This is a genomic window from Prevotella vespertina (genome assembly GCF_009728485.1).
Classification (GTDB): Bacteria; Bacteroidota; Bacteroidia; order Bacteroidales; family Bacteroidaceae; genus Prevotella; species Prevotella vespertina.
On the sequence record NZ_VVIQ01000002.1, the window covers coordinates 230686 to 288356 of the forward strand.

The following is a 57671-nucleotide window of genomic DNA, read 5'->3' on the forward strand; positions in this document are numbered from 1 at the left end:
TCAGCAGGACGACATTGGCATAAGCAACCATCTCGCCACGCTCATTAGACACTTGTCCTCGTATCTCCTGTGCATTGAGAGACAAGTTCAATAATAAACTTAGGATTATTAGAAAAAGTTCTTTCTTCATAACTTCATCTGAGATAAAATCTTGTCAATATGTGTTTTATAAAAAGAGCAGGCTACCTTGTTTACACCTTGGTCAATTTCTCTATCAAGAGGACAGCCTCCTCCACAAACAGGTAAGACGGGACAGTCAATACATTCAGAATTTTCAAGATGATTGGCCGTGAAAAAACAAGAAGACAATCTTTCCAGTGATATACTTTCTTTTATAATATTTCCTATGGATTTATTTTTATTCCCGACATGTTCTATACATTTGAAAATTTCTCCATCTGGCGTTATTGCATATGTTCCTACAGAGTTATACATACAGGGGGAAGCAATATCAGGGAGGAATAAGTTTCTTTTGTTATTAATTTTTAGTTCATCAATCCGCATTAAGTAATCAAAATAATCTTGATGATTCATACAAGAACCTTGTGTATCAAAATTAGTACGGTCTTTCACTATATTGTAATTTAATTGTATTCTTTTTTTCTTCATTTGAGAAGGGAATTCTTGATTAAAGAAAACTAATAATTTCTCATACTCTTGGAAGTTTGTCTTATCAATCGCTACCTGTATGGTTATGGGAATGGAAGTCTCAGATAACAATCGTTTGATGCCTGAAATTATAATATTAAATGAGCCTTTCCCTGAATGAAAATATCTTCTGCTATCATGTATTGTTTTTGTTCCATCCATTGAAATCTGAATGAACTCTATAGATATTTTTTTGAGAATATCAATAGCATGGCTATTCAATAAACTACCATTAGTAATCATTGATGATGAATAGTTAACATGCTCCATTTCTAATTTTTTGGTAATATTTTCTATAGTCCTTATATTCAATAATGGCTCTCCTCCAAACCAAATTATAGAAATCTTTTTCTCTTTGTTTTTCACTAAGAAGCGGATAATCGCATCTTCCACATCTTCTGTCATGTTAATTTTTCTTTTATTTCCAGCTTCAAAGCAATAAGAACATGAGAAGTTGCAGTTCATTGTTGGACAGATATAAAGCACTATTCGATTATTACGAAACATTTTGGAATACTGAATGTATTTATATTTTTGTATTTCTTCTTTTCTTTCATTTATAATAATTCCCATATCAATTAATTGCTTAATTATATCTGAATTATTTTCTATTGTGAATAAACCATTAAAGATGTCATTATCAAGTTGTACTAATGCACTTGTGAAAGTGTTGAAAATGGAAACTTTTCCATCTCTCTTTGCGTAAATATTATATTTAGAAAATTCCATTGATAATATCTAAATTATAATGGAAAGGTGTAGTTGACTCAATCCCACACCTTTCCATAGTTAATAAATTATGGGGATAGAGTTACTGATGCTTCCGAATCCTCAGATCCATCTGTTAAAAAAGCAGGGCCTTGATAACCACATTTACATTCCATAGAAGTATAGCCTTTTTTGCAAGAAACTTCTACCTGAGAATCGACACCTCCAGTAAGGAAGTTCATCTCTTCATCACTCATGGGGTTTAATAAATCTGTTCGCCCACGGTTTAAGATTTTTAAATCGTTCATAATTTCCTTTTAATTATGTTTTTCTACTCGTGTCGCCTTTTGAATCCGCGTCCTTTATTTCATACAGCTTTCCGATAAAGTCGGTAAGGAAATTGCTGCACTGTAATCAATTTTACAGCTTCCAAACGACTAAGTTTGTGTTTTAAATCTCTGATTGCGTTTTTTGATTTACTTACTAATACTTCTCATACAAAACCTTATTACGTCCTTGCAAGAGAGCAATAAGTTAGTTTCTACTTAGTCAGCAGTAAGCAATACCGTTCCATATGAGAACCTTCCACTCTCGGGTACAAGGAGAAGTATCTTGTCCCCTTGCTTTATTTCCTTTGTCCTTATGAGTTCTTCCAATCCGACATAAATGGCTGCTGAACCGATGTTGCCGACAGAAGTCAGATTTGTAAACCATTTCTCTTTTGTCAGAGCAATATTACGAGTAGCTATTTCATCATTTAATTTCTCATAGAAAAACATTGATGATACATGAGGTATGACATAATCTATCTCTTCTGCTTTTACATGATGTTTGGCAAGTACGGTTTCGATATGGTCAACCCAATACTTGATAATGTATTTCTTTAGCTGCCGAATGTCCTGTTTGCCCACAAGTACGGCACGCTCCTTAATCTCATCAGGAGAGAACTCTTTCCAGCTTTTGAGTCGTCCGTTTTCTTGCAACTCTGATGCCATAAACATACAGGTCGGTAGTTCGTTGGCATAGGAAATCATATCAACCCATTCGATTTTGAGAGGACATATTCCTTCGGGATGATCTTGCACCAATACCGCTCCTGCACCATCAGAAAGCATAAATCGCATAAAATCCTTCTCAAAAGCCATATAAGGGTCTTTGTCAGGATTGTCATGTGTAGCTTCATACTCAGGGTCATAAAATTTGGATACCAATGCAGGTGAAGTTAATTCTGATGCCACGCATACAGCTTTTTGATGCAGTCCTGCAAGAATATTGCTATAGCATATTTTCAATGCCTGCAATGAGGTAAGGCATACACCTGCAGAGGAAAATATTTCCATAGGATAGTTGGCTAATTCTCCATGAACCATAGACGCATGGGAAGGAAGCAATTGATCGGGTGTGCTTGTCCCACAAGCCAAAAGGGTCAAGTCGTCAGGAATATTTCCATTTTCAAACAGCCCACATACGGCTTCTTTTGCCAATTCTGCATTCGAGTGTGTTAGGCTTTGATTTTTGTCCAACCCGTAATATCTCGTTTTGATGCCATTTTGTCTAAGGACAATGGAACGAACCCTTGACGGATTTCCACCAATTTTTCCGATATAGTCTTCCATATCCTCATTGGCGATGGGAGAATTAGGAAGATATGCCGATACGCTATTGATATATGCTGCTTTTTCCATAGGAATATTATTTGGTTATTAAATAGTATATTGTGTATATTTGCTCTTTCAATTCGGAAATAGAAAGTTGGCTGCTCAATGCACTTCTGTATGACAATCCAAGATATATATTTCTAATGGAAGATATAATCTTTTCTGTTTCCACAGTTTGAGTAATCTCTCCTTTCTGTTTGGCAAGCTCTATCACCTCTTTCCACTCAAGGCTCTTTCTTTTCTCGTATTCTTGAAACTTCTCTTTCCAATCCGGATAGTTGTCTTTCAGATACAAGATAAATGACATGAAATTGGCAGGAGTGACTGTGCCTTTTGTCATTATAAAAAATGATTTCATACGGCGACCGATGTTTTCTACACGATTATCAATAAAGTCCTTTAATGGTGTAGAGCTTGTAAGTTCAAGAAAGTCTGTAGCATCATTTGTCAAGAATTCAAATACAAACCTATCAACGGCATGATTGAATATATCCTCCTTATTCTTGAAGTGATGAAACATATTGCCACGAGAAATGCCGGTAGCTTCCACTAAATCCGAAAATGATACTGCTGCATAACCTTTTTTCAGAAACAGCCTGAACGATTCATTAAGGATAATGTCCCTTTTGCTTATGCTTTCTTTATCTATTTGTTTTTCCATTATTTCATAGTTGCTAAATTCAAAACAGAACGTTTGTTCTGTGTTTATAAGTGCAATATTATGCAAATTATTTCAATCCGCCAAATATTTCGGGGAATTTTTCTTCAAAAAGTTTCATTTCTCTCTTTTTTTGCATTTTGCAATAGAAAAATAGTTGTTTCTATTCATTTTTGCTGATTAGGCAATAAGGCTAAAAAAATCTGACAAATTACTTCCATTAAAATTAGTTGGTAATGATTTTAAGTGCTCCTACAATTTATTTCCGTAAAAACACACTGCTTTCATCAGAAAATATTATCTTTGCATTATCAATTTAAGTGTTCTTTGGGGCGCTGCAGAATAAAGAAAGGGAAAGAAACTCACTCGTTTCTAACTCGTTCGGCTTTTATTATTCTATATTATGTTTTCCATTTATAATCAGCAGATTACATCCACTTCTATTACTTTTTATGCGGAGGGAAAACTTTTGGTTCTTCCGTTAAATGTGTGGACGCTTTTCGTAGTGCTTTAACGTAAGAGCCAAAGTTACTCATTAAACAAAAATATAGCTGAGACTGTCAACTATCTATCCTATTTTCATCCTCTTTCATTGAAAATCTTTTCGTTTTAAGACTTCGAAATCTGCAGACAAGGATTTGAAAAACCATTACATAATATCAAAGAAAACACCTATAACGAACGGCAAAATACACACATGAAGCAGGTTTGCAATCAACAGGGTATCAATTAGTTACCAAGTATAAAGTAAAAGGTGCCTAATTGGACTTCAAAAGGGCGTTAGCAAGGGTCTTAAAGAGCATCTTTTGCAAGCCAAAAGGGCGTCTTTTAGAAGCCAAGCTGTACAAAAATAGTTTACAAACATGGTTTAATAAGGGAATAAGCAGGTTATAGACGACAGATAGACATCACACCTAATTACATTTATCGTATAGTTTACCCCCTCCTTATAAAACAATCTTATTGGAGGTAAGCTTACCATGTATGTGGATTAATCTCATTCTATTAACAATCTACACATTTAACGGAAGAACCAAACTTTTACCGGACAACAATAAATAAAAAATGACCATTTCTGTACTCGATTTTGAGTAAAGAAATGGTCTTTTCTTTGCCTTTAGAAGAGCCCTACTTATAGATTGAAAGTTTTCAAGTTATTAATGTGCATTTTGACACACCCTCCCTTTTTATTAACCTCCTTATTTTTCAAATCTTTAGCATCCTAATCAAAAACATAGGTAATACGTGCAAAAAGGGAATGGCTTCCATCAAAATCTCCCAAATATCGGAAGGTATATCCTGCTCCTATCTTCCAATGATTAGCAACTATAAAGTCTATTCCAGTAGAAGGGGAGATAATATAAGACGTATGTTTTATATCTATACGTTCTGTGCCGTTGTTAGGCGTAAAGTGTTCGTAGCTTCCATCAATAATGCCAATACCACCACACAATTGCAAATAGTAGTTGAACAGTTTTGTTGATATAACATTAAAACCGAACCCCGTACTTATTGAATAGTCTTTACGAGACATAGATAAAATCCGATTACCTTCAGGAATATTCGTCAATTTCAATTCTGTACCATCATCGGTAGCTCCGAATAAGTCGGTAGTCCAAAAAAGACGATTGCTGATATAATACTTGGATAGAAAACCGATGCCAAAGCCCGAACTGAATGAGTTTTCGTATGGATTGCCGATTTTTGTATAGGTTTGCAAACCTCCATACATGCCTAATTCCAATGTTTTCTTTTGGGCTGCTATAGGCAAAGTCAAAATTAGCGAAAATAAAATAATTGTAATCCTTTTCATATTTCTACATTTCTTGATCTATTGTAAATTCAAAACTGTTTGAAATCTTATACGACTTGTTCAACGGATCTGAGAAGTATACCCACGAACTTCCAACCAAATCGCCTGATGAGACAGTGGCTTCTACTTCTTTTCCAAAAGCAGAAACTGTTACCTTAGCCTCACCATCATCTTCGTAAAAAAGATATGCCATTTTTGTCATTAAAGCTGTACGCGCCCAATTAAAAACTCTCCAATTTCCATTATTTTCAACTACTTTCCACGGGTTAAATTTCAACCAACTACGACTTCCTGAATACCATCCATCTTCACCCAAATTAATAGGAAATACAGAAACTTCTCCTACGATAAAATCAAAAAGAGAGCCTAACTTTTTATAATAAACTTTGCAAAACATTTCAGGTGCTCCTCTTGACCAACCTTCAACATTCTGCAGTGCAGATTTAGATAAAAAGCGAGCTTTTTTAATGGTTTCAAAACTTTTTCTATCAATAATACTTCTTTTTCTGATCGAAGCATTTGTATTTTCTAATTTTGCATTATTGTTATTCGTAATTTGTAAGGATTCTGAAGATATTAGTCCCTCTGTTTTTAACTCATATGAGTAATATGGTGTTCTTAAAAATGTAGAAGAACTATTTTCCATTTTAGTCTTGACGTTTACGCGTTCATTATAGCCAATCACTAAGTATGGCAAGTCTGGTTCTTTTTTAGAACTAAGAAGAATGGTATCACCTTTCATATTATATGCTTTTAAGGTGTATTCTTCATGTTCATTAACTTCTTTTGGAGAAATAACTATAAGGAAGTCATCATATTGAGACAAATCGCCCCAATCTGGCATATATATATTTAATAATGGCTCCGATTTAGAGATGGAATCAAGCAAGTTGTCTAAGAAAGATTGGGTAACTGCCCTATGCGCTCTTGAGTATAGAGATTTGTCAATGTTTTGTGGAACTAATAGAGATTGGTATAATCTTTCGATATCGTTAGATGATCTTGTTGTTCCTTGCCTAAAATTTGAAACAAGAAAATCATAATCGCCATCAAATTTCTTCTTCGTTTCTTTTTGCAATAACTTTAAAAAAGAATTGTCTTTTGTGGTTATTGCATTATGCAAAATAGAGGCTAACTTATAAGCATTATTCTCTATTTTAGAATTTTCTAACTCCTCATTAATCTTACCCTCTGTAGAAGGACTTGTTGTGGTTAAGACACTGTAATCTTCATCATTTTGACAACTGAAAAAGAAAAAGCATACCACCAAAGAAACGAAAGTCAAATATATCTTTTTCATATTTATTAAAAGTAAGTATTTTTTTATTGAGAGATTGAATTAGTTGTTCTCTCTTTTAAACATTATCCATTGTTTCATACAGTTTCCCGAATTGCTCGGTAGGAATTGCTGCACTGCAGATAACTGCAACTTCCAAGTTCTACAACTTGTGTTTTTGATTTTCTTAAATGTATGCAAGTTATAAATTTAATATTTGTATTCCAATCTCTTTTGTTTTTATAAATTCCTTGCAAGGGACTTTATAAGTACAATGCCTAATTATCATATAGATAAAAATACTGTTCCATACGAGAACCTTCCACTCTCTGGCACAAGAAGAAGTATTTTTTCTCCTTGTTTTATTTCTTTTGTACGTATCAATTCGTCCAACGCCACATAATAAAGATACGGCCGCATGGCCTTTTTTCAGAAATAATCTGAACGATTCATTAAGATAATGTCTCTTTTGCTTATACTTTCTTTATCTGTTTGATTTTCCATAATTTCATTATATTAGAATTAAAACAGAACGTTTGTTCCGTATTTATAAGTGCAATATTATGCAAATTATTTCAATCCGCCAAATTTTTCCGATGATTTTTCCCGAAAAAGTTTCATTTTTCTCTCTTTATCTTACTTTACAGTGTAAAATAATTGATTATGAGCCTTTTTGATAGCATAATAACAACACTAAAACTTGAATAAATAAGTGCCAATAGAATTAGATGTGAATATTTTAAGGTGTATCTACAATTTATTTCTCTAAAAATACACTGTTTTCATCAGAAAATATTATCTTTGCATTATCAATTTAAGTGCTCTTTGAAGTAATGCAGAATAAAGAAAGGGTAAGAAACTTGCTCGTTTCCAAATCGTAACCCATTTATCCTTTATTCATTCTTACTCTATTGATTATCTGAAAGATATAAATTTATTGAATCTTTTGCGGGCGTAGTCTGTTGCAATCAGCATCTTTGCCCTTTCCTCGCTCTCACTCAGAGGTGCTCGTCCCAAGATTGTGGCATCGCCACTCTTAGCAAACTCCATCAGCTTGCCGATAAAAACCTCCTGCTCGGGTGTTGGCGGTATATTGTGTAGTATCTCATTCTTCTCTGGTCTGTCGATACCGATGTCTTTGGCGGTACGAAAATCGCAAATCTCCGCATAAAAGTAATGGGGGTGAATGTAATCGACTGATTACTAATAAAAAGCAGAATATATAATCTGATAAGGTGAACGACTAAGAAACGAGCGAGTTTCTTTCCCTTTCTTTATTCTGCAAAGTCTCAAAGAACTCTCTGTTTGATGTTGCAAAGATAGCGATATAATTCATATAAGCAAAGTATTTACGTTGTTTTTTCAATGAAAATCAACCTTAGACATTTCTAATTCTATAAAATCGCCATTTTAAGGTATTGCATATATCTATGAACAATGGTAATTTTGCAAAATGATAATCAAAAGAATTCTTTTAATCTTCATCATTCTACTTCTGCTGTTTCCCACTGCTAATGCTACTATTTTGAATTTAGTTGTGGGTGATACTATATACCCTACTCGAAAACATGTTTCTTCATTACATAAAACGATAGAACTCGATGAAGTTCAAGTTATTGGACAGCGGAAATTGTTTTCCATAAGAAAAGACACCACGTTTATCAATACTGATTGCCTTCGAGTAAGGAAAGGTGCTAACTTGGAAGACTTAATCAGGAATATTCCGGGCATGGAATACGACAAGGCGAACAGGCAACTATCATTCAAAGGAAAGCCATTGAACGGCGTAAACATCAATGGCGAGACCTTTATGGGCAACGACATTATCGCAGCGTTGGAGAATATGCCAACCGATGCAGTGGAACTACTGAAACTGTATGACATGCTCAGCGCATTGGAGAAAATGACGGGAGTAGATGATGGTGCCGACAATTATGTGCTGGACATCAAGACCAAATCTACCTACAATGGCAGCCTGACAGGAACACTAACGGCTGAACACGGCAATCGCGACAGACGCAGGGATGAGGTACAGGGCAATCTATTCAATGCCGATGGCGAAAACACCTCGCTGACTTTGCGCTCTGACAATCTTAGTAATATGAACATTGGGGGAAACAATTTCCAAAACATATTGTCGGGCAATATCGTGAAGAAATTTGGTAAGAAAATTACGCTCAATGCAAGCCTCTCACTCAATGCCTTCCACAATGGAAGCGAGAATCATGACTATGATGAGCAATATCTTTCATCGGGAACAAAATATCGGGAATCAATGCTGCTTTCCTTGAGCAAGAATCACAGTAATGCCGCAAACATAAATCTGCAGTATAACATAGACAAAAAGACTTTGCTGAATATAAGTGCAAATGGAAACTTCGGACGGTCAGACAACCTGACTGACAACACAACATACCTATATGAGCGCAATACGGCTGCGGACACGCTGACCTCGGGAACGCTGCGAAATAACACAAAAAGCAATGGAAAGAATTACCATGTATCTGCCGACCTCACACGGCGGATTGGCAAGGCTGGGGCATCATTTACCGTGAAGGCGACACTTGGCGGTAACTCGAATGAAACTAATAATACCAGCCTTTCACTGACGAAATTCCACCACCTGCGCAACGCTGTGGGCGGAGATTCACTACTGTTGCGCAATCTTTGCCAACAACTGCCCACCCTGCGCAACGAAAGCAGAATATCATTGCAATATACCCATCCTTTTGGCAAACAGTTGAAATTGCAGACAGGGTACGGACTGCATCACGAAGAGGATAGAAACACAAGCAACACTTACGACTATACTATACCGAATAGACCATACATAGATAGCCTAAGTTATGAGAACACACTATCTATATGTGGGCAGGAACTCACCCTGAGAATGGATTATAAGGGTAAGCAATGGAAGATAAACAGTGGCATTGATGTAGAATGGCAACGCAGGAATATCTGCCGGCAACACAATTCGGAAACAGTGGACTATACAGTCAAGGCTACGGAATACAAGCCCAAGTTCGGCGCAAAGTGGAACAACGGAAAAATAGAAGTTGAACTGCGTTATAACGGAAACACACAACAGCCTTCCATACAGGCTTTGCTGACACTTGATGACAAGAGCAACCCGCTGTCCGTGAAGATAGGCAATCCGCAGTTGAAGCCAGCCTATCAACAACAACTGTCCATCAGATTAAATGAGAGAAAATATGGTATTACCTTTATGGGCAATTACCACAACTCGTTCAATGATTTTGCAGAGGAAGTAACGTATGACTCAAATACTGGCGCACGGACATACAGAACTGTCAATATCAACGGAAATTATTCTGTGGACGGGATGCTGCAATGGCAGAAACAAGTGAAGCGTCTGATGCTCTCTGGTACTATGAGAACTTCTTTTAAAAACCACGTCTATCTCTTTCACGAACAAACGTACGGTAATGCTTTGAAGAGCAAGACACATACAACGGGTAATGAGGTTAGCCTACGATTGAACTACCAGCCGAAATGGGGGAATATTGACCTACACGCCAGTTGGCAACTCTACCGTTCCAACAACTTACTGACAAACACCCATGTAAATACCATTGACTACGACTGTGGCATCAGCGGCACAGTAGAACTTCCCCACGACATTGAAATATGGGGCGATGCAAATTGTCATCTGCGCCGAGGAACCTATTCAACCACAGATGATGACCAGTGGCTATTGAACGTGGGAGCATCGTGGCGTTTTCTCAGGAAGAAACAAGCCACGCTCTCATTCAAATGGAACGACATTCTGAATAGGCGAAGGGACCTCAACCGTTCCGTTTCAGGTTACGGGTATCACGAGAGTTTCCGACCGCAGATACATAGTTATGCCCTCGTATCGCTGCGATACCGTTTTAGCCTTACCAAAAGTAAAACAGATAAAAATTCTCACAAACAGCAAAATCCTAATAAATAAGGATTGCAAAAATAAAAATAAAATCATAAGAAATAGGTATTGTGAAATCCAAACAAGGCTCCTACCTTTGCAACTCAAAACAATTAATTTATTATCGAAAATGAAAATAGTAAAGAATTTAACATTACCAGTATTGGTATTCCTTGTGATGGGACTTGCCTCATGTAGCAGTGATGATAATACAGTTCATTACAGCACAAACTCCCTTAAAAATACAGAATTGATGACTGTGTTGAAATCGAAAGGTTATCAGTTCGACAAAGACGGTAAGTTGGAACTCAACGATTTGGCCAACAATACCACATCGCTTGACCTTAGCGGTACAAACCTGAAGGATCTCAGCGGTCTTGATATTCTTCCAAACCTAAAAGATGTAAAACTCTCCAATAACGGGTATGGACCTGTTTTCGACTTCGCTCAGCTGCCAGCACAAATTACCGGTGTAGATTTGACGGGCAACGACATTTATGACTTTGAAGGACTGGTGAATGTAAAGACGGAAGAGAATGGTGATGAAACCGTAACACAGTTGCACAAAATCACAAAATTGTACTTGCCACAGACAGCAAAGTTCAACATCAAAGACCTTGTGCGTTTCTATCGAGAGAAGAAGGCAGAGATTGAGTCTGGAAGTATAGACGTGAAGATGGAAACAGCAAAAGGCGACTTGCAGAAATACAATACCATTCGCGAGATACCTGATGAGAATATAAGGGCTAATTTCAAAAAATATTTTTCCAGCATCTTTGATGAAGACGGTATTCATATTGACATCAGCAAGCGGTTAAGCAACAAAGATAGGTCGAATGCCTGTGTATTTAATAAGTGGTATGGAGTAGCCACTGCTGAAACACTGGAAGGGGTACAATATATTGTGAACAATCCTTATTGGGACGGCAAACTTCTTACTGTAAACCTGACAAACAAAGCGAAACTCCCATACCTGAGACCCTGTAGCGGTCTCATGACCTTGTCATTGACAGACGTGGATGCCTCTGAAGGCATCAATCTTGAGGATGCTACAAACATGACAGGTCTCCTATGGGTAAAGGTTAGCGGTATTAGCGAAATAGATTTAAGCCATAGTACCCTGTTTGGTCAGAGAGCGATTGAGCAGGAACAGGATGGTCCCGGTGGTTCCTCACTTGTTTTTGTAGAATGCCCGGATTTGAAAAAGATAGCTTTACCGGAAAAAAGCGGATTGCGATCTTATATGATAACATTTGCGAATATGAAGAGTTTAGAACAGGTAGATTTGTCCAAATTTAAGATGATATCCAATTTGGAACTTGGTGGTTTATCTGCGAATTGTCGTGTTACCTATCCGGAATTGACGGAATTTCATACCTACGATAAAAAAACCTCTTTTGCGTGTACGCAAGACGTGTTTGACAGACAGGAAACAAAAGACTTTATCAAGAAGTATCTCAAGGTCTTGACCAGTGGTGGTGGCTACATAGATGGAGTTGAATGGTCATCACTAATTAATAATTAACAAAACATAAAAAAGATGAAACATTTATTTATTTCTACCGTATTGACGGTAATCAGCATTTTAGGATTTGCAGTAAATTCTAATGCGCAGACAGGTACTTACAATGGTACGTTGAGTAACATTACTATGAATGGGAAATCATACAATGATGCTACAAATCAGAGCTTTACATTGACAAGCACTGGTGGTAACCTGTATGATTTGAGAGGTACAGTGGGACCTATTGGCAAGATGCCAGGAACAATCAAAGTAGAACTTAAAGTTTCTATCAACAACGGAGTTGTTACAGCAACGACCCCCATAGGCGGTTATGCCGGTAAATTGATGTTGTTGGATGGTGGATTACCCATTAAAATTAAATTATCCAGTTTTACAGGCTCTCTTGTAAATAATGAACTCCATTTCGTTCTTGACACATACGCAGGTTGGCAATTTGTTCCTGTCTTCCCTGCTTCTGTTACTTTTGACGGTACGCTACAACCATAACAAGGCGACATGCGATTCATAACAGTAAAATGTATCCTTTGCCTCTTGGCAGTGTTCTCATTGGGTTTATCTTCCTGTAACAGTGATGACAATTTGGAACAAAAAGCCCCCGCTCAGGAATACCTAAAAGAGGCAAAGGATATTTTGTCAGGAGATATTGTCCTTTCCACAAAAGCGACAATGAACACGGTCGATAAGACCCTCCTGCCCCAAGGATGTCCTACTAAATTTAATTTCAATTGGGAGAAGGACAGTCTTCGTCTGACGCTCGATGGCTTTACCGTAGGCAAGATGCCATTGATTGTGTATTTCTCATGCAAATGTAAGTTTATGCAACTCAACTCTTGGGAAAAAGACGAATATAAAGGGGATGGCTGGATAAAGTTTAAGGGTAAGGACGGTAGCGTTACGGGAAATCCTAAAGATGATTCCGGAGTACAGCAAGGAAGTGGCGCAGGTGTAGAAGGCTATCTGAATGTGAAAACAAACCAGATTACATTCATAGTTGATTACAACATGATGAACGTACGTTCCGAGTGTTTCTTGCAGACCATCGACAAGAACCGTATCAACAATTACGAAGCCGAGTTTGCCCAATACGAGAAGGACTTGGCAGCCTATAAGAAGGAACACGGATTGTAATACGTTACAAATATGACAATAAAGGAAGTGAGGGGCTGTGAGTGCTTTCACTTCCTTTTTCAATAATAAAAAGAAACGATGCAGAAGAAAGGATTCTTATTCTTACTCCTTTGCCTGCTTTTGGCGATAAGCGCACAGGCACAGCGCAGGGTAAGGATAACCATACTTGAGAAAGATACGCAGCAACCTTTGGTAGGGGCTACTGTGCAATATGCCACGAGCAAAGAGATGTTGGATGTTAAGAATACCATTACCGACATTGAAGGCAAGGTGATATTAAGTATAGAAAAGGGAAAGGAACTATACTATAATGTCCATGCAACGGGCTTCGTCCCCGTAAAAGGAAGTGTGCCGCCACAGGAAAACAACATAAAGATTGTTATGCGCGAAGACGTGCTGCACCTGAACGATGTCGTTGTAACAGGTTCACGAACAGAGCGCCCCGTAAAACTTTCGCCCATTACCACACAGGTATTGGGCGGAAAGGCACTCGTTGATGCAGGGTACAGCGACCTACAACATGCCCTGCAACAAGAGACACCAGGACTCAACATTCAGAAAGTGGGTTTCGGCAACGAAATCTCGATGCAGGGACTCGACGCGCGCCACGTTCTCTTTCTGCAAGACGGTGAACGAATGACGGGCGATATGGCAGGCAACCTCGACTACGAACGCTTTAATCTGCACGCCATCGACCGTGTGGAGATTGTAAAGGGTGCCAGCAGTACTCTGTATGGCAGTCGTGCTTCGGGTGCGGTCATCAATCTTATTTCTAAAAAAGCGACCAAACCATTGGATATTCAGGCAGGTATGCGCTGGGCACAGATGAACGAGCGCAACTACAAGACACCGTCTCCAAAAGATTTTCTATATATGTTTGAGAAGAACAGCGACCGCCCTAACCTGCAAGCATGGCTTTCGGCAGGAGTGAAGCACAAGGCTTTCACCTCACAAACCGACGTATGGTATAGTGAGAGCGATGCCTTTTATCTGTATCAGGCGGAGAACGACAGCAAGACCTACACAAAGGAGGCTAACCCATTCCTCCCTCACGACATCACGCTAAACGGCACTGCCGTCCGTTCACCAATGGGTATTGAGGGAACGGAGCATATCTCGGCAGCGCAGAAGTTCTATTACGAGCCTAACAGAAACCTGTCGGTACAGGTGTATGGTTCGATGTTCTTCATGAACTCATACGACCTGATACAAGACATGACCTTCTCGCAGAGTCGCGACTTCATGGCAGGCGTTAAGGCGAAATATAATGTAAAAGACTGGTTTACCGTAAACCTTAGCATACACAACGATTTCTACGACCGTTTCAAACGGCACGAGCGTATCGATGAACGCAAGAAGGTGTACAAGAGTAAAATATTCGAGCCACGTCTCACACTGACAAGTACCTACTTTAGCGGACACAGCATCATACTTGGAGTGGAACATACTTCGGATGAACTCACCAGCGACCGATTTGTAAACCGTAAGATGACCACTCGGGCACTGCACGAGACGGAATACTTCCTGCAAGATGAATGGACGGCAAACACGCATTGGATGCTGTCGACAGGCGTGCGCACTAACTTCTCGAAGGCGTTCGGATTTATGTATATGCCAAAGATTGCAGTTAAATATTCGCCTGATGAGCATTGGGCAATACGTGCCAACTACTCCATGGGCTATCGTGCGCCCAGCATCAAGGAACTGTTCTTCAACTGGGATCATCTCGGAATGTTCCAGATAAGGGGTAGCGAAGACCTGAAGCCAGAGAAGAACCATTATTTCTCTTTGGGAGCAGAATACACCCATAATGGTTTCTTCATGAATGTAAATGCTTACATTAATAAGTTCCGTAACAAGATAGAGGGCGTATGGCATATTTACGATATGCAGTACAACTTCGAATACACCAATCTCAGCAGTCAGCGTCTGTACGGAATCGAGGCTATCCTGAAGTGGCATTTCCTCGACCACTTTACCCTGAACGGAACTTACAGCTATGTAAACGTGAGCAAGCAGGATGGCATACAAGTGAATACCACGTCGCCACATGCTGCCACGGCAAGCATCGACTATGTATATAACAAGCCTAACTACCGCTTGAAAACCATCTTCAGTGCATCGCTCATGGGCGAGAAAAACTTTGATGTGCAAGATCGTGTGTGGGTGGAAGAACATCATAAGAGCTACGATGCCTATTTCCGCTGCACGCTGCCTACCTATGCACTCTGTAACTTGGCAGTGGTGCAGACATTCTACAACAAAGTGAAAGTTACGCTCGGAGTAGATAACATCTTCAACTATGTGCCCCACACCTTGGGGTCGGGCATCACTATGTTCAATGTTCCTGCCACCAGCGGTGCAAAGGGATATGTGCAAGTGGAGTTTCTTGTTGATGACATTGTAAAATCATTAAAAAGAAAGAAATGAGAAAATACATATTCATACTTTTCGCTTTAACGACAGCATTGTCCTCGTGCGTGAGTTACGATGCGGAGGAGTTTACGGGCAAAACGCTGCCAAGAGTTACGGGATACACCACTGGCATTACCAACGATTGGCTGTACATCAATTTGCGCACAGGAAAAATATTCAACCTTGACAAGCCCAATGGCGACATTAAAGAGGGCGAACAGCGGGAACGTACCGACTGGGACATTGCCTTTTGCGGCTACCGTATGCGAACGAATAGCGGAACATCGGGTAATGGAAAAGGCGGAGCCGCCGACTTAGGATACGGCAGTTACGACACTTGGAAAACGGTGGCGCAATTGCCAACCAATTTACAATGGGTGGTGGATGACCATTCGGTATATATCACCATGTCGCAAAACGACTGGAACAAGTATCTCATCGCCAATAAACTCGACTTTGAACAGAATCCTTGGTTCGATCCCAATCGCGGTCCTGCATCGACACAGACAGATGCTAACCCCATATTGGCAAAAGCGATGACCTTCACAGGTCCGCCACCTGTATATGCACCCTCGTTCCATACATACGTGGTACGCACTGCCGACGGAGAGCGATATTTCAAATTACAGATCATCAGTTGGTACAAAGCCGATGTCGAAATAGGCGACACGGGCGGACAGATGAGCTATTATTGTGATGAACTCCGGTAGGTTTTAGGAAGTGTATTACCAATCAACGAAAAGTGCATTATGAAACTCAAAAAAGTGCATTATGAAACTTCAAAAAGTGCATTATCAATCAGACAGGAGTTAATGAGCAATCCCGAGAAAGTCAATAGGCAACAGAAAAATAGCTAATGAACATCCTTCAAAAAGCTCACGACCAATTTTGAAAAAGCTAATTACCAATCTGAGAAAAGCTAATGAGCTTTTTGCACTATCTTCTTATCTGTTGGCAAATAACAGATTGACTAAAACGAAAGAAAAGAATGAAAAATAAACAAAAATACTATCCAAGGCAAACTCTTATAGCCTTTCTGTTAGTTCTCTTCGCCATGCCATTGGGACACGCACTGATGATACTCATGGAAAAATTCATGGGCGAGGGAGCCATGCACATCGCTGGTTTTATGATGGGCTTTGTAGGTTTAATCCTTGTCATTATCGGCGTGTTCGTAAAGGGAGATACTCGGCAGACATTGTGGGGTTTCATCGGTGGACTGCTTTTTTGGACAGGCTGGGTGGAGTTTCTTTTTCTCTATTATGCCCGTCGCTATGGTGTTCAGCCCGAGATTGAAAACGGAGAGATAGTAACCAAGCTCGAATACCTTATCATGCCCGCATCGTTCGGATTATGGATGATGGTGATGACGATGTATGTGTTCAGCACCCGCAACGGTTGCGACTTCATCACATGGATTCAGAAAGTCGTTTTCCGCACAAAGCGTAAGGTGATAGCCGCCCAGCCCATGACACGCCACACCAGCATCGTAACCTTTATGGAGCTCAATATGATGCTCTGGGGGCTTTACCTGTTGCTGATGTTCTGTTACGACAAGCGTTTCCTCGGCGACCACCATCCCGTTACGTTCCTCGTAGGAGTGGGATGCCTCATAGGCTCGTTCTTTATATTGCGTCGCCAACTGCGTCTTGCCTCATGGGGTGCAAACATCCGCATGGCAATCGCAACGGTTGTCGTGTTCTGGGTACCTGTGGAAGTGCTTGGTCGCCTTGACTTTTTCAAGGAGATTTGGATTGAGCCGGAGAAGTATACTACCCAGATGATTTGCATCCTCGTGGCATTCGTGGCATTGCTCGTCTATATCATGTTTGCAGCTCACAAGAAGAAAAGCCATGAGTAACAAGAAACTATATTGGTGGAAATCCATCGTGTCGATGGGCGTGATATTGGGAAGCATGCCCATGGTTCACTTGGTGGCACGAGTATTGAAGGACAACTACGACGGCACGCAACTGTTGGGTGCTGGCATGGCTGTGGGATTCGTGGGCTTGGTGATGGTGGTGGTCGGTGTTTTCGTCAAGGGACAGACTCGCCAAACCTTGCTCGGACTTATCGGTGGCATGTTCTACTGGACGGGTTGGGTGGATTTCCTCTTCATGTATTATGCCCATCGTTGGGGCACACATGCTGAGATTGACCCAGTGACAGGAGAAGTGTTGAGCCGCCCTGAATATCTTCTGCTCCCTGCCACCTTTGGCTTGTGGGCAATGGTGATGTTGCTCTACATCTTCTGTTCCCGAAATGCCTGCAACTTCCTCAACTGGTGGCAGACGCTCTTCTTGGGGAAGAACAAGCGACTCATCGCCGCTCGCCCGATGACACGCCACACCAGCATTGTTACCTTCATGGAAATCAACACAATGCTCTGGACTTGCTATCTCCTGCTGATGAACCTCTACGATCCTCAATTGTTTGGTCGTGAGAGTCCAGTCACCTTCGGTGTAGCCTTCGGTGCCTTGCTTTCCGCCCCATACGTATTTCGCAAGCAACTCCACTTGCAATCGTGGGGAGCAAACATCAGAATGGGTACGGCAACGGTCATCGTGTTCTGGATAGCGGTAGAGGCATTTAATCGCACGGGCATCATCGGGAAGCTCATTGCACATCCGAGCGAATATCCTTGGCATTGGGTGGTAATGGTGATAGAACTTTGTTTCTTGGCAGGAAAGATTGTCAAGGATGCAAGGGCGAAGAAAGAAAAGAAATAAGATAGATAATCAGATAAGGAAATCAATGAAGAAAGGAACTTGGAGAAAACAACATAAATGGCTTGGTATCGGCTTGAGCTTCTTCATGCTGATGTTCTGCGTGTCAGGCATCCTGCTCAATCATCGTTCACTCATCAAGGAGGTGAACGTGAGCAGGAAGTACCTGCCAAGTCGTTATGAGTTTCGGAATTGGAATGGTGGATTGCTACGAGGCACGCTTGACATTGGCAAGGATTTAATGGTAGATTCCATGAGGAATGTGGATTCTTGTCGCCAACTGTTGCTTTATGGCAATGGTGGCATCTGGCTTACCGACTCCAAGGATTTCAATGAGGGGTTGCCAGAAGGTGCAGACTATCGTCAAATCAAAAATGTCATAAGGCTTGATAATGGAAGGATATTTGCTGTCTCACCTTTCGGGCTTTATCGCTATGGAGTGCATAACAAATGGCATGAGGTGAATATGTCACTGGAGGATGAGGAGAAATTTACGGACATCGCTTCGCATGGCGACACCCTTGTAGTGCTCAGTCGTTCCTTTGTCTATACCTCGCTTCCTCCTTATACACAGATACAATCCTCAAACCCATGGAGGGACAATTGGAGAAGTTGAGGCTATTATTTCTCAAACTAACCATAAGTCATGGAATAATGTTCCAGAGAGCTACAGGCAATCACAGGCATCCTATGCTTATTATAGCCTTACTAAAGCCATTCCAAAGTTGTCCAAGCCCCAAATTGATAATTATATTTATAGATTAAATGATGCGTTTATAGGGACTGCGACTTTCAGTTTTGAAAATAATATGGTGAATTTTATATTTAATTTGCAAGAAGTTATTGTACCTGCATCAAAATAATCTTGTAAGTGTATGGAACAAAATAAAATATTGTTTATTATAGGTATAATGACTATGTTCTCTTGCCATTCTATTCATAAAACAATGGAATCTGGCAATGGGCAACTTAGCAATTCAGAAATTATCCAATTATTAACTGATGACAGTGTAAAGTATTGGATAGGTGTTAATTTTGGTTCTTCTTTTAAATTTGCCAGAGAAGGCTTAAGATTCAATTCTTATAATAAGAAAGGAGATGAAGAATTTACTTCCCAACAGGACATTTTATTCCCTAAAGTGTTTGATGTTGATGGCATGCGAGTTTTTATTTATTGGAAACTTCCACATCCTGTGGAAAAGCTCTATCCATATGTTGATTACAAAATACGGAAAATTTCAAAAGATACGTTAGTTATAGGGGATTATACAGACTTTGTGTTTGTTAATGGTCATGGTAATGCCCCAAATCGGGAATTGTCAAAATAAAAAAATAATAAATGTGGGGTAATACTCCAAATCGGGAGTTATTGAAATAATTATCTGATTATCAATGTACTTTCCAAAAGATAAAGTATTAGGGCAGAGTGGAAAAATCGTTGAAACTGGTCCTATGTAATCGTTCAAAGTGACCCTTTTGTATCATCCAAAGAGGGATTGGACATTCGCGGTACGATACGAGTATGGGTGTTATGATTTATCAGCATTCATTCTTCTCTACTCCCAAAGGATTTTGTCAGTTGTACTGCTTGCTGTTGTAGTCTGATGAGAATTTGGGAATAGGTTTCGAGTTTGCCGAGCAGTTGTTGAGCAGTGGCAACAGAATGATAAGTATTGAGGACTTTCACGACTTCGTTGTACAGAACTCCTATCTTATGAGCCAAGGCAACGATTTCTGAGAGTTTCTCCAAGTAAGGTTCTTTTGCAGGGTCTTGGGTGATGACCTTAAAAGATTCACCAAGAAGCCTTGCTCGGACAAAGTCGCTCTTTGTCTTTGCTCCCGACTTGCGATAGAGTCTGATAAGTTTCTGCTGGTCTTCGGAATTAGGTATTCTGATGTGCCATCTGTCCCATCGTGGGCAGGTGGCACATCTGCCGTCTGGCTTCTTTTGTTTTTGCTTCTTCATTGCTTTCTAATCACGACTTTGGAGTGATTTAATCCCCTTTCGGGGCAAGGGTCTTTGTGGTACAAATGGCAATTTGTGGTACAAAGACACACCTTGCTGATGTAGAAAATGGGATTATAAGCCCCTGCTGTGTTACTGCATTCATTGAATACAGTAACTCGGCGTAGGTTTGCATTCGAGGAATGCAGTAATTCAGAGTTTCCTCCATCTTTCCACATCTTCCTTGTATTGGTCGAGGTGTTCCCGCAGTACCTGTTCGACATATCCCGAAACGCTCGCTCCATGCTCACCGATTCTCCGCACCACGAAGTCTAACTTTCGTTGGGTTTCCTCTGATACATACACGGCTTTGCGGTGGCTGTTGCGAAAGGGCTGGAGATATTTCCCCTGAAACTCGGATAATTGCTTTCTGTCCTTTGTTTTTCCCATTCTTTGATGAAATTCTTCGGTAGAAGTAGCCCTTTCTGTTGGCGACAACGCTGTTTCTTGATAGGACGGTTGAGAAAAATCCTTGTTACTCTCCTTGTCATTTTGTTCCTCAACTTTATCAACAGGCTCAAACCTTCTCTTTTCCTCTTCATAATCGAAGGGCTGGTCAAAATCGGGTAACTCTTCGGGCTTGCGGAGCTTAACGCCATAATTTCCCATATCTCTAATGGCTTGTTCCAAGCGTTGTTTCCTTTTTTCATCTATTCTTGCCATAATTTCTTGGGTATCGGGTTATAGTGTTTTTCAAGCATGGCTTGTATGTCGCTCTGCTTGTAGAGTATCTTCCCTCCGATTTTGTAGAAAGGAAGCGTTCCTGAGTTTCTGTACTCTTGGAGCGTGCGTGTGCTGAGCCGTAATTGGCTGCAAACCTCCTCACCCGAAAGGTAAACCTCACCATTCAGCATCGGACGGGCGGTAGAGCAATACCGCTCCAACTTCTTCAAAGTGCCTTCCATCAGTTGTGAAAACAACTGCATCTGAGGGTCTTCCCGCGTAATGATTTCATTCTCTGCCATAATTCATTCATTCTTTGATTTCAATCCTTGACTGCATTCAGCATTTCACAGATGTCGGTCTGTTTGTAATAACACTTATGTCCAATCATGGAGAAAGGGATTTTGCCCGTATCTCGGTATGATTGTAGGGTACGCTTGCTGATGCCTAAACGCTTGCACACGGCTTCGTTGTCGAGCCATTGCTCGGTCTTGGGAGGATTACCGATGAGTTTTTCCACACGATGGATAAAGTCTGCAAATTCGGAGCGATGTCGCTCCCACGCTTTGCGGTCGATGATAATGAGTTTCATTGCCTTAATTTTGTTTTGATTACTTTATTGTTACTCAGCAAACAAACTGTTATGCAGTCCATTGCCGTACTTCTCGGGTGCAAAAGTAACCCCTCGGAAGCACCACTGCAAGAAATGAGGATAAGCAGGGAAATAGAGAGAAAGCAATAGAAAAACAAAGGAAATCCGTCTGTGTTATTGCGGTAATGAGATGAGGTGCCGGCTCGTTCCTTTTATTATCTTGTTGTTTTATCGATAATTCGATAGTTCGACAAATCGAGATGTCGAAGTGTCGATAGATAGTTTTATCGATAGATTATTTTGACGATATATAGTTTTGACAACAGATAGTCATGACAACAAATTGTACAAACAATAGATTGTCCGTATTATCGTCAGTCCTATCTGTTGTTAGTTGTTACGCCTTGCGTCCAAAGAGCCTGAGTATGCCGTATTCTTGTCGTGCCTATACTCTCTACGGCAGCCCAGCCCTGCAAGGTTGGGAGAGATGAATACGACCGCATGGATATAGAAAATGGCAATACCACCTTGAAACAGAGAAATCCTGCGGTGGAGATTCTTCTCTCCATCCGCAGGACTCGACCTTGTCAGGGCAGACAGGCTGCCGTTGTACCTTTGCACGATAAGAAACGGCATCAGGAACTTTGCGTGCGCCGCCTTTGCCTACAACGCCTTCAGGCTTGCTTCCTCCGTCAGTCTGACCGTTGGCAGATTGTTGCTCTCGATGAGCAGCACTATCGTGCCTGTCAGTTCGGTGTAAAGACGGCCGTATTGCTCGTCAGAAGCCAATGTGTCCGTCAAACCGAACTTGTCGAATGTGGCTTGAACAGCCTTGTTCGACAACAGTATAGGTACGAGTTTCTCTGGGAGCGGTGCAGGAAGTTCCCTTTCAAACTCGTTTTCCAACACGGATATAAGCGTATCGTACTTGGAAAAGTGCAAGCCTTGATACAATGCCTCGCTTGCCATGCTCTCCGCTTCAATGTGTGTAAAGCCTTGTGCTACAGCATCGCAGTAAACTGTGAGAGCCATATCTGCCCGTGCAGTGATAAACTCCGTATCTTGCAACTTTTCGGGGTGATGCTCACTCATGTAACTTCTTAACTTCAATCGAAAGTAGGAAAGTTCCTGTTTGTTCTTCTGTTTCATTGTTTTTCTTGTTAAAAAGTTGGACTTCTTTTTTTTGAATCATTCATTACGGCTGTTACATCCCAATTATGGGACTTGACTTTTTCGGTGTTCTTGACGGACACAGCCGTAAGGCTTTACGCAGTACCCTTGTATGCTCACTACCCATCAGGGGTTGCATTTCCTTGGCAATCTTGCTCTTGGTCACCCGTGCATAAATCTCGGTCGTGGAGATAAAGCGATGCCCCAGCATCTTGCTCACCGTCTCTATCGGAAGTCCGTTCTCCAGACAGATGGTCGTGGCAAAGGTATGCCGTGCGGTGTGCGAGGTCGCTTGGGTATGCGGTGACAGTCCCGCATTAATACAAATCTCCTGAATAGTTCTATTGAAATTACTGTTGCTGGGAAACTCTCGAAAGAAAAGCCCCTCCCTTCGTCCGTGGCTCACAATGGCGAGTATTTTCTCGGCAACGGGCAGCAACGGGACAATACTTCTGTTCTGTGTCTTTGTTCGGCAGAGGGAGATATATCTGCGTCCATCACCGAGCTTATAGACATCATCCATTCTGAGTTTCTTCAAATCGGAAAATGCCAGCCCCGTAAAACATCCCAAGAGGAAAATAAGTCTGCAATGGTTGTCTGTCGAGCGGTGCGGACGGTAAGCCAAGAGTTTTTGCAGGTCGTCCGCCGTAAGTGCATTGCGCTCGTAGGTAGGCGTTTCTATGTCTATGAGTTCAAAAGGGTCTTCACGAACGTATCGCTCCTGCAATACCTTGCGAATGACCTGATGCAAGTGGCGTAGGCGGTTGCCGACACTGCTTTCCTTGTTTCCCAAGTCCCGAAGCATGAAAAGGCGATAGTCCTCAAGGAAAGTCTTGTCCACCTCTGTGGGCATACAGTCTGCCCTGTCCCTTACTTGCAGGAAATGAACAAAACTCTTGTAGCTGTCCTTAAAAGCCCTGACGGTCGCCTTGCTTAGTGTTCTGCCCTGCAAATCCTCCTTTTCTTTACAGACGGTTTGGTATAACTCCGTAAGTGTTGGCATAGGGCGACTTTGCTGCATATAACGCTCCTTGAGGTATTCCGCCGTGATATAGTTTTCTTCCCTTAATGTACGTTCATAGAGTGAATGCAAGCACTCTTCGATTGAGTTCAGTTGCAGATTGATGCCGCTTGAATTACCTGCTGTCGCCTTGATGCGCCCTTTTCGGGCAAGCCACTCGTCGGGAACGGATTGTAGCTGTGTGGAAAACGAAGAGGATGTGCCGTTACAGGTGATACGACAGCGGATTACGCATAGTCCGTCTTCATTGGTCTTGCTTCTATCTATGTAGAATAGTATGGCAAATGTACTTTTCATTGTTCTGCGGTTTTAGTTGGTCAGTTGATAATGTGCGAGTTGTGGAAGTATTTTCTCTATGTCCAGAAAGACACGCTCGGGAGAAGTCTCCGCATACACTTGCGTGGTTTTGATTTGACTGTGTCCGAGCATTTTGGAAACGCTCTCAATGGACACGCCTTCCGACAGTGTCATCTGCGATGCAAAGGTATGCCGTGCCATGTGATAGGTCAGCGTTTTCTGAATACCGCAAAGCCGTGCTATCTTTTTGAGGTGTATGTTTACCGTGTCGCATCCGGGTATGGGCAGCAGATACCCCTTGGGCGGTTCGTGTCGGAAAGCCCTCGTGTGAATACCCCGATAACGCTTGATAATGGCAGCGGCTTCGGGAAGTAGGGGGATGTGGCACACGTTGCCCGTCTTTATTCTCGGCTTGCGTATCCAAGTCATTCCCGCTTCGTGAAAGATGTGCTGCTCCGTCAAGTGATACACGTCGGTATAGGAAAGTCCCGTCAGGCAGGAGAAAAGGAACATGTCCCTCGACACTTTTTCATAGCCTTGCAGTTCGTCTTCTCCCAAGGCTGCGATACGGCTTACCTCCTCCCTCGTGATGTAACGTGGAGTACCCGCTTCCCAACGAATGGAATGGTTGATGAAGGGATAGGTGTCAATGATGTGCCGTTTATGCAGGTCTTTGAGCAAGGAAGCCAGCATGGAGAGATAACCAGCCGAAGTGTTGAGCTTGAATCCCTTTTCTTTGGCGAAGTAGTCCTCCAAGTCTTTGATAAAGGCGATGTCGGCTTTCTGCACGGGAATATCCTCCACACGGTAGCGATACCTGACGAAGTTTGCCAGATGCTTGTGAAAGAGCAACAGGCATTTTAGTCTGCGTTCGCTGCGGTCTATGCCCACACGCTCACGGAAGCGGTCGATATACTCGTCCGTATGATAAAGCAGTCCTTGTGACTCACTGTTCAGTCCGAATACAAGCTCCCGTACTCGCTCTGCCGTGATGGGAGCATCGGATTTACCCGAAAGAGACTCATAAACCTTGTGTATACTCACCTGAAGGCGGTCAAGTTCCTTGTTTACCGATACGGCTTCGGCACTCTTGCCCAGCAGTCGGTTCTTGCGACTGTCCCACAAACGAGGAGTACACGAGCATTTGCAACTGAACTGTACCATAGAGCTTCCTGCGCTGATGCGTCCCATGATGGGACTTTTTCCGTTTTTGTCCTGCGTACCTCTCTTGAGGTAGAAAAGCAGCTTGAATTTTTCTTTTTCCATTGTTTTTTACTTGCAAAATTACACTTCTTTGAGGAACTTTGAGTGGTGCAAAACATTGATAATGAAAGAGAAAACGCCGTTTTAGTTACCACTTTCAGCCGTCCTTTTCCTTTCATCGTTTTTCGAACGATTTGGTAACTGAACTCCCTCCTTTTCGCTCCCTTTTCTGCCTGTTTTCTATGATGCAACCCTAAGAAGAAACAAGCAATATCCGCTGTATTTCAGTCAGATATGAATTTTATGCCATATTCTGCTTTCTACTCCCATACTTCCGCATAAAACGCCGCCAGCTCAGGCACCTTGATAAATGTTCTGAAGCGTTCCTTCTGTATGATGTCATTCGTGATGGAGAACTCATAGTCGGTCGACTTCTTGGCAAAGACTGCTGCCCATGCGTCAAAGCTGTTGATACCCTGCCTCTCCAAAGCTTGCGGACGCAGATACTTGAACAGAAGATACAGTTCCGTCAGGCTATTGGAAATGGTCGTTCCAGAAAGGAAAGTCGCTCCCAAGTCTTTGCCAGACCTCTCCTGTATGGTACGAATGGCAAAGAGCATGTTTAAGGCACGTTGTGAGCCATCAGGATTGCCCAAGCCCGACACACGGTCATGGCGGGTGTTGAACATCAGGTTCTTGAACTGGTGCGATTCATCTACAAAGAGGTGGTCGATACCCATCATCTTGAAGTCTACGGCATCGTCCTTACGCTCAGCGATGCTGTCCTGTATATTCTGTAACTTGGCTTCAAGTGTCTGTTTGCGCTTCTCCAAGCCTTTGAGCATTCCACGGGAGATGTCTCTTCCTTGTTGTCGCAACACTTCGAGATTTTCTTCTACGGAGTCCAGTTCCTTCTGCATAATAGCCTCCTGTATCTCCAATGCCTGCGGTATCATACCGAACTGCTCGTGCGTGAGGATGATACAGTCCCAGTCGTTGTTCTTGATGTCGTTGAAAATACGCTGGCGGTTCTGCTTATTGAAATCATTCTTACCTGGATAGAGTACCTTAGCATTAGGATAAGCTTTCCTAAAGGTGTCGGCAATATCAAAGACGTTTGCTTTCAGTCCGATAATCATTGGTTTATTCGCCAACCCCAACCGTTTCATCTCGTAGGCTGCCGTACACATGATGAGTGTCTTTCCCGCTCCCACCTCGTGGTCGCAGATGCCGCCATCGTTGGTTTTGAGCATCCACACGGCATTCTTCTGACTCTTGTAAAGGTCGGCAATGTCCAACCGTCTGAGGTCAAGGTCGGGGAAAGTTTGGTGCGTACCGTCAAAGTTGGGTCGCACAAAACAGTTGAAAAGGCGGTTGTACCTGTCGGAGAGTTGCTGTTTGAAGGTATCAGGTGTACGTCCGAGCCAATCGACAAAGCCCTGTCTGATTTCTTCAATCTTGGCATTTGCCATCTGGATGGCATGTGCGTCCCAAATTCGGATTATTGATTGTAGCTATTGAATACAAAAAGTTTCTCACATAAACCTAATATATGCTTGTGCTTTATTGTTTATATCGTTATTTTTTCGTAAGTTTGCAAGTCAATATTTGGCGAGACAATACGATGAAGATAAGATTTATAGACCTTTTCGCAGGGATTGGCGGAATACGCAAAGGATTGGAACAAGCAATCGCAGAGCGTGCTGATGTTTCCGAGTGTGTTTTTACTTCGGAGATTAAGCCCCATGCCATAAAAGTGCTTGAGCAGAATCACCCCACAGATACGATTACAGGTGATATAACCAAAGTAAATGCGGCTGACATTCCCGATTTCGACATTCTTTGTGCAGGTTTCCCCTGCCAGGCTTTCAGTGCAGCAGGTAATAGAAGAGGATTTGCTGATACGAGAGGAACATTATTCTTTGACGTTGAACGTATCTTATTAGAAAAGAAGCCTAAAGGATTTATTCTCGAAAACGTTGAGGGACTGGTCAATCATGATGGTGGAAAAACTCTCAAGATTATTTTAGACCATCTTCATTCTGCTGGTTATAAAGTCAGTCATCGTATTCTTAACTCAAAGGATTTCGGTGTACCGCAAGAACGTAAAAGAATTTATATTGTCGGGACATTGCAGAAAGCACCTGATTTAACTGATTTCCCAATAGTTCATCGTTGTATGCGTGATATTATGGAAACAGGGAAAACGGTTTCTAATACAAAGTTTACCCGACTTCTCTTGAAGAATTTTACTTTAGAAGAACTTTATGGGAAATCCATCAAGGACAAGCGTGGTGGAAAAAATAATATCCATAGTTGGGACTTACAGGTAAAAGGTCCTACGAGCAAAGCAGAACGTATGCTCTTGAATCAGATTTTAACTGAACGACGTAAGAAGAAGTGGGCAGAGTTATATGGCATTGAATGGATGGACGGAATGCCTTTGACTGCTGACATGATAGCTTCGTTCTACAAAGGAAATGATTTGCATGTCCTACTTAGCAGCCTTGAACAGAAAGGATATTTGAAGTATGAGTTTCCAAAGAAAAAAGTTTGGGTAACAGATGAAAACGGCAATAAAGCCAGTTACAGGGAATACGACACAACAAAGCCACAAGGTTATAATATCGTTTCAGGTAAACTAAGTTTTGAAGTAAACAAGGTTCTTTCGCCCAATGAGGTTGCTCCAACTTTGGTTGCTATGGATATGCAGAAACTCTATGTCCCTGACACAGGAGGAATAAGACGGCTTACTATTCGGGAGGGGTTAAGGCTCTTCGGCTATCCTGAGGATTATAGGCTTGATTTGCCAGAGAAAGAAGCTTTCGACTTATTGGGTAATACCGTGGTTGTACCTGTCATCAAGGCAGTTGCAGCAAGACTATTAGATGCAATTTAAAATATCAAATATATGGAAAAACTTACACCAGAAGAAGTCTATAACAGACTATTAGATGATTACGACATTAAAAGCCTTGATGGAAAAATCCAGTTCTTTCTTGGCGATGTAGATATTATCGTAAAACAGAAAGATGTTGTGGGAAATATTGTTCAAGAGTGGCTGGAGGGCTGGTTTAAAAAACGTGAAATAGCCTACCTGCCAAGTGATAATCCACAACTTCCACCCGATTTCTACCTCGACCCTGACGACAAGAAACACTCTCTTTTAGAGGTCAAGGCATTCAACAGAGACGCTTCGCCCGCTTTTGATCTCGCCGACTTTACGGGTTATGCTAAAGCTATATTGAAAGAACCATGGGAACTGGATACAAAGTATTTGATATTCGGTTATAACATGTCGGACGAGGGAATTGTTACTATCAAAGACTTGTGGATAAAGAACGTTTGGGAAATAAGTCGTTCGTCGGACAAATGGGCACTCAATGTGCAGTACAAGAATGAGCAGATAAACAAGATACGTCCTGCAACATGGTATGCCAATAAGGCAAAATTCCCGTTGTTCCAAAGCTTGGAACATTATCTTTCAGCCTTAGAACAGACGCTGGTTGACTATCCCGACACAAGAGCATTGTCCATCGGCTGGCGAAAGAAGATGCAGGATAGCTATAATGCTTTTTCTGGACGAAAGATAACTATTCCACGCTGGGAGGACATTGAGGAGATTTATCAAGGAAAGAAATAATTGTTTTTCTTGGGAAATTCTTACCATTCTTTCAGAAAGCTAATAAGTAATATTTAAAAAGTTCCTAAGCTTTCGGCAAAAAGCTCTTAAGCTTTTTTCTGTTAGTTCTTGGTTTGATAAAATTTTATTACTATCTTTGCTGTTGGTTGCCCATGACAGCCACCTTTGTGGGTCTTATGGTCTCGACTCACGCAAGGCTAACAATGCAGACCAACTTTGTATATACTATGGCAAACAAGCCTTTACAATTTATTCTGACTGAGCGCAAGCTCAATGTGGGCAAGACGGGTGAGAAAACCGTACAGATTGCCCAACCTACGGGACGACACCGTGTGGATTTCCGCAACTTCTACGAACGGGTGGCTAAGTCTACTACTTTCAATCCACAGGAAGTAGCGGCAGTCCTTAATCTTGCTACTGAAACGGCTCGCGACATTGTGGCTAATGGCGACATCGTGGACTTTGGTGACCTCGGCACGCTGAAGCCATCGTTCAAGAGTAAAGCCGTTGAAGTGGGTACGCCTTTCCGTGCGCAGGTGCATATCGAAAAGCCTGTGGTGCGACTGGTGGCATCAACCAAGTATTTCACGCTGACCGATGTTGCCTATGAGCAGGTGACGAAGAAGGAGACTAAGAAGAAAGAAGAGGGCGGTATCGGGAAAAAGAAACCAGGACCAGAGCCTGAACCTGTCCCAGAACCGTAAAGTGCGCCTAACGGTTGTTGTGAAAGAATCACAAACCTTGTGAGTAAAAGAATTGGCTGCTCGGGCAAAGTTGATTGCTGGAGCAGCCTTTTTCTTTTTAACTTCAAATGTGTGCATCCATGCCCATAGATGGGACTAAACATCATCTTACCTGCAGGTTTGTGGAGGCAAGTGCGTCTGAGATGGCAGAAACGATACGGGTATCGGTATAGAAGGAGGTCAGTACGCTTGCCTTGATGCTCTCCCAATACCGCTTGGCGGTGTTGGCATCTACGGCTTCACGATAAATTATCTGCTTGAGCTGTTGGGTTGGTTCAAAGAGATTCTGCTCAGACTTGCTCCAATAGCGTATATCATCGGGATTATCTGTGCGGTTGAGTACACATTTCAAGCCACCGAAGCCCTGATAGTTCCGCAAGATACTTTTCTCAGCTTCGGTGGCTTCGCGGCGTTCTTTTTCCAAGCGCAGCACGACACGGATAGCTTCCGTGTTGGCTTGCAGGACTTCTTTCTTATTGTATGCCATAAGGTATAACGTATTCTATTATGGGAATAATAACTCTGACACCTAAGCTTGACCGTAATGTCAGACTTTAGTATCAGAAATGAAGTAATATGCTATTTCCGTTTCTTGTTTTGCTCAAACTCAAAGGTGGTGGTATAATCATCCTTCAAAACCAGTCGGGCATTGAACTTCTTGCCAGCCTTGCTGGTCAGTCCTTTAAGGATAAGCGTACGACCAGAGCTTATCAAGTCACGGATGTTATCTTCAGAGAGAAGTATGCCGCAGACTTCACGAAACACGTGAAAGCCACAGCTTTCATGCCTGCACTTGGCTACCTTGGCATAGATGCCGAACTCTGCTGTCCGCATTTTGGGCAGCGGTAGACAGGATAGGACTTCTGCTCTGAAGAAAGCGAGAGGAGTTCCTCGCAGATTGTTCCTACGTATGAGTTGATACCCTGTGCGAACTTATCAGATGGCATCTTTCCTGCTTCAATAGCGGCAAGGGCAAGTTCCCAACTGCCTGTCATCTCCGCGTTGGCAATCTTCTTATCTTTGACAATCTCATAGACTGCCAGCCCTTTTTCTGTCGGTATGATGGATTTCTTGTCTCTTCGGATATAATCACGGAGAATAAGCGTCTCGATAATGTTGGCACGGGTGGCAGGTGTTCCAATACCACACTCTGCCATTGCCTTGCGTTTGTCATCCTCTTCCACTTCCTTACCTGCATTTTCCATAGCAGAAAGCAGTGTCGCTTCTGTGTAGAGAGGTTTAGGTTTGGTCTTATGCTCGGTGATGTCTGCATTAACAAGTGATAGGACTTCACCTTCTGTTAAGTTCGGCAATGAAGACAAAATATATTCATCACCATCTTCTTTCTTTTCAGCTTCTACTTCTTTATCTTTCTGTACAGCTTTCCAGCCCAAGGAGATTTGTCGGCATGCTTTCCAAGTAAAGGTGTTGGTGCCATCCGTGAACCGTACCTGCATACGCTCTTCCTCGGAATCGGGAGAAAAGGCTTCTACGAAGCGATTAACTACCATTTGATAGATAGTTATTTCATCTGTCGACAATCCTGATGGTGTTTCACCAGTCGGGATGATGGCGTGGTGGTCGGTAACTTTGGCATTGTCCACCGAGTGGCGGTTAAGTGGATTGGATAGTGTCTTGCCTATCTTGCGGAGCAGGACGGGTACTTCCTCGAAGACATCCTCGCTGATGTATCGGCTGCCAGTGCGGGGATAGGTCGTGATTTTCTTCTCATAGAGGCTCTGGGCTATCGAGAGGGTCTTGTCCGCTGAAAAGCCGTGGCGTCTGTTGGCATCCTTCTGCAAGGCAGTAAGGTCGTACAAGAGTGGTGGCGGTGTGCCAGCCACCTTTCTTACGACCGATTCCACTGTAAGCTGGCTCTGACTGCGAAGTGCAGCGAGAGCAGTCTGTGCCAATGCTTCACTCTCATAGTCTTCACTGCCAGCGGCTTTTATCGACAAACCCTCTTTTTCTGTAAGGACGGATAATTTCCAATAGGGTACGGAAGAAAAATCACGGTTCTCTATGTACCGACGGCAGACCATAGCAAGTGTCGGGGTCTGTACCCGTCCCAAAGAATAGCCGCCTTTGTGGGCAATGGACAGCGCACGGCTGGCATTGATGCCCACGAGCCAGTCAGCTTCGCTTCTTGCCTTGGCGGAATGATAGAGATTGTCGTAACAGTTTCCAGGTTTGAGGTTGGAAAGTCCCTCACGAATAGCCTTATCGGTAAGTGAACTTATCCAAAAACGGTCGAAAGGCTTTCTACAACCAAGATGTTGGTAGATATAGCGGAAGATAAGTTCACCCTCTCGTCCTGCATCAGTAGCGACGATGATACGGTCCGTCTTGTCGAAGCATGAACGGATGACTTTAAGTTGCTTCAATGCTGCAGGGTCTGATACATACTCCTTGTCCTTACGTACTTGTCGTACCACTAACTGAAAGGGATTGGGACGAATGGGCAGGTCTTCAGCTTTGTAGGCAGAAAAGCCATAGGCTTCAGGCATGGCAAGGGCGATGAGGTGTCCCATTGCCCATGTAACAAGGTAACTGTTGCACTCCATATATCCATCCTGCTTACTATTTGCCCCTACGATGCGGGCAATATCTCTGGCAACCGAGGGTTTCTCGGCAATAATACAAGTTATCATAGTCGATAATAGAATTAAGGGTTACATCTTACGTCCACGGGACTTCTTCTGCTTGTTTTCGTCCTTCTTTTGCTTGGCAGTAGGCTGTGTCTGTCCCGTTTTGAGTGGTTCTTTTATGTTCTTGGTGGCTTCGTTGGTCTTGCCGTGGTTATTGACCGCAACCTGCGTCTTGTGTTCCTCTGCTACGGCAACCACCTTTTCCTTACCGGTTTCCTGCTTCTTATCGGGGTTCCATCTGTAAAACCGTGGGCGGTTCTGTTCCTTGTCCATTCGAACATAAGCATTGAATTTGTTACCAGCCTTGTCCACCATGTTCTTCAAATAGAGCGTGTGGCCACTGTCGAGTGCTTCACGCTGTTTATCTGACAGCTCCAAGCCACAGAGCTTATGCGGAACGCCTTGCTGCTGTGTCTGCTGCTGCCGTTCCTTAAATCCACGGTTGTTGTCAAAGATAAATTCAATGCCTTTCTTCTCTGCATTGACTTGCAAGGTTGCATCGAAGGACTTGCCGCTCTTGGCGGTCATGCCTTCCACTTTCACGGCTTTGCCCTCCACTAGGTCTTTATACTGGGCATCAGAAAGTGTCAAGCCCTTGATTTCCTTGGGGATGTTCACTCGGTCGGCACGCAAAGCAATGATTTCATTGGTTTGTGGGTCAATGGAAATGTATGCAGAGAAAGGTTCTCCGTTCTTGGGAGTCACTTCGATGGTTTTACCGAGATTGCCCGTAGCGAGAAGTGCCTCCTTTTCTTCGGGAGAGAACTTGTAACCCATATAGGGAAAGTCAAGCTGTGGTTCTTTTCTCAAAGGATGAATTGCCAAACCGACATTGCCGTTATCGTCCGTACGGAGCGCAAGACGTGCTTCAGTGTAGATGATGGTGTCGCCGATAGGAACAGCAATCGTTACGAGGTTGGTCTTTTGCCAATTGAGCATCTTTTCCAATTCTCCACTCTGCTCCAATCGCTCACGGGTAAGTCCGAGATTATCGAGTTGCTTCCAATCCACCATTTCAGGGTCGATAGCGGTGGCATTTTTCTGCCGAGGCAGATAGTCCTCAAAGGGAATGTCCATCTCAGCCAGCTGCTGCTTGCTTTCGAGCTTCTCGCGGTTTTGCAGCATGGTACGCAGATTGTCCACGCCCTGCTCCACATTGTCTGCCAATACCTTGTACAACCCGAAATGAGTCGGGTTATTGAACTGTTTGAGGAAGTTGGTCATGAAGTTCTTCAGAAGTCCGTCCTTGTTGTTGAACTTCAAGAACGCTGCCTGATTGGCAGCTGTTGCTTCAGTGGTCTTGAGGTTACCCTTGTCGTCGATACCTGAAACTACGGAGAGTTTTCCTGCTTCCTTTTCGTTCTTTACTTCCGTGCGGTCTTCCAAGACCAGCACATAGTTGTCATTGCTGTTTGATTCCATAATTTGTTACTATTATATGTATAGAGTTTCGAACAACAAAATTATAGTGAAAAATCTTCCAAACGAGTCATGAAGGAAAAATCAGGACATACTAAGATAAAGACAGAAAATATAAAAACAAGGTGTCATCTTATAAGAATTTAAGCATTATCACTGCTGTCCACTTAAACTCAGTAATTGTTCTTTGAAATAGTTGAATTTAGCTAGTTGCAAAATTTTTCTGAATCAACGGATTTGAATTTGTACCTTTGCAGGGGATCATCAGATTCTGCATATGTATAAAGACAAATACGTTTTCGCTCAGTTAGTCTCATTTCTTGACAGAAACTGCTTCAATTATCTTGTACGTAAATACGGAACTGATAAGTATGTGAAGTTCTTTAGTTGCTGGAATCAGTTGCTTACCCTCATATTTACGCTAGTTCGGGATAAGGGTTTGCTTAGAATAGTTCCAATTGTATTGGAGGGAGCATCCGGTGCTTTGAGCATCTCGGTGAGCACTCGTGCACTGGCAACAACACCCTCGAAGAGGACTTTGAAGAAGTGGAATTGTGTGGGGGGCTTGAACTACCGTATGAAGTTGGAGAGGAGGTTCTCCAAAGCATTGCTGTGCTTGTCGATCTTCAGGAAACTCTGTTCATGTTCGGCGGTGGGCGATACTGTCTTCAGTCCGCCTTTCTCATCTGTCCCTGAGAGGGCTTTGAGATTCTCGTACTTGGAGTCTTTCATCAAAAGGGCTTCTTGATCTTTGATTTTTTCGTCCATCTTACAATGTATTTAATGACACCAATAGCGGTGTATGGGCAAAGGTAAATCAAAGAAACTGTGCATGTTAGCAGTTGGAAATAACTGCGTACTTGTGGCGTTAATATGGATGAAAGTGGCAAAAAGAGAGGTATGGATCAAACTCCATACCTCCATATTTTTCATTGATTAGGTTATTGCATAGACAGCAATTTGCAGTACATTCCGTTTTTTGCTGCAAGTTCTGCATGCGTCCCATTCTCTACAAGTCGTCCTTTGTCCATCACAATAATCTGATTAGCATTACGGATGGTTTGCAAATGATGGGCAATGACCAAGACTGTGCGATTTCGGATAAGGGCAGACATTGCCTGTTGTATCTTATATTCATTGACAGGGTCAACATTGCTCGTTATCTCGTCCAAAAGAATGATGGGAGCGTCTTTCAAGAAAGCACGGGCGATTGAAAGCCTTTGTTTCTGCCCTCCGGAGAGTCCCAAACCGTTTTCTCCGATTTTTGTTTCATAACCTTCCGGCAGGCTGATGATAAAGTCGTGTATCATCGCTCTACGTGCTGCTTCTTCGATTTCTTCCTGCGTAGCATGTTGATTGCCCACTTTGATATTATTGGCAATGGTATCTGAAAAGAGAATAACATTTTGCATCACTACACTGATTTTACCGAGCAGATAATCATAGTCCATTTCTCGAATGTCTATACCACCGATACGGATACTGCCGGTCTGCGGTTCCCAGAAACGGAGTAACAGGCTGGTAATGGTTGTTTTACCAGAACCTGACGATCCGACAAGTGCCGTAACCGTTCCTTCGGGAACATGGAACGTGAGATTTTTCATCTCAAAACCTTCCTTCTCATAATGGAAATCCACTTTGTCAAAGGAAAGATTGAAATGGGTTGCTGTTTTCGGCTGTTCAGGATTGGTGATAACAGGAGCATTCAATAAATGGGAAATGCGTCCGTAACTATCTTTTACCTTGATGTAATTCAGCCAATGACTCTCCATATTGACAAAAGGTTTGTAGAATTCTTTTGAGACGATGATAAACATTAAATAAGCGAAAAGAGAAAGTTCCCCCTGCTGTGTCCACCAAAGACCGATTGTAGCCATCAGAGCGAAAGCCAATTCTATCAGGAAAGTGTATCTGCCCACACTCACAGCTGCCAAACGAGAAGTATTCTTACTGCTTTCTCCAAATTCACTAACAGAGTGGTCAAGTCTGTCACGGAACATTCCTTTTCCTCCAAACACTTTCAAAACCGGAATGCCCTTGACGTATTCTACAAAGAGGCTGACCATATCCGCCAGATTGTCCTGAGACTCTTCCTGTGCTTTCATTCCCGAGCGAATGCCCCGATACAGAGAAAACAGGGCAATAGGAAGAATGGCTACCATTGTCAATCCCATGCGCCAGTCCACACAATATAGTCCAATACCGAGTATTAGAGCTACAATGAAGTCGGCGGACATCCGTGTCCATAGATGTCCTACTACCATTTCCATATTATCAACGTCTTTGTGAATGATTGTACTTATCTCTCCCAGACGCTCATTAGTATAGAAGCCGAGTGAGAACATTTTCAGTTTCAGTATGATTTTCTCGCGGATACGTTCCACAAGATCAAATCCGGCAAAATGCTTACTCATATCGGCAATGGCATTGGATATGGTTTTCAAGACCAGCAGACTACCGAGTACCCATGCTGCCAAAATGAAAGAGATGCTTTCTCCATGTATATGACGGTCGATGAGAAACAAGACTGTGAGCATTATCGCCGTGCCACAAAGGGCATAAACCACGAAAAACAGTGCGGAGATAATTAGATGCCGCACTCCGCGAGCGGTCAATTCATTCAGTATATTACGTACCATTCTTATTGCTCCTCTTCTTTTAATTGCCATTTACTTACTTGTTCTTGCGTTTCCGTCATATTGCGGTATAGAGAACAGTCTTTCATCAGTTCACGGTGTGTTCCCTTCGACACGACCTGCCCTTTGTCCATTACAACAATACGCTCCATATCCTGAATAGTATTGAGACGGTGAGCAATGGTAATGACAGTCTTGTTGCGCTGCAATTCATCAAGAGCTTCTTGGATTAGTTTCTCATTCTCTCCGTCCAATGCAGCTGTGGCTTCATCAAGAATAACTATTGGAGAGTCTTTGAGCAACATTCGAGCAATGGAAATACGCTGTTTTTCTCCGCCAGAGAATTTTATGCCGGCTTCGCCTGCCAGCGTATCATAACCATTCGGCAAGCCCATGATAAAATCATGAATACGAGCACGCTCTGCTGCCATTTCCACTTCCTTTTGTGTGGCGGTAGGTCTTCCAATACGGATATTGTCCCGAATACTTGTGTTAAAGAGAAAAACCTCCTGCTGTACCATCGAAAAATAATCAGCGATATTACGTTCGGAGAATTCCATAATATTCTCTCCTCCCAATCGGATAGTACCTGTTTGGGGGTGCCAGAACCCCATCATCAAACTTGCCAGCGTGGTTTTTCCCGACCCTGACTCGCCGACGATAGCAGTATGGCTTCCTCTCGGAAATTGAAGACATACATCTTTCAGCGCATTGTCTTTCTTGTTTGGATAGGAGAATGTAACATGCTCGAAACAAACATCCGTCTGTGTCGTATCTGTTTTCTTGTCCGCTGTTTCCTTTGTCTGTACCTCTGTAATGGACTGTACTTTTGCCAACGACTGACCATAGATGATTCGGAAATGTTGGAATGTAGCCAACTTAGCAAAGGAGGACGAGAACAATCCGCCCAATATCAAGGCAAGGATAAAACGAGCTACAGTTAATTCGCCCGAACTCATCATCCATAGTCCAATAAGAGTCATTACCACGATACCACCTTCCAAGAACATCGTTATCAATGTCATGGGAACGGTAACGCTAAACATGCTCCGCTTTACCCAACGGATGTAGTCGCGCATACCACCAAGTACCCGTTCTGTTCTGTTTTCCTCGTTACTGAAAGCCTTGATTACCGGTATGGTAGCCACATATTCCAAAAGGTCTTCCGACATTTTTTGCGTACTTTCCATAAAGCGTTGAAAGCTCTTTCCCCAAAGTGTTTTGACAGCCATTTGCAGAAGAAATGCCACAGGCAAAAGAGAAATGAGCGACAGCCCCAAACGCCAGTCTAACACCATAATGATTACCCAGAGTAAGGCAGGAAAAAGCGTAGCCGAAAGGATTTCGGGTAATCCATGTGCTAAATAAATTTCAATTTGTTCCACATCGTGGTTAATAATATTCACCAAGTCGCCAACTTTCCGTTCTTGAAAGAAACCGAGCGGCAAGCGTTGCAGATGACTTATGATACGCAACCTCAATCGTGTAAGGGCATTGTAAGCCGACCGGTGTGCACGCCAAATCGAGGTTCCATAGAATACGCCTCGAAGCATTGCGAATAGTATCATTATTCCTCCAATACCCCAAACTATTATGGGAGGGAGCGTGCCATTTATCAACTTGTCCACAGCCCACACTACAAGCAGTATAGGGAGTGTGCCTAAAATAAGGTGCAATATAACCACAGCATTGGAGAGCAGGCTACGGCTCTCCCGTTCCTCATCAAGGGGTCTGACTTTTTGTTTATCCATATATGTGTCGTTTTGATCTTTTCTGCTGCAAAAGTACGGCAACAAACAGGGATAAAATAACCCCGATAAGCATTACACTGCCCCAAAACAACAATTTGCTCGCATATAAACACAACAGGGGTATAAGCGTGTATAATAGGGTTATTTATTTGCTCGGAAGGTAAGTACCTTTGCACAGAATCTCACAAACAAATATGATATGTCAATCAGCTCAATAGTCCATTTATACAAAAGAATGCTTATTGTCGGCTTTCTTTCGTTGTGGTCTTTTCCTATGTTTGCACAACTGCAACCAACAGAAATAAAAGTTATTGATTCAGAAAATGGGAACAGTATAGAATTTGCCGCCGTACAATGGAAAGGTTTGAATGCTCCAACGTACACGAATGGTACGACTACAAACAGGAAAGGTATTGCAAAATTAAATGCATCAAGTAATCAAAAACTTATGCTTATGGTAAGTTATGTCGGTTATCAGACCATTACCGATACGATTACTGCAAATGGGATGCGTTATACCATAAGACTACTCCCGGAATCAACAGAGCTGGCAGATGTAGTCGTAGTAGGAAAAACAAGAGCACAAATACTCAGAGAGTCACCTGAAGCAGTTTCTGTAATAAATGCAAAAGAACTTCAAGGCAGATCTATTTCGTTAGAAACCGTTTTGAATAAAACCATAGGTTTGAAAGTTGGGCAGACTGGCGGTTTGGGAAGCAGTTCGAGAATTATTGTTCATGGATTGGAAGGAAACCGCATTCAAATCTTATGGGACGGAATACCAATGAGTACTTCTGACGGGGCTTTTTCTCTTGATGAAATTCCGATAGACATTATAGAAAGAATAGAAGTCTATAAGAGTATCATACCCGCCCGTTTCGGATGTGATGGATTGGGGGGAGCCGTCAATATCGTTACTAAAGAGTTTAGTACGGATTATTTAGATGCCTCGTATGAATTCGGATCTTACCAAACACACAAAGGAAGTGTCTTCTCTCGCAAGAATTTTCCAAAGAGTGGCATTCTACTCGGTGCGGGAGGTTATTATACATCTGCAAAGAATGACTACTCTTTCAGAGTTCCCGAGAGAGAAAATCTGTTAGTAAGACGTGACCACGACCGTTTTCGTTCGTATATGTTGAAGGGAAAAATTGCTTTCACGAAACTTTGGCTCGATGAGATTAGTACCGAGTTCGGGTATTACAATCGTTTCAATGAAATCCAAGGTATCTTAAAAAACATACAACATGCCGAAAACAAATCAGGAATGTTTATGTTGGAAAACAAATTGATAAAAAGCGGAATGCTGAACGACCGCCTTAACTTTGAGTCCCATTTCTCCCTTTCACATACAACAAACAATTTTGTGGATACGGCACGAGTTAATCACGATTTCGAAGGAAACATATATCCGAGTCCGAATGGGCAGGGAGAAACAGGGGATGTTCCTCACAACTCGAATGACAAAGGATTGGAAATCAATGAACGTATCAATTTTGATTACAAATTGTCCGCCAATCACAGTTTGAATCTGAACACACTTATTAACTACGCCAGAAGACAACCGAGCGACAACATTGCAAGTCAGCATGCAGGTTTTGTTATCGGAGGATTTCCCAGTAAAAAGACCAGTTTCATTTCGGGGTTGACTTGGGAGTCAAAACTCTTTGATAAGAAACTGACGAATATGCTCTCCGCAAAGTATTTCCACCTCCATTCCGAGATAGAAGATTTGACTTCATACGAGATGATTGAGGCTCCGAAGAAAAAGAACAATACGACCTCACAAATAGGCTGGATAGAGGCTATAAAATACGAGCCCTTCAGAGGTTTTCACTTGAAAGCATCTTACCAGCGGGCAATACGCCTTCCCAATTCACAAGAACTATTCGGTGATGGTATCATCACCTTTCCTGCAGCCGGATTGAGACCAGAGAAAAGCCACAACTTCAATCTGGGGTTCTTAATAGACAAAAATGATGTCCTCGGCTTATCGCGATTGCAATTTGAAGTGAACAGCTTTTATATGCAGGTAAGCGATATGATAAAACTGATGAAACAACACATGGCAGCCGGATATGTAAACGCAGAAAAGGTACATATTAAAGGTATAGAAACCGAAATAAAATTGGACATATCGCCAACGGTCTATGCCTACGGAAATCTAACTTATCAGGATGTGCGTGATGTCTTGAACTATTTACCCGGTACCCAAGCCCCCAATCCGACAAAAGGATTGCGACTACCGAACATTCCCTATTTGTTCGCCAACTTCGGGGCGGAGTATCACAGCAACCGATTATTCAAGAATTGGTATGTCAAGGCTTTCTGGGACGGCAAATTTACTGAGGAGTTCTTCTACTTCTGGGAACTTACCGAATTACAGAAACGACGTATTCCCCGCAGTTTCGTCAATGACATAGGGCTATTGTTGACCTACAAAAGCAAATATTCCGTAGCCTTGGAATGCCATAATATAATGAACAAAGAAGTTTGGGACCAATTCCGCCAACCATTGGCAGGACGGACACTTCACCTCAAATTCAGATATGTCTTCTCAAAAGGAATTTTCTAATTTAATAAATATAAAAAGATGAATACAACAATTTTCAATCGTATAGCTTTTTCTGCTATGCTGGTCGGCTTCATAGGGCTGACATCTTGTAACAAAAATGATGAACCTACGCCTACTCCTCAAGAGGTGCAGCAACATTTCACCTTTGTGCATTATGTGGACAAAAGTGCTTATGTAGGGACATTCAGTGATTTGACTCCTCAAGCGACCGACAATAAGAAAGCATTTGAATTCGGGTTCGGTTGCTACCTCTTTGCTAAGGGTAATACAGTGCTTGTACCCGAAGGGAAATTCGGGGATAAGATACATAAGTTTACAAGAGGTGCCCATGGAGAACTGATAAAAGCAGGTACTATGACATTTGAACAGATGGCTCAACCCGGAGAAATTAACTTCGTTGATGAACAGCGGGCATACGTTGCTTTGCATGGACGTGGAAAAATTGCGTTAATCAATACTTCAACATTGCAAAAGGAAGATGAAATTGACCTCTCATCTTATGCGGTTCAAGACAACAATCCTGATCCCGGCTGTAATGTCATCCGTGATGGAAAGATGTATGTTGCCCTCAATCAGCTCAATTCGCCTCATACCTCCGTACCGGGTACTGGAGCAGAGGTAGCTATCATTGACCTCAAGACGAAAAAGACTGAAGTTATCAAAGATAACCGCACAAGTGTTGTAGGATTGTTCCGCCATTCTGACGCATTCATAGACGAGCGAGGTGACATCTACTTTTACAGTGCGGGCAACAACTTCAATGTTGCCGATAAGGAAGGTTTCCTGCGTATCCGCAAAGGAAGCGACAAATGGGATAGCGATTATCTGTTCAACCTATCGAAGACAACCATAAAAGGAATAGGCAAAACAGGGCAGTATATGATTAAGTCTTTCTATGCAGGTAATGGTATTGTGTATAGTTGCGTGAAAGTAACGGATACAGAATTTGGAATACTCAAGAAAGACTTCCAACCTGTGAAAATCGACATTTGGAACAAAACCATCGAAAAACTTGATTTGCCAATGACCGACAGCAATGGCTCTTTTGCTATAACTCGCTACAAGGACTTCATCGTCTTTGGAATGATATGTAACAATGGTACGGGGTATTACACCTACAATACCAAGACAGGCGAATGCTCGCAAAAACCAATTGTTACTGCCATAGGAGTTCCTTCAAGTTTAGTCGCATTTGAGTAAACTCTCATTAAAAACATTTCTCATGGAGCTATTGATTCTTTTTTGAGAGTAATACGGATAAAAACTTGCGATAAATCAAGTTTTTATCCGTATTTGTTTGTAACTTTGCAAAAAGACATGATAAAATGACCATAGAATTTTGTGCAATCAATAAGCCTGAAGATTGGATGGAGATGGTTGCCGAACAATTTGGCACATCAGTAATAAACGATGGATTTACCATTCCTTCTTCTATTGGTAGTGGATTCTTCAAACAATATTATCCTCTGCCATGGCTAACATTGACTTATATCAGTTTCGTAGCATACGAGCCGATAACTATGATACGTCGCTCGGTGGAAAACTCGAAATGGATTCCTGTCATGTTCTATATCAATGAGCATAAACACGAGCAGATAATTGGAACAAGTACAAAAACGGTCGGAGTGGACACGCTCGATGGCATTTTCATGCCTTCAAGTAGCATCCCGACTGAGTGGAGTTTTCCTCCAAAGAAACGATACGAAAATATTACACTGACTTTCAATAAGGATTGGATTGAAAAGATTGATGCAGCACATGAAACCTATATCGGTCGGCTTCTCCAATCGGACAAGGCTTTTTATTTGTTTGAGACCATTACACCTGCAATGCAACAGGTCTTGGATAACATTAAGTCTATAACTGAAATCGACAATCCTTTTTCAACGCTTCATTTGCATGGAAAAACTATGGAATTACTGACAATGTTCCTTGAAAAGCTCGAAAAACGTTCGGAAGTAAAATCTCTTGCCAACCTAAACTTGAATGATGTTGAATCAATATTCCGTGTTCGTCGCCAGATTCTTCAAAGTCTCAGTAATGTACCGAGTATTCCCGAATTGGCGCGTGAAGCCAATATGAGCAGTTCCAAATTACAAAAGTGCTTCAAGCAGGTTATTGGAAAAGCCATCGCAGAATATGCCCTATCCGAAAAGATGGAATGGGCAAAACGACTGCTTTCCACTCGCCTCTACTCGGTGTCAGAAGTAGGCTATAAAGTTGGATATACTAACCTCAGTCATTTCACAGAGGCTTTCTGCAAATATCACAGGATGAAACCTAAGCAATATCTTGATTCATTATAAGTTTTACACAAATATTACTTGCATTTTGAGGGTTATTTTGCCCTAAACAATCTTTCGAACTTAGCCTGCAAAAACATCAGGCAATGAAAATAACGACATTTAAGTTTCATTTTTTTGCCAGAGTAACAATTTTATCATTGTCTTCTGGTATTTCTGTTTATTATTTAGTCGAACTCTTGTATGCTCTCGACACCTGCAATTGTATCAGTAATGGAGAAATTGGTATGGAGGAATTGGCACACACACTCTCTGAAATCTTCGGAGTGGAGATAAAGAACTGCTACAACGTATATATGAATATAAAGCATCGCAAAGATGACAGTCGCACTTATTTTTTTGACGAACTCCGTGAAAAAATCAATAAGCGGATGGTGGGGAGCGACCTGAAAGGCGGCAAGTTCAAGAAGTAGTAAATCAAAAGGGAGATATTCCGACTCTGGAATATCTCCCTTCATTCATTCTTTGATAAGCACTTCCAACTTTTTGGCTATATCCTCTGAGGTTGGAAGCACTTGTTTCCGTATTTAATGCATTATGAGAAAATAGGCTATAATATTAATATACTCAATTTTGAACGAAATCGTTGTGAGATTTACAGAGATCATACCTTTGATTCTTATTGGGAATAATCAAATCCATAATTAATGATGTATAGATGAAAGGATTACATTTTGATTAAATGAGCAAGCTTCGGATCATTCTTAATACGCATAATCTCTAAATCAACTAACGAGAGAATTTCTTCCTTGATTTTGCGATAGTTAGCTTCGATGGTCTCTTTGAGATTATCGGAGCCATCTTTATTTGTAAAGTCTACTATCACAGGTATGGGCTGATAGGCTTTCATCTCAGCAGAAACCTTTGCACTATCAACTACTATCTCTGCATGGAAAATCTTTTGGTCGATGCGTTCGTCGAAGTTGTCGGAAACAGCACCCACAAACATTCCTTGTGTGAGGTTAGAAATCTTGCTAGCAGGGATTAGACTATCCATCTGTGTGGAGATAGAGGTGGACTTGTCATTGCGGTTGATGGTCATGGATTGGCGTTGCTGGAGCACCTTTCCAAACCGCTCAGAAAGGGTCTTGGCTGTTTCTCCTACCACTTGTCCAGAGAATACGTTACCTACAGTGTTCTGTATTACCTTGCTCTCCTTGTCTCCATAATCACGGGTAAGTTGTGAGAAGTCCTGAAAGCCCAAACATACGGCAACTTTATTGCTTCGTGCAGTAGCTATGAGGTTGTCAAGCCCACGAAAGTAGATTGTCGGCAACTCGTCGATAATCACTGAGGATTTGAGTTGCTTCTTCTTGTTGATGAGCTTCACAATACGACTGTTATACAAACCAAGTGCAGCCGAATAAATATTCTGTCGATCAGGATTGTTACCCACAACAAGGACTTTCGGCTCATTAGGGTTATTGATGTCAAGTGAGAAATCATCGCCTGTCATCACCCAATAAAGAGCAGGTGAAATCATGCGTGATAGCGGTATCTTGGCACTGGCAATCTGTCCCTGTAACTGGTCCTGAGCTCCACCCTCCCATGCGTCCATAAAAGGAGAAAGGTAGTTGGCAAGTTCATCGTAGGAAGTGAGTATAGGAAATATCTGTGCGTAGGGACGGTTGAGAAATTCGACGGCATGAGGGAAGGTGCAATACTTTCCGTTCTCATAGATTTTCAGAAACCATATAATAGCTGCCAATAGGATAATCGGCGACTCCACAAAGAAATCTCCCTGCTTCTGTATCCACGAGCGGTTCAAGTTGAGCATGATGGTGTAGGCACTTTCGTAAGCGTCCGATATATCCGTCATAAAGGCAGGATTGATGGGATTGCACCGATGCGATTTCCTCGGATCGTCAAAGTTGATTACATAGAACTGTGGCTTCATCTTGTAGGCATCCAAGTGATTAAGTAGGTGATTGTAAGCTATCTCTGAAAGGTCGGGAAATTTATAGTCGTAGATATACATGGCAAAGCCTTTCTCTATCTGCTGCTTGATGTAGTTGTTCACGATAGCGTATGACTTACCAGAACCCGGTGTACCGAGCACCATTGAGGCACGAAATGGATTGACTACGTTTATCCAACCATTGTTCCACTTCTTCTTATAGTAGAAGCGTGTAGGAAGATTGACAGAGTATTCATTTTCCATCAACCGCGTTTCCTGCATAAAACTCTCGTTCTCCGTATTAAACACATCGTCCATCAGGTTGTTCTTAAGCAAGCGGCTCATCCATACACCTCCCATCAGCAGACAGATATAGCCAACGGACAGCGTAAATATATAGAGGGAAGCTACCCCGATCTTGCCGATGGGCAATACCAACAGCCACCAGTTGAGAAAGAAGAATACAAAGCCAGAGAAAAGCACCGACCAAATCTTCGGCCACGTGATTTTCTCTTCCTTCACGCCCTTTGTTCCCAAACATGAGAGAGCAAGAAAAACCACGCAAAAGAGTTTTGTCCAGAGGATAGACGAAAATAATCCCGTCGTTCGCTGGAAATTTATCAGAATCTTATCCACAATACCGAGCGTAAAGCCCCATGTATGGAACGCTTCGTAGCAGAACCAATAACAGTTGATAAGGAGAAATATCACTGATATACCCCGCATAAAGTCCATGACCTTACCCAATGCTCTTAAATCATCTTCTTGTGCCATAATTATATTGTTTTTATATTTGTTGTATTATCGTTATTTGAATTGCATTTGAATGTTATTCAAACATAGTTTAAAATACCTTACCTATCTTTTCCTCCGCCTGAGATTGACTTTGTTTTGCCTGCGGAGTTTACGCTGCCACGCCGCCTCCTTCCAATCATCGTTGCCCGTAGACAGGAAAGAACCATCTGCCATATCCTCGATAAGTTCATCGACAAGGTTGTCGCTTTCCTCCGTATTTAGCTGCGAAGGGTGAACGGTTGCAGATTGATCCAAACGGGCAGACAGATTGCCATACAGCGTTTCATCTAAGAATGGATTACGTGTTGGATTGGAGAAATAGCCATTGAATACGTTAGCGGCATATCCCTTACCCAATCGGGAGCCATTGAGTGCAACACCCTGCTCATCGTCAATAAAGGTAATGCCATAGATACGACCGCTTTCGTTCTTTCGGATTACCACACGCAAGCCTTGTTCCTCCAATCTTTGCCGAAGTTCTTTCTCCGTATTGGGAGAGGTACGCATAGTTTGTAACACTTTGTTCCTGACGGTTGGTATCAGTGGTTTGACGTTTTGTTTCGACTTCTGCATCCTGTTCTGTACGGCAGTATAGCCCACACCACGACCGATGTCTGAGGCGTGGATGGGGGTGCCTGCCTTGTTGCCCTTTTCATCAGTTGGAACATAAACCAGTCCGTCATACTTCTTTCCCCGAAACTCTGTCTTCACTTCTTCTACTGCAAGATGGTATCGGGAAAGAATGGCATTCAGCTCTCCTAATGAGCAGAACTTATAATGTTTCAGCACCATGCGAAGGGTACTTGCCACTTGCTCCTTGATATTTCCTCTGGTGGTATCAATTTTGGGCGTTTCTTTCATCGCCTTGTCAATAACTTTTGAACTTGGAATGAGACCAAATTTCCTCTCCAAGGCATCGGTAATCTGCTTGCTCCTTCGCTTTTCAAACTTGTCGTTGATTTTCTTTCCCTCACCGTTTATCCGAAGCGATACGATGTGGATATGCTCACGGGCGATGTCGTTGTGCTTGAACACAATATAGGGCTGCATGCCATAGCCGAGTGCCTTCATATATTCTTTGGCAATCTGCGTAAGCGTTTCATTGGAGAGCTTCTCATCTGGATGCGGATTGAGGGAGCAATGAAATACCATCTTTTTTGTTCGACATTTCTCTGGAATAACTGCTTGCATATCGGCAAATACTTCAGCCATCGTATAAGTTCCCTCTTTGTTTTGAAACAAGCCTTGGGCAAGGAGAATGCTTGCTTCCCCTTTCTCCACCTTTTTGAAGTTGTAGCCGATAGCCCCTCCAAGGTTTTCCGTTGCAGAAATCTTCGCTATCATTTTTTGCGGTAATCTATGGTAAGACTGATAGCCTGCTCCTGCAAGACAATGATTTGAGCAGACAATTTCTCCAACCTTTCAAGTAGGATTTGTGCCGTCTTCACGCTGTGATAACTGTTGATGGCACGCACGGTTTGGTTATACAGCACGCCAATCTTATGGATTTGTGCCGTCAATTCTGAGAGCTTCCGGTAATATTCCACTGCGGATTTATCCACCGTAATCACCTTGAAACTCTCTCCAAGAATGCGAGCGCGTACGAAATCCGACTTTGTTTTTGCCCCCGAACGCTGAAACAAATCTATCGCTCGTTGCTGGTCTTTGGGGTTGGGCAACCGTACATGCCAGTTGTCCCAACGTGGCTTTTCTGCCGTCTTTTGTTCTGAACCGTGTTCCGTTTCCTTTTTCATATTCGTTTTGGCTTCTAATTACGACTTTGGAGTAATTTACTCCCCCCTTCGGGGCAAGGGTCTTTGTGGTACAAACAGCGGTTTGTGTTACAAAGACACACCTTGCCAATATTAAGAGTTGATACGATTGAAGTATCCACCCTTTTGGGGGTGTCTGCTTCGGGACGTTACCTCCATGTATTATTCTCGCCTGCAAAGTTACGGCAGATTTTCAAATATCTCATTATCAGCGATATTCACTCTTTTTCCTCCTATTTCCCTGCATTTCATCGCTGTAATAAAATCAGCAGAAATATCATTTATTTTGCAATCAGAACGAGCGAACAATGGTATGATAACACAAGCAAAAGATATATCATATTACCGGCTGCTTGCACCAAAGATGACAAGAAGGAACAATACATATTCATAACAATTTATTGTCATGACAAACTATTGTCAATACAACAAATTGTAAGAACTTGAAATCGTCCTTTTGGACTATCGCCCGAACCATACGCAGTCAGAGCAAACTGTCTGCTGATGACTCTTAATAATGAGAGAATATCCAAACATCAAATAGACAAATAATATGAACTAAGAAATTATCATTATGGAGAACAAAGAACAACGCCCCCTTTTTCTGGGCTTCTCTTCCCAAAAGGGAGGAGTGGGAAAAAGTACTCTTGCCGAAATCGTAAGCAGCATATTGTACTACGAGCAAGGCATCAACCTCTTCGTGATGGACTGCGACCTGTCGCAAGACTCTTTCTACAAACTGAGGGAACGTGAGAAAAGTATCGTTCAGGAGAGCGAAGAGCTTTCCAAATCCATGCAAGAGTACTTTCATCACCTTGGCAAAAAAGCATACAGAATTTACAAGTCTGCACCCAAGGAAGCCGTCAGGACTGCACGAAGTAAAATCGACGGAATCAGCAACGAGAAGTACCAGTTGGTTATATTTGATTTCCCGGGACATGCCGGAACAACCGAACTGATGGAACTGTCCCTTCAGATGGACTATATCCTTTCTCCGATTGAAGCCGACATTCAGTCGCTGGTTTCATGTCTGGCATACGCCAAGACTATCACGGAGATTGGAGTTTCGATGTCCGACTCTCGGATAAAGGACATTATCCTGTTCTGGAACAAGGTGGACAGAAGAGTAAGGAACATCATCATCGATGAATATACAAAGCTCATCGACGAATACGAACTCACGATCCTGCCCGGCTATGTATATGCCACGCACCGCTTCTCTCACGAACTTTCCACATACGGACTGCGCGGAGTGTTCCGCTCTACCTATCAGCCTCCTGCAAGGGGATTACGAATGGGTACAGGGCTGGACGAACTCGTCAATGAGATAATTCAACGTCTCAAACTAAAAACGAAAACAGAAAATGGCAACGATTGAGGAAAGAAAGCAACAGCTGGAAAACAAGCTGAAGAAAATGGCAGAGGACAATGTCGTGGTAAAACCTGTCACGATACCAAACTCCTTCGACCCTTCCGAGAATACTGAGTCCTCCCCTGCAACATCAGGGGAGGAAGACAATAATTTAGAAGAGACGAAAGGAACGAAAACAGCAAAAGAAAAACCGGTAGATGAAATAGAAAGAGAGGAAACGGGGAACACGGAACAGAAACGGGAAAGGAAGCCGAGAATGGAAAAGCCCGGCGTGTCCTCCCTTTCCATAGAGGACTACCGTTCCCTGTACTTTCATCCCGTCCGCTCCCAAATGCGGACAGCCTTCTCCATTAATCTGGAAACGCTGCAGAACCTGCGCAACGTGTTGCAGGACTTGGGGGAGCGTGTTTCCATAGCCGCATATATAGACAACATTCTTAGGGAACACCTGCGTGAACATTTGGAATTGCTCAACAGTGCGGCAGCAAAACAAAGACGCAAGACAACAATAACACTATGATGGAAACAATACTTTTCAGTTTTATACTGATACTCATCATCATTTGGATAATGCTGGGTATCCTGTACTTCTATATGCGGTATGTATCTCCGTATGGCATCCTTATCAAGAAAAATAAAAAGGGCAATGAGCAGACTAAGGAGAATGAAGCGACGAAGGAAAAAGACGGACAAAAAGGAGTAGGAAAAGAAGATCAAGCCGAGTTTGTACTGATTGGCAAAAGCCGTTCCATTTCCCCTATTATCCCACAAGTTCCCTCTGCTTCTTCATCTGAAAATTCAGAGCAGAATAGTAATAATTTTGCACCTCAGAACTCCGAAAAGAAAGAGGACATGAAGGAAGAGGACAACGAGATGGACGTTGATTTCGAGATGGAGCGAGTTGATGAGGATGAGGTCGCCCGTGAGGAATTAATTCTGCCCATTGAGTCCACATCGGACGAAACCGAGACGTCAGGGCAGTCCGTCCTCGCACGTGACTTAGTCCGCCTGCAAAAATGGGCAAAGAACTGTGAGGAGGCTGATGAGAAAGATGTCAAAGAGACCATTCGGCAGCTTCAAGACTCAGATCTATTGGATAAGTACAAGGAGAACATCGCCAAGATGCAGGGTGAGCAAACTTCGCTATTGGAGAAAATCCGTAAAGCGGAAGAACAAAGCGAGCAACAAGCAATGTTGTTTTCTCAAAACTCAATACCGGCAGATTCAAGCGCTTCTGACATTTCATCCGATAATGACGATGACAAGCCTCTTTCATATTATCTGTAAACAATCAACGATGGAAGCGGGAAAAGAAAACGGCTCATTAACAGCTACAAGGTTTCCACATGAAAATGTGCCTCTCTTTCCCCTTCCTTTTAAGAACAAGCAATTTTATCACACTTAAAATTATAACATACAAATGAACAAAAAAATTACACTGATGATGCTCCTGCTGATGACTGCCACCATAGGAGCATACGCACAAGGCAATGGTATTGCCGGTATCAATGAAGCTACAAAAATGGTAACCTCCTACTTCGATCCAGGCACGAAGCTCATTTATGCCGTAGGGGCGGTAGTGGGGTTGATTGGAGGCATTAAAGTGTACAACAAGTTCTCAAGTGGTGACCCCGATACGAGCAAGACCGCAGCCTCTTGGTTCGGTGCGTGTATCTTCCTCATTGTGGCAGCCACTATCTTGAGAAGTTTCTTCCTGTAAGCGATGGCTGCATTTGAAATCAACAAGGGTGTAGGCCGGACGGTAGAGTTCAAAGGCTTGAAGGCGCAGTATCTCTTCCTCTTTGCAGGAGGATTACTGGCAGTCTTTATTCTTGTGGTCATTCTCTATCTCTGTGGAGTCAGCCAAGTTACCTGTCTTGTCATAGGTGTAGTGGGTGCCAGCCTTGTGGTATGGCAAACGTTCACCATGAACAGAAAGTACGGGCAATACGGTCTGATGAAGAAAGGAGCGGTAAGGTTGCACCCACGCTACCTTGTGAACCGCCGTACGGTCTGCCACCTTATTCGTAACCTTCAACCAAAGAAAGCGAAGCAATGAGACGTACTGTTGAGGTCTTTGACCGAAAAAATAAAAGCAAGATAACGACCCTTGAATCGAAGTTTCCGCTGCTCTCCGTCGAGCAGGGCTGCATGGTGAGCAAGATGTACAGCAAACTATAAATATATAATTCCATTTTCTGAATATTCAAACTCAATTATCGTTTTAGGAGTTTGTAAAGTTTTAATTTCCCCCGGAAATATTTTTGTTTCCCCTTTATCTGGATATACAGTAATAGTAAATGGTATATTATCTACGATATCACGTTTACTGTACAAAACTACTTGAACTTTGTATCTCCCTATAGGTGCATTCTTACCTTCTTCCCAATAGATGTTTTCTTGTGGCGTTCGAGAATACGGGGTAGAAGCATTTGCATCTATATCCAACTGACCTTTAACGCCATTACACACGTGATTTCTGCTATTATAATAGATTTCGTAGCCATCAGGATCAAAAACATGTAAGTCTAAATCATCAATGGTATTCCACTTTAAATTAATTTTCAACGAGCCTCTACCACCTTGTGTTTCCACTTGAGAGGTTTCTTGAATCGTCCTAATCTCATCTTTGGACTGTTGAACATCTCTATTTAGATTGATCGTTTCTTCTTCAACTTTATCCAAACTTTTTTTCAACAGTTCTTCTTCTCTTTGTAGAGATTCTTTTTTTTGACTTATATCTTTTTGCTTTCTCTTTCTTTCTTCTTCTGTAATATCTTTATTTTCAACTATTTGTTGAGCATATGCCTGGACTTCTTGATGGCGTTTATTGATATCTTTTTGTTGTTTCTGAATTGTTTGTTGTTTAATCTCTAACTTCTGTATTTTTTGCATGTTTGAATCTATAAGTTTTCTTCTCTCTTCTATAGCAGTTGTCTCTGCTGCAAAATCTAAACTTTGAGTTGATATACTAGTATCGCTAAGATTAATGTCCAAATCTTGTATTGCTTTAGAAACTGTAATGTATGAAGGGGATAAGGATTTTGCTCGACTGATATTCTCGTAAATGTCCCCAATGCGTTTCCTCGCTCTTATAACAAGCTCCTCACTAATGTATTGCTTAAAAGAGCTTCTATCGTACTCTGGACGTTCAGGAACAACACTTGGCATCTTACTAATAATTTGACGTCCCCTAATGATATACTGAAATTCTTTTGTAAATGATTCGATTATTTTTTTGTCATCTTTAATTACAATCATATTTTCGCGATTTACCGCTTCTGAAAAGAATGTCCAGTTATATGAACCAGTCATTACTATTTCATCATCAATAATACAAAACTTGTGATGAAGCATATCAGGATACTCATATAGGTATATTTTTAATCCTTTTTCAATAAGTTCATTTAAATTTAAACAATAACCACCATTGTTAATAAGGTCATTATTCGTAACAAGTACAACTTCAACACCATTTTCAAGCTTATGCTTAATTATTTTAAAGATATTAAAATTCGTAAACCATGCCATTGCTATTTTTATAATCTTTTTTGCAGATATAATATTCTTAGCCACAACTTCACCTATCTGATCAAAATAGCATTCTACATTTGTTATGCTTATTGGTTGAATTCTTATGCCTAACCTTTGAAGGATTGTCGCTTGTTTTTCCTCATCAGCCCCAGACCAAAGTTCTCTTATGCCTATATTTGAAAAAAAAGGTAATAATCCTTCATTCCAAAATTTTTTCTGAAAGGTAGATGTAGACATTTTAAAAAGCTCTTTTGTCAGACTCTTTTTTATCTTGAGTTCTTTATTAACTAAAAGAAGTGATTTTGCTAAAAAAAATTTTTCTTCGCTATCAATAACTTCACCTAAAGAGTTATAAAGGTTCTCAAAAAGAGACAAGTTAAAATCTTTATCATATTCAGAGAACAATGCTTTTACTTCTACTTGTTTATCTTCTATAAATTCTAATTTCTTATACGAAAATAAAGCCTTCCCACACTCATATTTATCGAAATATAATGCTATATTTCTCTTTTTATTATAAGCCTCTTTCAAAATAGAAATATCTTGGTAGTTGTTTAAAAAAATAACATAACCTCGCATTTTAGATGCGATATCTTCTACTTCAAAAGTTCTCTCATTTGGTATGTAATTTAACAGTTTACATAGGATTTTGTCGTTTCTCTGCATAGTCTTTTATATTTATTAAATTAATCACTAATCATCTTATAATAAAGTGTAATAGTAAATTCGCAAGTAAACTAATAGAAAATAAAAGTAATAACTACAAAAGTAATTATTAGTTTTGATAATTCATTATTTATCTGCCATAAATTTACCTATATAAGAATAAGATGCATACTTTTAGACAACACTGGCTCTCTTAGGTATATATTTCGTGACATAGAGATCTGAAATCTAATTATTTCATTTAAGAGTTATATGAAATGGTATATTTTAAATAATAGTGCATGGATATGTCAATAAATATATAAAATAGATTAAACACCATACTAAGACTCTTGAAATTGTCTTATAGGACAATTCAAATTCTCTTATAAGACAATTTTAATTCTCTTATAGGACAATTTTTGCTGTCTAATAGGTATTGATAATCAGATAGTTACAGAGGTGGATTTTGAGCTATGAAATGCCATAAAAAAGATGTGCAGAAGTAAAATATTCTGCACATCTAAATGGGTTACTAAACCAACGATTTTAGCTACTTAAGGATGAAAATTTTCGTCTATATCTGGACCAGAATGTTCTTCTGGTTTAGGCTTCTTTCCATCTGTAGCATTCACGATGTCCTCCTGTGGTGCAAATTCAAGAAGACGGGCATCAAGGGTATCGCGCATAGTTGTACTCTTCGTAAATTGTACATTAACCTGCTTGATAAGTTGTGCGCCTTTCTTCTTAGCTTCAGCTGCTGTCGGAGCACCTTGCGATTTCATTGTGAGGCGGAACGAACCTAAATCACCAAGGCGAACTGTATTACCATTTTCTAATGCCTCCATAACCTCGTATTGCAAAGCATCTAAAACGGCTTTAACGTCGGCACTTGAAACGGTTGAACGTTTTTCCACACGCTTTACTATCTGTGCAAGCGACATCGGTGTGGTTGGTGCCATTTGCGGATAATACTTAATCTCGTTTTTCTTCAGCGGATTTTTCTTCGCTTGAATTACATATTTTATCATATCCTATAAATTTAAGGAGGTTAGTAATGAGCACAAAGGTAATGATTTTTCTTCATAATCAGCAAAAGACAAATAATATTTTCTAACATTTCTTGAAAAATATTTTCTGGAAGAATTGCTTTTATGGAGGCGGAGTGTGCAGAGACAGCAGCTTCTACGGCAAAGATAGAAAACTCTATGCATCGCTATGAGGAGAACAATCGCCTCTTAAACTCCTTTTACGCTCCCGACCCACACGAGCAGGAGCGTGAAGCCTTGCGCTCGGAGATAGATAACCTCAAAAAGGAACTCTCTGCCAAAGACAGCAGGGAGGACAATGAAGAGAAACGGTAGCTTGCCTTGATGGAAAAGAGCTATCAAATGGCAGCGAAGTATCTCCCTAAAGCATCAACTCCACCTACCTTCAATAATGGTCTGACGGCAAGAAAGGAGAAGACGGAAGACACTGTAGGTGGCTCTGATGTCGCTAAGGGCAAGACCATGCAGAACGAAAAGCCTGCAATGGAAGTTCTGCCGGAGCGTAGGCAGATAGTTTCTTCACTTGACCAGCCTATGAGCGATGTGTACTTTATGGAGGAATACGGCAAGAAGGCTCGTAATATGGGCTTTCATTCGCTTGCAAGCACGGCTGTACCTACAATGCGCAATACGCTGAAAGTCGTAGTGGACAGGACTACTGTTCTTAAGGAAGGTGACAATGTCGTACTCCGTCTGCTGGAAACTGCTAAGGTACAGGGGCTGCGCATTCCACGGCAGAGCCGACTCATAGCCGTCGCCAAGATTGAAGGCAACCGTATGCACCTGCTTATCAAAAGCATTGAGGTAGACGGGCATATCATAGCCGTCAAGCTCTCGGCATACGACATGGACGGACAGGAGGGTGTGTATATACCAGGCTCGGAGGATATCAATGCGCTTAAGGAAGTCGGGGCGAACATCGGTGGTTCAATGGGAACATCTTTTACCTTCGCTTCCTCTGCCAAGGACCAGATTATCTCCGAGGCTGCCCGTGGGGTGATGCAGGGTGCAAGTCAGCTGCTTCAGAAGAAACTGCGTACTATCAAGGTTACGCTCAAGGGTGGCTACCGCCTTTTCTTGGTTCAGTCCAAATAAAACAATCAAAAATGATAAGTAAAAAATAACATCAAATCAAAAGGAACAATGAAGAAAATTATTTTATCAATGGCTATGCTTGCCATGGTGGGAGCAACAGCCACAGCACAGGAAAACAATGATGGTCTCACACCAAGCCGTCCGCTTACTTCGGGAGAGCTCTTTCAAGGTATGAGCCGTGCTATTCCAACGGGGCGTGTCGTCCTGCCATACGGCTTGGACGTAACCTTTGACAAGACCGTGCATCTTATCTTCCCTTCTGCCATTCGTTATGTAGACTTAGGTTCACAGAATATCATTGCAGGAAAGGCAGAGGATGCAGAGAACGTACTACGTGTAAAGGCTTCAGTGAAGGACTTTGAGACGGAAACCAATATGAGTGTCATCTGTGAGGACGGCTCTTTCTATGCTTTCAACGTAAAATATGCCGATGAGCCGGAGAAACTCAGCATAGAGATGAAAGACTTTCTTTCTACGACAGAAGGCAGGCTACCAAGCAATCGTGCCGACATCTATTTTAAGGAACTCGGCAACGAGTCTCCCGTATTAGTAAAACTGATGATGCAGACTATCTATCAGAACGACAAGCGTACCATCAAACATATCGGTGCACAGCAGTTTGGTATGAAGTTCCTGCTTCGTGGCTTGTATGCCCATAACGGCTTGCTGTATTTCCACATTCGTATGGAAAACTGCACGAATATGCCATACTCGGTGGACTTCATCACGTTCAAGGTGGTGGATAAGAAGATGGCAAAGCGCACCGCTATACAAGAACAGCTATTACAGCCAGTTCGTGCCTATCATCAGGTGATGCAGGTGCGGGGTATGGGCAGTGAACACACTGTGTTTGCACTCGAGCAGTTTTCTCTTGCAGAAGACAAGCAGCTTGAAGTGACACTCTATGAGAGAAATGGCGGTCGTACACTGACTTTTTATGTGACGGCAGAAGACCTGCAACTGGCAAAGAAGATTGATAACCTCAAACTGAAATGGTAGACATTATGAAGAAAAAAATCATTTTATCGGTTTGTGCAGCGGTGGCCATGACTTTCAGTCTGCCATCGCAGGCACAGCGACTGATACCCAAGCAACGTGGGATTGAAGTCCTGGGTAGTATTCCTCTTATCAAGGGTGAGAAACTCTTTGCAGGTGATAACTTCGGCATGGGAGTATCACTCACCCGCTATTTGAGTCGTGAGAACTATACCTTTGTTATGGCAGAGTATGAACAGCAGAATATGCCGTACAGAAGTTATGACGTAAAACTCAAAGATGCACTCTTGCAAGTGGGCTATATGCACCCTGTTCTCTCCGACAGGGGTAAGAATGTGTTTCTTTATGGTGGCATATCCGCTTTGAGTGGCTATGAGCAACTGAACAAGGACAAAAGGCTGCTGCCTGATGGGGCAACACTGCTCGACCGTTCCCGCTTTGTCTATGGCGGTGCCGTGCATGGTTCGGTGGAAGTGTTCCTAACGGACAGGGTTCTCTTTCTTGTAAAGGGGCAGGGACGTTTCCTCTTTGGAACGGACGTGCATCGTTTTCGTCCGGCTGTTTCTGCAGGATTAAGGTTTAACTTTTAAGTAGAAGAAAAGATGAAAAAGATATTGAATACGATATGGGTAATGGGTGTGCTGACCCTTGCCGTGTTTTGCCTATCTGCTTGTGATAGGGATTTGGATGTTCAGCAGTCTTATCCGTTTACGGTGGAGACAATGCCGGTTCAGAAGGACATTATAAGGGGGCAGACGGCTGAGATACGCTGCACGCTGAAGCGAGGCGGTGAGTTTGCTGACACTCGCTATACGATACGTTATTTCCAGTCTGACGGCAAAGGCTTGCTAAGAAATGACAATGCTACTGTCTTCAAGCCGAACGACCGTTATCCGCTGACGAAGGATGTGTTCCGCTTATACTACACTTCTCTGTCATCTGACCGCCAGACGATTGATGTATATGTGGAGGATAGTTTCGGCAGGGTTCAGCAGCTGACCTTTAGTTTTAACAACGAGCGGGAAGAGGGCAAGGACAAGCCTGCATCTTCTCGTCACTAAAAGCGTAATGGATGCGAACGATAAATTCTTTCATTTTACTTTGTGTATTCTGCCTGTTCTGTCAGCCGATCCTTGCACAGCGCAGGGTGCGGCTGGCAGACTTGCCTCCTTTTGAGCGTGCAGTAGTTGTTGTTAAATACTTTGAGGGACTTCATAATAAGCCGAAGGATTTTCCTTATGTAGGGTATGGTCATCAGCTGCAACCAGGAGAGCACTTCACGGCGGATATGACGGAACAGCAGGCAGACTCCCTGCTCCGTGCCGACCTTTGGAAATGTTTTGAACACTTCAAGAGGTATGGTAAGG

The 57671-nt window shown here is 42.1% G+C and carries 48 protein-coding genes and 10 pseudogenes (2 of these 58 only partly in view); 29 read left to right on the forward strand and 29 right to left on the reverse strand.

Annotated elements, in window-relative coordinates:
* The 9 genes and pseudogenes from F0475_RS02570 to F0475_RS11960 form a co-directional block, all read right to left on the reverse strand.
* Nucleotides 1-130, reverse strand: the beginning of a protein-coding gene (locus tag F0475_RS02570) for an outer membrane beta-barrel family protein (RefSeq protein ID WP_155715261.1). 2168 nt of this gene lie to the left of the window's left edge; 130 of the gene's 2298 nt are visible here — the first part of the coding sequence; it begins with the start codon at nucleotides 128-130; its stop codon lies beyond the left edge, outside the window.
* Nucleotides 127-1377 (reverse strand): radical SAM/SPASM domain-containing protein, encoded by a 1251-nt coding sequence (locus F0475_RS02575; RefSeq protein ID WP_099838891.1) that lies wholly within the window; start codon nucleotides 1375-1377, stop codon nucleotides 127-129. The genes F0475_RS02570 and F0475_RS02575 overlap by 4 nt, the downstream gene beginning before the upstream one ends.
* Before the next feature lie 68 nt (nucleotides 1378-1445).
* Entirely contained in the window at nucleotides 1446-1664 is a 219-nt protein-coding gene (locus F0475_RS02580) for a hypothetical protein (protein ID WP_099892039.1), read from the reverse strand.
* 237 nt (nucleotides 1665-1901) lie between these two features.
* Complete coding sequence (locus tag F0475_RS02585) at nucleotides 1902-3041, reverse strand: StlD/DarB family beta-ketosynthase (RefSeq protein ID WP_155715262.1); 1140 nt, start codon at nucleotides 3039-3041, stop codon at nucleotides 1902-1904.
* A 7-nt stretch (nucleotides 3042-3048) separates the two neighbouring features.
* Complete coding sequence (locus tag F0475_RS02590) at nucleotides 3049-3675, reverse strand: TetR/AcrR family transcriptional regulator (RefSeq protein ID WP_006948478.1); 627 nt, start codon at nucleotides 3673-3675, stop codon at nucleotides 3049-3051.
* A gap of 1219 nt (nucleotides 3676-4894) precedes the next feature.
* Nucleotides 4895-5485: an outer membrane beta-barrel protein gene (locus F0475_RS02595; protein WP_036888140.1), complete on the reverse strand. Its 591-nt coding sequence runs from the start codon at nucleotides 5483-5485 to the stop codon at nucleotides 4895-4897.
* A gap of 4 nt (nucleotides 5486-5489) precedes the next feature.
* Nucleotides 5490-6785 carry a hypothetical protein gene (locus F0475_RS02600; RefSeq protein ID WP_155715263.1) on the reverse strand — a complete coding sequence of 432 codons (1296 nt, stop codon included), beginning with the start codon at nucleotides 6783-6785 and terminating at the stop codon, nucleotides 5490-5492.
* 261 nt (nucleotides 6786-7046) lie between these two features.
* Nucleotides 7047-7163 (reverse strand): annotated as a pseudogene (locus F0475_RS12000) (3-oxoacyl-ACP synthase); the annotation flags it as partial.
* 513 nt (nucleotides 7164-7676) lie between these two features.
* Nucleotides 7677-7934, reverse strand: a pseudogene (locus F0475_RS11960) (helicase); the annotation flags it as partial.
* 280 nt (nucleotides 7935-8214) lie between these two features.
* Between F0475_RS11960 and F0475_RS02615 the strand changes: the two are divergent.
* From F0475_RS02615 to F0475_RS02660, 10 genes are all read left to right on the forward strand, one after another.
* Nucleotides 8215-10716 carry an outer membrane beta-barrel protein gene (locus tag F0475_RS02615; protein WP_008822855.1) on the forward strand — a complete coding sequence of 834 codons (2502 nt, stop codon included), beginning with the start codon at nucleotides 8215-8217 and terminating at the stop codon, nucleotides 10714-10716.
* A gap of 100 nt (nucleotides 10717-10816) precedes the next feature.
* Nucleotides 10817-12211, forward strand: a complete 1395-nt coding sequence (locus F0475_RS02620) for a leucine-rich repeat domain-containing protein (RefSeq protein WP_020967129.1) — start codon at nucleotides 10817-10819, stop codon at nucleotides 12209-12211.
* A gap of 15 nt (nucleotides 12212-12226) precedes the next feature.
* On the forward strand, nucleotides 12227-12697 hold the full coding sequence (locus tag F0475_RS02625) for a hypothetical protein (protein ID WP_008822857.1): 471 nt from the start codon (nucleotides 12227-12229) through the stop codon (nucleotides 12695-12697).
* A 9-nt stretch (nucleotides 12698-12706) separates the two neighbouring features.
* Nucleotides 12707-13339 (forward strand): DUF4903 domain-containing protein, encoded by a 633-nt coding sequence (locus tag F0475_RS02630; RefSeq protein ID WP_009228512.1) that lies wholly within the window; start codon nucleotides 12707-12709, stop codon nucleotides 13337-13339.
* A 78-nt stretch (nucleotides 13340-13417) separates the two neighbouring features.
* Entirely contained in the window at nucleotides 13418-15769 is a 2352-nt protein-coding gene (locus F0475_RS02635) for a TonB-dependent receptor (protein WP_155715264.1), read from the forward strand.
* On the forward strand, nucleotides 15766-16464 hold the full coding sequence (locus F0475_RS02640) for an HmuY family protein (RefSeq protein WP_008822860.1): 699 nt from the start codon (nucleotides 15766-15768) through the stop codon (nucleotides 16462-16464). The genes F0475_RS02635 and F0475_RS02640 overlap by 4 nt, the downstream gene beginning before the upstream one ends.
* Nucleotides 16465-16742: 278 nt before the next feature.
* Nucleotides 16743-17615 carry a hypothetical protein gene (locus tag F0475_RS02645; protein ID WP_155715265.1) on the forward strand — a complete coding sequence of 291 codons (873 nt, stop codon included), beginning with the start codon at nucleotides 16743-16745 and terminating at the stop codon, nucleotides 17613-17615.
* Nucleotides 17608-18483, forward strand: coding sequence for a hypothetical protein (locus F0475_RS02650; RefSeq protein WP_008822862.1), 876 nt, complete (start codon nucleotides 17608-17610; stop codon nucleotides 18481-18483). Before F0475_RS02645 ends, F0475_RS02650 begins: the two co-directional genes overlap by 8 nt.
* A 25-nt stretch (nucleotides 18484-18508) precedes the next feature.
* Nucleotides 18509-19096, forward strand: a complete 588-nt coding sequence (locus F0475_RS02655) for a peptidase (protein ID WP_008822863.1) — start codon at nucleotides 18509-18511, stop codon at nucleotides 19094-19096.
* 259 nt (nucleotides 19097-19355) lie between these two features.
* Nucleotides 19356-19808, forward strand: coding sequence for a hypothetical protein (locus tag F0475_RS02660; protein ID WP_008822864.1), 453 nt, complete (start codon nucleotides 19356-19358; stop codon nucleotides 19806-19808).
* A 218-nt stretch (nucleotides 19809-20026) separates the two neighbouring features.
* Here the strand turns inward: F0475_RS02660 and F0475_RS02665 are convergent, their stop codons facing one another.
* From F0475_RS02665 to F0475_RS02705, 9 genes and pseudogenes are all read right to left on the reverse strand, one after another.
* Nucleotides 20027-20446 (reverse strand): plasmid mobilization protein, encoded by a 420-nt coding sequence (locus F0475_RS02665; RefSeq protein WP_004359027.1) that lies wholly within the window; start codon nucleotides 20444-20446, stop codon nucleotides 20027-20029.
* A gap of 192 nt (nucleotides 20447-20638) precedes the next feature.
* Nucleotides 20639-21148: a DUF3408 domain-containing protein gene (locus F0475_RS02670; protein WP_004359024.1), complete on the reverse strand. Its 510-nt coding sequence runs from the start codon at nucleotides 21146-21148 to the stop codon at nucleotides 20639-20641.
* Nucleotides 21136-21450 carry a helix-turn-helix domain-containing protein gene (locus F0475_RS02675; RefSeq protein WP_004359023.1) on the reverse strand — a complete coding sequence of 105 codons (315 nt, stop codon included), beginning with the start codon at nucleotides 21448-21450 and terminating at the stop codon, nucleotides 21136-21138. Before F0475_RS02675 ends, F0475_RS02670 begins: the two co-directional genes overlap by 13 nt.
* Before the next feature lie 20 nt (nucleotides 21451-21470).
* The gene (locus F0475_RS02680) at nucleotides 21471-21740 is read right to left on the reverse strand and encodes a helix-turn-helix domain-containing protein (RefSeq protein WP_004359021.1); all 270 of its coding nucleotides are present in this window, start codon (nucleotides 21738-21740) and stop codon (nucleotides 21471-21473) included.
* Between the two features lie 390 nt (nucleotides 21741-22130).
* The gene (locus F0475_RS02685) at nucleotides 22131-22376 is read right to left on the reverse strand and encodes a hypothetical protein (RefSeq protein ID WP_118264313.1); all 246 of its coding nucleotides are present in this window, start codon (nucleotides 22374-22376) and stop codon (nucleotides 22131-22133) included.
* 27 nt (nucleotides 22377-22403) lie between these two features.
* Nucleotides 22404-22889, reverse strand: coding sequence for a DUF1896 domain-containing protein (locus tag F0475_RS02690; protein ID WP_036894994.1), 486 nt, complete (start codon nucleotides 22887-22889; stop codon nucleotides 22404-22406).
* Nucleotides 22890-22944: 55 nt separating this feature from the next.
* The gene (locus F0475_RS02695; RefSeq protein ID WP_155715266.1) at nucleotides 22945-24228 is read right to left on the reverse strand and encodes a site-specific integrase; all 1284 of its coding nucleotides are present in this window, start codon (nucleotides 24226-24228) and stop codon (nucleotides 22945-22947) included.
* A 12-nt stretch (nucleotides 24229-24240) separates the two neighbouring features.
* The gene (locus F0475_RS02700; protein ID WP_008822870.1) at nucleotides 24241-25494 is read right to left on the reverse strand and encodes a site-specific integrase; all 1254 of its coding nucleotides are present in this window, start codon (nucleotides 25492-25494) and stop codon (nucleotides 24241-24243) included.
* A 257-nt stretch (nucleotides 25495-25751) separates the two neighbouring features.
* Nucleotides 25752-26933, reverse strand: a pseudogene (locus F0475_RS02705) (DUF2958 domain-containing protein); the annotation flags it as partial.
* A gap of 122 nt (nucleotides 26934-27055) precedes the next feature.
* Between F0475_RS02705 and dcm the strand changes: the two are divergent.
* From dcm to F0475_RS02720, 3 genes are all read left to right on the forward strand, one after another.
* Nucleotides 27056-28330 (forward strand): DNA (cytosine-5-)-methyltransferase, encoded by a 1275-nt coding sequence (dcm, locus tag F0475_RS02710; protein ID WP_155715267.1) that lies wholly within the window; start codon nucleotides 27056-27058, stop codon nucleotides 28328-28330.
* Nucleotides 28331-28342: 12 nt separating this feature from the next.
* Nucleotides 28343-29074: an NgoBV family restriction endonuclease gene (locus tag F0475_RS02715; protein ID WP_061869498.1), complete on the forward strand. Its 732-nt coding sequence runs from the start codon at nucleotides 28343-28345 to the stop codon at nucleotides 29072-29074.
* A 227-nt stretch (nucleotides 29075-29301) separates the two neighbouring features.
* Nucleotides 29302-29778, forward strand: coding sequence for an HU family DNA-binding protein (locus tag F0475_RS02720; protein ID WP_155715343.1), 477 nt, complete (start codon nucleotides 29302-29304; stop codon nucleotides 29776-29778).
* A 145-nt stretch (nucleotides 29779-29923) separates the two neighbouring features.
* On the opposite strand, the pseudogene F0475_RS02725 reads toward F0475_RS02720, so the two are convergent.
* The 3 genes and pseudogenes from F0475_RS02725 to F0475_RS02735 all read right to left on the reverse strand — a co-directional run.
* Nucleotides 29924-30304: pseudogene (locus F0475_RS02725) on the reverse strand (hypothetical protein); the annotation flags it as partial.
* Between the two features lie 92 nt (nucleotides 30305-30396).
* Nucleotides 30397-32468, reverse strand: a pseudogene (gene topB, locus F0475_RS02730) (DNA topoisomerase III).
* A 21-nt stretch (nucleotides 32469-32489) separates the two neighbouring features.
* Nucleotides 32490-33887 carry a DUF4099 domain-containing protein gene (locus F0475_RS02735; protein WP_155715269.1) on the reverse strand — a complete coding sequence of 466 codons (1398 nt, stop codon included), beginning with the start codon at nucleotides 33885-33887 and terminating at the stop codon, nucleotides 32490-32492.
* Between the two features lie 274 nt (nucleotides 33888-34161).
* Here F0475_RS02735 and F0475_RS12005 point away from each other — a divergent pair.
* Nucleotides 34162-34296 (forward strand): annotated as a pseudogene (locus F0475_RS12005) (DUF4372 domain-containing protein); the annotation flags it as partial.
* 50 nt (nucleotides 34297-34346) lie between these two features.
* Here the strand turns inward: F0475_RS12005 and F0475_RS11965 are convergent.
* The 3 genes and pseudogenes from F0475_RS11965 to F0475_RS02755 form a co-directional block, all read right to left on the reverse strand.
* A pseudogene (locus F0475_RS11965) lies at nucleotides 34347-34652 on the reverse strand (hypothetical protein); the annotation flags it as partial.
* Nucleotides 34653-34825: 173 nt separating this feature from the next.
* Nucleotides 34826-36523 carry an ABC transporter ATP-binding protein gene (locus tag F0475_RS02750; protein WP_155715344.1) on the reverse strand — a complete coding sequence of 566 codons (1698 nt, stop codon included), beginning with the start codon at nucleotides 36521-36523 and terminating at the stop codon, nucleotides 34826-34828.
* A gap of 2 nt (nucleotides 36524-36525) precedes the next feature.
* The gene (locus tag F0475_RS02755) at nucleotides 36526-38271 is read right to left on the reverse strand and encodes an ABC transporter ATP-binding protein (RefSeq protein WP_155715270.1); all 1746 of its coding nucleotides are present in this window, start codon (nucleotides 38269-38271) and stop codon (nucleotides 36526-36528) included.
* A 199-nt stretch (nucleotides 38272-38470) separates the two neighbouring features.
* Between F0475_RS02755 and F0475_RS02760 the strand changes: the two genes are divergently transcribed.
* From F0475_RS02760 to F0475_RS02775, 4 genes are all read left to right on the forward strand, one after another.
* Nucleotides 38471-40846 (forward strand): TonB-dependent receptor, encoded by a 2376-nt coding sequence (locus tag F0475_RS02760; protein WP_107624681.1) that lies wholly within the window; start codon nucleotides 38471-38473, stop codon nucleotides 40844-40846.
* Between the two features lie 18 nt (nucleotides 40847-40864).
* Nucleotides 40865-42046 (forward strand): hypothetical protein, encoded by a 1182-nt coding sequence (locus tag F0475_RS02765; RefSeq protein WP_021826135.1) that lies wholly within the window; start codon nucleotides 40865-40867, stop codon nucleotides 42044-42046.
* 125 nt (nucleotides 42047-42171) lie between these two features.
* Complete coding sequence (locus tag F0475_RS02770; RefSeq protein ID WP_115084315.1) at nucleotides 42172-43152, forward strand: helix-turn-helix domain-containing protein; 981 nt, start codon at nucleotides 42172-42174, stop codon at nucleotides 43150-43152.
* A gap of 83 nt (nucleotides 43153-43235) precedes the next feature.
* A complete protein-coding gene (locus tag F0475_RS02775; protein ID WP_026292577.1) occupies nucleotides 43236-43562 on the forward strand; it encodes an RteC domain-containing protein in 327 nt (108 codons plus the stop codon).
* Nucleotides 43563-43816: 254 nt separating this feature from the next.
* Here F0475_RS02775 and mobC read toward each other — a convergent pair whose 3' ends face one another.
* The 3 genes from mobC to F0475_RS02790 form a co-directional block, all read right to left on the reverse strand.
* Nucleotides 43817-45820, reverse strand: a complete 2004-nt coding sequence (mobC, locus tag F0475_RS02780; RefSeq protein WP_155715271.1) for a conjugal transfer protein MobC — start codon at nucleotides 45818-45820, stop codon at nucleotides 43817-43819.
* Nucleotides 45821-45904: 84 nt separating this feature from the next.
* On the reverse strand, nucleotides 45905-47185 hold the full coding sequence (gene mobB / locus F0475_RS02785; protein ID WP_155715272.1) for a conjugal transfer protein MobB: 1281 nt from the start codon (nucleotides 47183-47185) through the stop codon (nucleotides 45905-45907).
* Nucleotides 47182-47595 carry a plasmid mobilization protein gene (locus tag F0475_RS02790; protein ID WP_018968344.1) on the reverse strand — a complete coding sequence of 138 codons (414 nt, stop codon included), beginning with the start codon at nucleotides 47593-47595 and terminating at the stop codon, nucleotides 47182-47184. The genes mobB and F0475_RS02790 overlap by 4 nt, the downstream gene beginning before the upstream one ends.
* Nucleotides 47596-48187: 592 nt before the next feature.
* Between F0475_RS02790 and F0475_RS02795 the strand changes: the two genes are divergently transcribed.
* The 6 genes and pseudogenes from F0475_RS02795 to F0475_RS12010 all read left to right on the forward strand — a co-directional run.
* Entirely contained in the window at nucleotides 48188-48991 is an 804-nt protein-coding gene (locus F0475_RS02795) for a division plane positioning ATPase MipZ (RefSeq protein WP_155715273.1), read from the forward strand.
* Nucleotides 48978-49505: a DUF3408 domain-containing protein gene (locus F0475_RS02800; protein ID WP_155715274.1), complete on the forward strand. Its 528-nt coding sequence runs from the start codon at nucleotides 48978-48980 to the stop codon at nucleotides 49503-49505. The genes F0475_RS02795 and F0475_RS02800 overlap by 14 nt, the downstream gene beginning before the upstream one ends.
* Nucleotides 49502-50272 (forward strand): hypothetical protein, encoded by a 771-nt coding sequence (locus tag F0475_RS02805; protein WP_155715275.1) that lies wholly within the window; start codon nucleotides 49502-49504, stop codon nucleotides 50270-50272. The genes F0475_RS02800 and F0475_RS02805 overlap by 4 nt, the downstream gene beginning before the upstream one ends.
* A gap of 133 nt (nucleotides 50273-50405) precedes the next feature.
* Nucleotides 50406-50705, forward strand: coding sequence for a DUF4134 domain-containing protein (locus F0475_RS02810; protein ID WP_004342556.1), 300 nt, complete (start codon nucleotides 50406-50408; stop codon nucleotides 50703-50705).
* A 3-nt stretch (nucleotides 50706-50708) separates the two neighbouring features.
* A complete protein-coding gene (locus F0475_RS02815) occupies nucleotides 50709-51044 on the forward strand; it encodes a DUF4133 domain-containing protein (protein ID WP_155715276.1) in 336 nt (111 codons plus the stop codon).
* Nucleotides 51041-51148 (forward strand): annotated as a pseudogene (locus F0475_RS12010) (DUF3875 domain-containing protein); the annotation flags it as partial. The gene F0475_RS02815 and the pseudogene F0475_RS12010, both read left to right, overlap by 4 nt.
* Nucleotides 51149-51160: 12 nt before the next feature.
* Here F0475_RS12010 and F0475_RS02825 read toward each other — a convergent pair.
* Entirely contained in the window at nucleotides 51161-53185 is a 2025-nt protein-coding gene (locus F0475_RS02825; RefSeq protein WP_155715278.1) for a phospholipase D-like domain-containing protein, read from the reverse strand.
* Between the two features lie 536 nt (nucleotides 53186-53721).
* Nucleotides 53722-54195 carry an HU family DNA-binding protein gene (locus F0475_RS02830; protein WP_155715279.1) on the reverse strand — a complete coding sequence of 158 codons (474 nt, stop codon included), beginning with the start codon at nucleotides 54193-54195 and terminating at the stop codon, nucleotides 53722-53724.
* 117 nt (nucleotides 54196-54312) lie between these two features.
* Here F0475_RS02830 and traM point away from each other — a divergent pair.
* The 5 genes and pseudogenes from traM to F0475_RS02855 all read left to right on the forward strand — a co-directional run.
* Nucleotides 54313-55308: pseudogene (gene traM, locus F0475_RS02835) on the forward strand (conjugative transposon protein TraM); the annotation flags it as partial.
* A 48-nt stretch (nucleotides 55309-55356) separates the two neighbouring features.
* Nucleotides 55357-56307 carry a conjugative transposon protein TraN gene (gene traN / locus F0475_RS02840; RefSeq protein WP_155715280.1) on the forward strand — a complete coding sequence of 317 codons (951 nt, stop codon included), beginning with the start codon at nucleotides 55357-55359 and terminating at the stop codon, nucleotides 56305-56307.
* Nucleotides 56301-56894 carry a conjugal transfer protein TraO gene (locus F0475_RS02845; RefSeq protein ID WP_155715281.1) on the forward strand — a complete coding sequence of 198 codons (594 nt, stop codon included), beginning with the start codon at nucleotides 56301-56303 and terminating at the stop codon, nucleotides 56892-56894. The genes traN and F0475_RS02845 overlap by 7 nt, the downstream gene beginning before the upstream one ends.
* A 12-nt stretch (nucleotides 56895-56906) precedes the next feature.
* On the forward strand, nucleotides 56907-57365 hold the full coding sequence (locus F0475_RS02850) for a DUF3872 domain-containing protein (RefSeq protein ID WP_155715282.1): 459 nt from the start codon (nucleotides 56907-56909) through the stop codon (nucleotides 57363-57365).
* 11 nt (nucleotides 57366-57376) lie between these two features.
* Nucleotides 57377-57671, forward strand: a pseudogene (locus F0475_RS02855) (glycoside hydrolase family protein); it runs 215 nt beyond the window's last position.

Excerpts from the sequence above, each read along its gene's own strand:
- F0475_RS02830 (WP_155715279.1), bottom strand. The coding sequence starts at position 54,195 with ATGATAAAATATGTAATTCAAGCGAAGAAAAATCCGCTGAAGAAAAAC.
- dcm (WP_155715267.1), top strand. The coding sequence starts at position 27,056 with ATGAAGATAAGATTTATAGACCTTTTCGCAGGGATTGGCGGAATACGC.
- F0475_RS02850 (WP_155715282.1), top strand. The coding sequence starts at position 56,907 with ATGAAAAAGATATTGAATACGATATGGGTAATGGGTGTGCTGACCCTT.
- F0475_RS02715 (WP_061869498.1), top strand. The coding sequence starts at position 28,343 with ATGGAAAAACTTACACCAGAAGAAGTCTATAACAGACTATTAGATGAT.
- F0475_RS02575 (WP_099838891.1), bottom strand. The coding sequence starts at position 1,377 with ATGGAATTTTCTAAATATAATATTTACGCAAAGAGAGATGGAAAAGTT.
- mobC (WP_155715271.1), bottom strand. The coding sequence starts at position 45,820 with ATGGCACAAGAAGATGATTTAAGAGCATTGGGTAAGGTCATGGACTTT.
- F0475_RS02590 (WP_006948478.1), bottom strand. The coding sequence starts at position 3,675 with ATGGAAAAACAAATAGATAAAGAAAGCATAAGCAAAAGGGACATTATC.
- F0475_RS02755 (WP_155715270.1), bottom strand. The coding sequence starts at position 38,271 with ATGGATAAACAAAAAGTCAGACCCCTTGATGAGGAACGGGAGAGCCGT.
- F0475_RS02750 (WP_155715344.1), bottom strand. The coding sequence starts at position 36,523 with ATGGTACGTAATATACTGAATGAATTGACCGCTCGCGGAGTGCGGCAT.
- F0475_RS02655 (WP_008822863.1), top strand. The coding sequence starts at position 18,509 with ATGAAGAAAGGAACTTGGAGAAAACAACATAAATGGCTTGGTATCGGC.
- F0475_RS02700 (WP_008822870.1), bottom strand. The coding sequence starts at position 25,494 with ATGGAAAAAGAAAAATTCAAGCTGCTTTTCTACCTCAAGAGAGGTACG.
- F0475_RS02630 (WP_009228512.1), top strand. The coding sequence starts at position 12,707 with ATGCGATTCATAACAGTAAAATGTATCCTTTGCCTCTTGGCAGTGTTC.
- F0475_RS02805 (WP_155715275.1), top strand. The coding sequence starts at position 49,502 with ATGATGGAAACAATACTTTTCAGTTTTATACTGATACTCATCATCATT.
- F0475_RS02775 (WP_026292577.1), top strand. The coding sequence starts at position 43,236 with ATGAAAATAACGACATTTAAGTTTCATTTTTTTGCCAGAGTAACAATT.
- F0475_RS02625 (WP_008822857.1), top strand. The coding sequence starts at position 12,227 with ATGAAACATTTATTTATTTCTACCGTATTGACGGTAATCAGCATTTTA.
- F0475_RS02595 (WP_036888140.1), bottom strand. The coding sequence starts at position 5,485 with ATGAAAAGGATTACAATTATTTTATTTTCGCTAATTTTGACTTTGCCT.
- F0475_RS02735 (WP_155715269.1), bottom strand. The coding sequence starts at position 33,887 with ATGGAATCAAACAGCAATGACAACTATGTGCTGGTCTTGGAAGACCGC.
- F0475_RS02585 (WP_155715262.1), bottom strand. The coding sequence starts at position 3,041 with ATGGAAAAAGCAGCATATATCAATAGCGTATCGGCATATCTTCCTAAT.
- F0475_RS02695 (WP_155715266.1), bottom strand. The coding sequence starts at position 24,228 with ATGAAAAGTACATTTGCCATACTATTCTACATAGATAGAAGCAAGACC.
- F0475_RS02810 (WP_004342556.1), top strand. The coding sequence starts at position 50,406 with ATGAACAAAAAAATTACACTGATGATGCTCCTGCTGATGACTGCCACC.
- F0475_RS02765 (WP_021826135.1), top strand. The coding sequence starts at position 40,865 with ATGAATACAACAATTTTCAATCGTATAGCTTTTTCTGCTATGCTGGTC.
- F0475_RS02790 (WP_018968344.1), bottom strand. The coding sequence starts at position 47,595 with ATGAAAAAGGAAACGGAACACGGTTCAGAACAAAAGACGGCAGAAAAG.
- F0475_RS02645 (WP_155715265.1), top strand. The coding sequence starts at position 16,743 with ATGAAAAATAAACAAAAATACTATCCAAGGCAAACTCTTATAGCCTTT.
- F0475_RS02825 (WP_155715278.1), bottom strand. The coding sequence starts at position 53,185 with ATGCAGAGAAACGACAAAATCCTATGTAAACTGTTAAATTACATACCA.
- F0475_RS02665 (WP_004359027.1), bottom strand. The coding sequence starts at position 20,446 with ATGAAGAAGCAAAAACAAAAGAAGCCAGACGGCAGATGTGCCACCTGC.
- F0475_RS02760 (WP_107624681.1), top strand. The coding sequence starts at position 38,471 with ATGTCAATCAGCTCAATAGTCCATTTATACAAAAGAATGCTTATTGTC.
- F0475_RS02670 (WP_004359024.1), bottom strand. The coding sequence starts at position 21,148 with ATGGCAAGAATAGATGAAAAAAGGAAACAACGCTTGGAACAAGCCATT.
- F0475_RS02795 (WP_155715273.1), top strand. The coding sequence starts at position 48,188 with ATGGAGAACAAAGAACAACGCCCCCTTTTTCTGGGCTTCTCTTCCCAA.
- F0475_RS02770 (WP_115084315.1), top strand. The coding sequence starts at position 42,172 with ATGACCATAGAATTTTGTGCAATCAATAAGCCTGAAGATTGGATGGAG.
- mobB (WP_155715272.1), bottom strand. The coding sequence starts at position 47,185 with ATGATAGCGAAGATTTCTGCAACGGAAAACCTTGGAGGGGCTATCGGC.
- F0475_RS02675 (WP_004359023.1), bottom strand. The coding sequence starts at position 21,450 with ATGGCAGAGAATGAAATCATTACGCGGGAAGACCCTCAGATGCAGTTG.
- F0475_RS02620 (WP_020967129.1), top strand. The coding sequence starts at position 10,817 with ATGAAAATAGTAAAGAATTTAACATTACCAGTATTGGTATTCCTTGTG.
- F0475_RS02680 (WP_004359021.1), bottom strand. The coding sequence starts at position 21,740 with ATGAAACTCATTATCATCGACCGCAAAGCGTGGGAGCGACATCGCTCC.
- F0475_RS02720 (WP_155715343.1), top strand. The coding sequence starts at position 29,302 with ATGGCAAACAAGCCTTTACAATTTATTCTGACTGAGCGCAAGCTCAAT.
- F0475_RS02580 (WP_099892039.1), bottom strand. The coding sequence starts at position 1,664 with ATGAACGATTTAAAAATCTTAAACCGTGGGCGAACAGATTTATTAAAC.
- F0475_RS02650 (WP_008822862.1), top strand. The coding sequence starts at position 17,608 with ATGAGTAACAAGAAACTATATTGGTGGAAATCCATCGTGTCGATGGGC.
- traN (WP_155715280.1), top strand. The coding sequence starts at position 55,357 with ATGAAGAAAATTATTTTATCAATGGCTATGCTTGCCATGGTGGGAGCA.
- F0475_RS02690 (WP_036894994.1), bottom strand. The coding sequence starts at position 22,889 with ATGAAACAGAAGAACAAACAGGAACTTTCCTACTTTCGATTGAAGTTA.
- F0475_RS02660 (WP_008822864.1), top strand. The coding sequence starts at position 19,356 with ATGGAACAAAATAAAATATTGTTTATTATAGGTATAATGACTATGTTC.
- F0475_RS02635 (WP_155715264.1), top strand. The coding sequence starts at position 13,418 with ATGCAGAAGAAAGGATTCTTATTCTTACTCCTTTGCCTGCTTTTGGCG.
- F0475_RS02800 (WP_155715274.1), top strand. The coding sequence starts at position 48,978 with ATGGCAACGATTGAGGAAAGAAAGCAACAGCTGGAAAACAAGCTGAAG.
- F0475_RS02685 (WP_118264313.1), bottom strand. The coding sequence starts at position 22,376 with ATGCCGTTTCTTATCGTGCAAAGGTACAACGGCAGCCTGTCTGCCCTG.
- F0475_RS02815 (WP_155715276.1), top strand. The coding sequence starts at position 50,709 with ATGGCTGCATTTGAAATCAACAAGGGTGTAGGCCGGACGGTAGAGTTC.
- F0475_RS02600 (WP_155715263.1), bottom strand. The coding sequence starts at position 6,785 with ATGAAAAAGATATATTTGACTTTCGTTTCTTTGGTGGTATGCTTTTTC.
- F0475_RS02845 (WP_155715281.1), top strand. The coding sequence starts at position 56,301 with ATGGTAGACATTATGAAGAAAAAAATCATTTTATCGGTTTGTGCAGCG.
- F0475_RS02640 (WP_008822860.1), top strand. The coding sequence starts at position 15,766 with ATGAGAAAATACATATTCATACTTTTCGCTTTAACGACAGCATTGTCC.
- F0475_RS02615 (WP_008822855.1), top strand. The coding sequence starts at position 8,215 with ATGATAATCAAAAGAATTCTTTTAATCTTCATCATTCTACTTCTGCTG.